The sequence below is a fragment of the Shewanella sp. SM20 genome, assembly GCF_025654545.1.
GTDB lineage: Bacteria > Pseudomonadota > Gammaproteobacteria > Enterobacterales > Shewanellaceae > Shewanella > Shewanella oncorhynchi.
The window spans coordinates 1-57,671 of sequence record NZ_JAKKRK010000008.1 but is presented as its reverse complement, the minus strand read 5'-3'; the positions used below and the strand labels follow the sequence as shown (position 1 = coordinate 57,671).

The 57,671-nt window shown below is 45.9% G+C and carries 45 protein-coding genes and 1 pseudogene (1 of these 46 running past the window's edge); 25 read left to right on the top strand and 21 right to left on the bottom strand.

The window, feature by feature from the left end; all coding sequences use genetic code 11:
* Window positions 1-471, top strand: the 3' portion of a protein-coding gene (gene pntB, locus L5M18_RS05355; protein WP_173496776.1) for a Re/Si-specific NAD(P)(+) transhydrogenase subunit beta. It extends 1,014 nt beyond the left edge of the window; the window shows 471 of its 1,485 coding nt (coding positions 1,015-1,485); the start codon falls outside the window, past its left edge; the stop codon is at window positions 469-471.
* Between the two features lie 221 nt (window positions 472-692).
* Window positions 693-1,073, top strand: coding sequence for a hypothetical protein (locus tag L5M18_RS05350; protein WP_263196151.1), 381 nt, complete (start codon window positions 693-695; stop codon window positions 1,071-1,073).
* Between the two features lie 197 nt (window positions 1,074-1,270).
* Here L5M18_RS05350 and L5M18_RS05345 read toward each other — a convergent pair whose 3' ends face one another.
* The 4 genes from L5M18_RS05345 to hldE form a co-directional block, all read right to left on the bottom strand.
* Window positions 1,271-1,855: a hypothetical protein gene (locus tag L5M18_RS05345; protein ID WP_131524277.1), complete on the bottom strand. Its 585-nt coding sequence runs from the start codon at window positions 1,853-1,855 to the stop codon at window positions 1,271-1,273.
* 168 nt (window positions 1,856-2,023) lie between these two features.
* The gene (locus L5M18_RS05340) at window positions 2,024-2,503 is read right to left on the bottom strand and encodes a TetR family transcriptional regulator (RefSeq protein ID WP_263196150.1); all 480 of its coding nucleotides are present in this window, start codon (window positions 2,501-2,503) and stop codon (window positions 2,024-2,026) included.
* A 151-nt stretch (window positions 2,504-2,654) separates the two neighbouring features.
* Window positions 2,655-3,482, bottom strand: coding sequence for a hypothetical protein (locus L5M18_RS05335; protein ID WP_263196149.1), 828 nt, complete (start codon window positions 3,480-3,482; stop codon window positions 2,655-2,657).
* Window positions 3,479-4,909, bottom strand: coding sequence for a bifunctional D-glycero-beta-D-manno-heptose-7-phosphate kinase/D-glycero-beta-D-manno-heptose 1-phosphate adenylyltransferase HldE (gene hldE / locus L5M18_RS05330; protein WP_113939015.1), 1,431 nt, complete (start codon window positions 4,907-4,909; stop codon window positions 3,479-3,481). Before hldE ends, L5M18_RS05335 begins: the two co-directional genes overlap by 4 nt.
* A gap of 103 nt (window positions 4,910-5,012) precedes the next feature.
* Between hldE and L5M18_RS05325 the strand changes: the two genes are divergently transcribed.
* Window positions 5,013-5,939, top strand: coding sequence for an LpxL/LpxP family Kdo(2)-lipid IV(A) lauroyl/palmitoleoyl acyltransferase (locus tag L5M18_RS05325; protein ID WP_263196148.1), 927 nt, complete (start codon window positions 5,013-5,015; stop codon window positions 5,937-5,939).
* Between the two features lie 91 nt (window positions 5,940-6,030).
* On the opposite strand, the gene L5M18_RS05320 is transcribed toward L5M18_RS05325, so the two are convergent.
* Window positions 6,031-7,761, bottom strand: a complete 1,731-nt coding sequence (locus L5M18_RS05320) for a potassium/proton antiporter (RefSeq protein WP_105251569.1) — start codon at window positions 7,759-7,761, stop codon at window positions 6,031-6,033.
* A gap of 886 nt (window positions 7,762-8,647) precedes the next feature.
* Here L5M18_RS05320 and L5M18_RS05315 point away from each other — a divergent pair.
* Window positions 8,648-9,562: a L,D-transpeptidase family protein gene (locus tag L5M18_RS05315; protein WP_105251568.1), complete on the top strand. Its 915-nt coding sequence runs from the start codon at window positions 8,648-8,650 to the stop codon at window positions 9,560-9,562.
* Window positions 9,563-9,653: 91 nt separating this feature from the next.
* On the opposite strand, the gene L5M18_RS05310 is transcribed toward L5M18_RS05315, so the two are convergent.
* Window positions 9,654-10,481, bottom strand: a complete 828-nt coding sequence (locus L5M18_RS05310; protein ID WP_105251567.1) for a M14 family metallocarboxypeptidase — start codon at window positions 10,479-10,481, stop codon at window positions 9,654-9,656.
* Between the two features lie 216 nt (window positions 10,482-10,697).
* Here L5M18_RS05310 and L5M18_RS05305 point away from each other — a divergent pair, with 216 nt between their 5' ends.
* Together L5M18_RS05305 and L5M18_RS05300 are read left to right on the top strand one after the other, a co-directional pair.
* Window positions 10,698-12,116: a M16 family metallopeptidase gene (locus L5M18_RS05305; RefSeq protein ID WP_263196147.1), complete on the top strand. Its 1,419-nt coding sequence runs from the start codon at window positions 10,698-10,700 to the stop codon at window positions 12,114-12,116.
* Window positions 12,113-13,678 (top strand): M16 family metallopeptidase, encoded by a 1,566-nt coding sequence (locus tag L5M18_RS05300; RefSeq protein ID WP_263196146.1) that lies wholly within the window; start codon window positions 12,113-12,115, stop codon window positions 13,676-13,678. Before L5M18_RS05305 ends, L5M18_RS05300 begins: the two co-directional genes overlap by 4 nt.
* A 44-nt stretch (window positions 13,679-13,722) precedes the next feature.
* Here the strand turns inward: L5M18_RS05300 and L5M18_RS05295 are convergent, their stop codons facing one another.
* Window positions 13,723-14,520, bottom strand: a complete 798-nt coding sequence (locus L5M18_RS05295) for a polymer-forming cytoskeletal protein (RefSeq protein ID WP_263196145.1) — start codon at window positions 14,518-14,520, stop codon at window positions 13,723-13,725.
* Window positions 14,521-14,801: 281 nt separating this feature from the next.
* On the opposite strand from L5M18_RS05295, the gene zapE reads away from it, so the two are divergent.
* Together zapE and L5M18_RS05285 are read left to right on the top strand one after the other, a co-directional pair.
* Complete coding sequence (gene zapE / locus L5M18_RS05290; RefSeq protein WP_263196144.1) at window positions 14,802-16,082, top strand: cell division protein ZapE; 1,281 nt, start codon at window positions 14,802-14,804, stop codon at window positions 16,080-16,082.
* A 587-nt stretch (window positions 16,083-16,669) separates the two neighbouring features.
* Window positions 16,670-18,295 (top strand): methyl-accepting chemotaxis protein, encoded by a 1,626-nt coding sequence (locus tag L5M18_RS05285; RefSeq protein WP_263196143.1) that lies wholly within the window; start codon window positions 16,670-16,672, stop codon window positions 18,293-18,295.
* Window positions 18,296-18,410: 115 nt separating this feature from the next.
* On the opposite strand, the gene L5M18_RS05280 is transcribed toward L5M18_RS05285, so the two are convergent.
* Entirely contained in the window at window positions 18,411-19,418 is a 1,008-nt protein-coding gene (locus L5M18_RS05280) for a LysR family transcriptional regulator (protein WP_263196142.1), read from the bottom strand.
* 138 nt (window positions 19,419-19,556) lie between these two features.
* Here L5M18_RS05280 and L5M18_RS05275 point away from each other — a divergent pair, with 138 nt between their 5' ends.
* Window positions 19,557-20,516, top strand: a complete 960-nt coding sequence (locus L5M18_RS05275; RefSeq protein ID WP_212600427.1) for a sodium-dependent bicarbonate transport family permease — start codon at window positions 19,557-19,559, stop codon at window positions 20,514-20,516.
* 77 nt (window positions 20,517-20,593) lie between these two features.
* Here L5M18_RS05275 and L5M18_RS05270 read toward each other — a convergent pair whose 3' ends face one another.
* Complete coding sequence (locus L5M18_RS05270; RefSeq protein ID WP_263196141.1) at window positions 20,594-21,565, bottom strand: sensor domain-containing diguanylate cyclase; 972 nt, start codon at window positions 21,563-21,565, stop codon at window positions 20,594-20,596.
* Window positions 21,566-21,669: 104 nt separating this feature from the next.
* Window positions 21,670-24,525: a bifunctional [glutamate--ammonia ligase]-adenylyl-L-tyrosine phosphorylase/[glutamate--ammonia-ligase] adenylyltransferase gene (gene glnE, locus L5M18_RS05265; protein ID WP_263196140.1), complete on the bottom strand. Its 2,856-nt coding sequence runs from the start codon at window positions 24,523-24,525 to the stop codon at window positions 21,670-21,672.
* A 238-nt stretch (window positions 24,526-24,763) separates the two neighbouring features.
* On the opposite strand from glnE, the gene L5M18_RS05260 reads away from it, so the two are divergent.
* The 8 genes from L5M18_RS05260 to L5M18_RS05225 all read left to right on the top strand — a co-directional run bounded on the left by L5M18_RS05260 (window position 24,764) and on the right by L5M18_RS05225 (window position 31,799).
* Window positions 24,764-25,735, top strand: coding sequence for a hypothetical protein (locus L5M18_RS05260; RefSeq protein ID WP_105251557.1), 972 nt, complete (start codon window positions 24,764-24,766; stop codon window positions 25,733-25,735).
* A 13-nt stretch (window positions 25,736-25,748) separates the two neighbouring features.
* Window positions 25,749-26,648: a DUF350 domain-containing protein gene (locus L5M18_RS05255; RefSeq protein ID WP_113939026.1), complete on the top strand. Its 900-nt coding sequence runs from the start codon at window positions 25,749-25,751 to the stop codon at window positions 26,646-26,648.
* 4 nt (window positions 26,649-26,652) lie between these two features.
* A complete protein-coding gene (locus L5M18_RS05250; protein ID WP_198571858.1) occupies window positions 26,653-28,377 on the top strand; it encodes a polyamine aminopropyltransferase in 1,725 nt (574 codons plus the stop codon).
* Between the two features lie 78 nt (window positions 28,378-28,455).
* Window positions 28,456-28,869 carry a YjfI family protein gene (locus tag L5M18_RS05245; RefSeq protein ID WP_105251554.1) on the top strand — a complete coding sequence of 138 codons (414 nt, stop codon included), beginning with the start codon at window positions 28,456-28,458 and terminating at the stop codon, window positions 28,867-28,869.
* An 11-nt stretch (window positions 28,870-28,880) separates the two neighbouring features.
* Window positions 28,881-29,570 carry a PspA/IM30 family protein gene (locus tag L5M18_RS05240; protein ID WP_028761835.1) on the top strand — a complete coding sequence of 230 codons (690 nt, stop codon included), beginning with the start codon at window positions 28,881-28,883 and terminating at the stop codon, window positions 29,568-29,570.
* Between the two features lie 164 nt (window positions 29,571-29,734).
* Complete coding sequence (locus tag L5M18_RS05235; RefSeq protein ID WP_028761836.1) at window positions 29,735-30,388, top strand: hypothetical protein; 654 nt, start codon at window positions 29,735-29,737, stop codon at window positions 30,386-30,388.
* 101 nt (window positions 30,389-30,489) lie between these two features.
* Window positions 30,490-30,819, top strand: a complete 330-nt coding sequence (locus L5M18_RS05230) for a hypothetical protein (protein ID WP_028761837.1) — start codon at window positions 30,490-30,492, stop codon at window positions 30,817-30,819.
* A 155-nt stretch (window positions 30,820-30,974) separates the two neighbouring features.
* The gene (locus tag L5M18_RS05225; RefSeq protein WP_105253058.1) at window positions 30,975-31,799 is read left to right on the top strand and encodes an ion transporter; all 825 of its coding nucleotides are present in this window, start codon (window positions 30,975-30,977) and stop codon (window positions 31,797-31,799) included.
* An 83-nt stretch (window positions 31,800-31,882) separates the two neighbouring features.
* On the opposite strand, the gene L5M18_RS05220 is transcribed toward L5M18_RS05225, so the two are convergent.
* Window positions 31,883-33,379, bottom strand: a complete 1,497-nt coding sequence (locus L5M18_RS05220; protein WP_263196139.1) for an inorganic triphosphatase — start codon at window positions 33,377-33,379, stop codon at window positions 31,883-31,885.
* Between the two features lie 231 nt (window positions 33,380-33,610).
* On the opposite strand from L5M18_RS05220, the gene L5M18_RS05215 reads away from it, so the two are divergent.
* The 4 genes from L5M18_RS05215 to putA all read left to right on the top strand — a co-directional run bounded on the left by L5M18_RS05215 (window position 33,611) and on the right by putA (window position 39,835).
* Window positions 33,611-34,291, top strand: a complete 681-nt coding sequence (locus L5M18_RS05215) for a TIGR00153 family protein (protein ID WP_105251552.1) — start codon at window positions 33,611-33,613, stop codon at window positions 34,289-34,291.
* A 26-nt stretch (window positions 34,292-34,317) separates the two neighbouring features.
* The gene (locus L5M18_RS05210; RefSeq protein ID WP_113939029.1) at window positions 34,318-35,607 is read left to right on the top strand and encodes an inorganic phosphate transporter; all 1,290 of its coding nucleotides are present in this window, start codon (window positions 34,318-34,320) and stop codon (window positions 35,605-35,607) included.
* Between the two features lie 224 nt (window positions 35,608-35,831).
* Complete coding sequence (locus L5M18_RS05205) at window positions 35,832-36,383, top strand: TIGR04211 family SH3 domain-containing protein (protein WP_105251551.1); 552 nt, start codon at window positions 35,832-35,834, stop codon at window positions 36,381-36,383.
* A 257-nt stretch (window positions 36,384-36,640) separates the two neighbouring features.
* The gene (gene putA, locus L5M18_RS05200; RefSeq protein WP_263196138.1) at window positions 36,641-39,835 is read left to right on the top strand and encodes a bifunctional proline dehydrogenase/L-glutamate gamma-semialdehyde dehydrogenase PutA; all 3,195 of its coding nucleotides are present in this window, start codon (window positions 36,641-36,643) and stop codon (window positions 39,833-39,835) included.
* A 144-nt stretch (window positions 39,836-39,979) separates the two neighbouring features.
* Here putA and L5M18_RS05195 read toward each other — a convergent pair whose 3' ends face one another.
* From L5M18_RS05195 to L5M18_RS05185, 3 genes are read right to left on the bottom strand one after another with little or no spacing between them, the layout of a single operon-like run.
* On the bottom strand, window positions 39,980-40,792 hold the full coding sequence (locus tag L5M18_RS05195; RefSeq protein WP_263196137.1) for a hypothetical protein: 813 nt from the start codon (window positions 40,790-40,792) through the stop codon (window positions 39,980-39,982).
* 38 nt (window positions 40,793-40,830) lie between these two features.
* Window positions 40,831-42,441 carry a hypothetical protein gene (locus tag L5M18_RS05190; protein ID WP_263196136.1) on the bottom strand — a complete coding sequence of 537 codons (1,611 nt, stop codon included), beginning with the start codon at window positions 42,439-42,441 and terminating at the stop codon, window positions 40,831-40,833.
* Window positions 42,442-42,463: 22 nt separating this feature from the next.
* Window positions 42,464-44,026, bottom strand: a complete 1,563-nt coding sequence (locus L5M18_RS05185; protein ID WP_263196135.1) for an OmpA family protein — start codon at window positions 44,024-44,026, stop codon at window positions 42,464-42,466.
* Between the two features lie 348 nt (window positions 44,027-44,374).
* Here L5M18_RS05185 and L5M18_RS05180 point away from each other — a divergent pair, with 348 nt between their 5' ends.
* Window positions 44,375-45,118, top strand: coding sequence for a DUF599 domain-containing protein (locus tag L5M18_RS05180; protein ID WP_263196134.1), 744 nt, complete (start codon window positions 44,375-44,377; stop codon window positions 45,116-45,118).
* Between the two features lie 93 nt (window positions 45,119-45,211).
* Window positions 45,212-45,388, top strand: coding sequence for a helix-turn-helix domain-containing protein (locus tag L5M18_RS05175; protein ID WP_006082937.1), 177 nt, complete (start codon window positions 45,212-45,214; stop codon window positions 45,386-45,388).
* A 311-nt stretch (window positions 45,389-45,699) separates the two neighbouring features.
* Here the strand turns inward: L5M18_RS05175 and cyaB are convergent, their stop codons facing one another.
* The 3 genes from cyaB to cydD all read right to left on the bottom strand — a co-directional run bounded on the left by cyaB (window position 45,700) and on the right by cydD (window position 50,076).
* Window positions 45,700-46,287: a class IV adenylate cyclase gene (gene cyaB, locus L5M18_RS05170; protein ID WP_263196133.1), complete on the bottom strand. Its 588-nt coding sequence runs from the start codon at window positions 46,285-46,287 to the stop codon at window positions 45,700-45,702.
* A gap of 91 nt (window positions 46,288-46,378) precedes the next feature.
* Window positions 46,379-48,130 carry a heme ABC transporter ATP-binding protein/permease CydC gene (cydC, locus tag L5M18_RS05165; RefSeq protein ID WP_263196130.1) on the bottom strand — a complete coding sequence of 584 codons (1,752 nt, stop codon included), beginning with the start codon at window positions 48,128-48,130 and terminating at the stop codon, window positions 46,379-46,381.
* Entirely contained in the window at window positions 48,127-50,076 is a 1,950-nt protein-coding gene (gene cydD / locus L5M18_RS05160; protein ID WP_263196129.1) for a heme ABC transporter permease/ATP-binding protein CydD, read from the bottom strand. Before cydD ends, cydC begins: the two co-directional genes overlap by 4 nt.
* A 279-nt stretch (window positions 50,077-50,355) precedes the next feature.
* On the opposite strand from cydD, the gene L5M18_RS05155 reads away from it, so the two are divergent.
* Window positions 50,356-50,874 carry a type II secretion system protein gene (locus tag L5M18_RS05155; RefSeq protein ID WP_105251541.1) on the top strand — a complete coding sequence of 173 codons (519 nt, stop codon included), beginning with the start codon at window positions 50,356-50,358 and terminating at the stop codon, window positions 50,872-50,874.
* A 136-nt stretch (window positions 50,875-51,010) separates the two neighbouring features.
* On the opposite strand, the gene L5M18_RS05150 is transcribed toward L5M18_RS05155, so the two are convergent.
* On the bottom strand, window positions 51,011-52,057 hold the full coding sequence (locus L5M18_RS05150) for a DUF3626 domain-containing protein (protein WP_263196128.1): 1,047 nt from the start codon (window positions 52,055-52,057) through the stop codon (window positions 51,011-51,013).
* A 615-nt stretch (window positions 52,058-52,672) separates the two neighbouring features.
* Between L5M18_RS05150 and L5M18_RS05145 the strand changes: the two genes are divergently transcribed.
* Window positions 52,673-54,217 (top strand): DEAD/DEAH box helicase, encoded by a 1,545-nt coding sequence (locus L5M18_RS05145; RefSeq protein ID WP_168822533.1) that lies wholly within the window; start codon window positions 52,673-52,675, stop codon window positions 54,215-54,217.
* A 190-nt stretch (window positions 54,218-54,407) separates the two neighbouring features.
* Here the strand turns inward: L5M18_RS05145 and L5M18_RS05140 are convergent, their stop codons facing one another.
* The 3 genes and pseudogenes from L5M18_RS05140 to L5M18_RS05130 form a co-directional block, all read right to left on the bottom strand.
* On the bottom strand, window positions 54,408-55,481 hold the full coding sequence (locus L5M18_RS05140) for a hypothetical protein (RefSeq protein WP_263196126.1): 1,074 nt from the start codon (window positions 55,479-55,481) through the stop codon (window positions 54,408-54,410).
* A gap of 288 nt (window positions 55,482-55,769) precedes the next feature.
* Entirely contained in the window at window positions 55,770-57,146 is a 1,377-nt protein-coding gene (gene dbpA / locus L5M18_RS05135; RefSeq protein ID WP_011847678.1) for an ATP-dependent RNA helicase DbpA, read from the bottom strand.
* Between the two features lie 288 nt (window positions 57,147-57,434).
* Window positions 57,435-57,671, bottom strand: a pseudogene (locus L5M18_RS05130) (IS4 family transposase); the annotation flags it as partial.

Here is a 57,671-nt window from a genome sequence, read left to right as displayed (position 1 = left end):
ACTTCAGTCATCATCACTCCGGGTTACGGTATGGCAGTGGCGCAGGCGCAATATCCTGTTGCGGAAATCACTCAAAAACTACGTGATCGCGGCGTGAAAGTGCGTTTTGGTATCCATCCAGTTGCTGGTCGATTACCAGGCCATATGAACGTACTGCTCGCTGAAGCGAAAGTCCCCTACGATATCGTGCTCGAAATGGACGAAATCAACGAAGACTTTAAAGACACAGATGTCGTGCTCGTTATCGGCGCCAACGACACGGTTAACCCCGCGGCAATGGAAGATCCAGGCAGTCCAATCGCAGGTATGCCAGTGCTGGAAGTGTGGAAAGCACAAAACGTGATTGGCTTTAAACGTTCGATGAACACAGGTTATGCCGGCGTGCAAAACCCACTGTTCTTCAAAGAAAATACCCAAATGCTGTTTGGGGATGCTAAGGCCAGTGTTGAAGCCATTTTAAAGGCACTTTGAGTTTGATTTAATATCAACAGAGTAGAAATCGTTTAGGCGATAAACACTATTCTAAAGAAATGAAGGGAGCCAATGGCTCCCTTTCTTTTCACATTTTTTTAAGCCTATTAAGCTAGTCTCTGCGCCAATATGATGTGAGGCTTATCTGCCCACAATGCTGATATGCTTAATGTAAGCTAAAACAGTAAGTTAAATCTAAAGCTGGTTTAAGGAAATAATAAATGTTGCTTGGGCTGTTTATCCTGTCTGCCGTGTTAATCAAAACCTCATTACTCGGGCTTGGCTGGATATCGATTACCATCGGCCTGAGTGGGTACCTGTTTTGTCGATGGTTTAATATCAATTTAGATATCAAACTGATTGATAAATTTAAACGACTCTTTATCACTGGTGCGGCTCTGCATCTTCTCGTCTATATCGGCTTAATCACTAAGCTTTTCCTTATCGACAGCTTTGAAGACTTGCCCACATTCCTGATAAGTCACTTAGTCTTACACCACGCAATCAGTGCCGTGATTGCTGCTGCATTAACCTTCTTGGCGATTCGCATCTATCTACAACAGCAAAAATTAACTCAAGCCTATCGACAGAAATTAAGCTAACTCAACAAGGTTTTGATGACAAATGCAGACGAATAAAAGCTGGGTAAATTCATCATTAGCTTAAGTGCCATAAATAATGGGGGGGACTAAAGCAGACCATGTAGAAGTGTTGTCAGCAACACTGAATTCATCAATGGATTCAAACATCAGGGATAAGAATGGCCCCTGATGTTTGGTGGGAGTTAAGCCAAGATACGTTAGTCGACGGCAATATCGTTATCTTTAAGCTCTTTTGACAGGGTTTCATAATTCGTTTTGAGTTTTGGCAAAGTATCTTCTTTGATTTTACTCAATACATTTTGCAACTGATCCTTACCGTAAGAAACGCTATAGTGACGGGTTTCAATATTACTAATGATCTTCTCAGACTCTAAATACAAACGACGAATATCAGACAAAATATCACTCGGTGTTTCTAGCGCATTGGCAGAATAGCGCATGTTATCCCAGACAAATAATCCCATCTGTGGATGCATTTTCACTAAACTATTACTACTCACAGTCTCAACTGTGTCAGCGTAATGACTCAAGATTTCAACATTGTCACTCACTTCGTCATATAGGGCATGACGCAGATGATAGTTATTCTGCATATTGCTCAGGGCATCAAATTTAATTGCCTGTGACAACCCTTCTTGCGCGGCTAAATACACGCCAACAACAGTCGCAATGATTATAAAAATCTGACTCACCCAAAAACTGGTTTTGATAAGCTCAGTGTTATCAAGCTTAATGGTGCGTTTAGGCATATCTGCCTCATTAGAGATGGGTGTCATGTCCATATGTTTTATCCTGTCAAATCAAGAGTACAAGGCAATATCACTAACTTAAATCATTGTTAAGTGGTCATCCTACACTATTGGGGTATGACTTACCTCAGTACAAATCACGATTTTTACCCACAAAAAAGGAGCCATCTGGCTCCATTTTTATATTCATTGGTCAGTCTATTATGCTGCTTTTGCCACATCAAAATTGGATAGCAACATCACAGCTGTACGGCCTAATAGGTGGTTGATCGTGCGATCGCCTGCTAAGCCTAACTCAGCAATCGCTTGCTGACGCGCTGTACTCACCGCTCTAAAGAGGGTAATTTCATTATTCGCACCACCACAAAGACTAAAGAATAGTCTCAATACTGCGCGGTAATGTTCTTCCTGCATTGCCTGCATCCAGGATGTTTCCAATGCCTCTTGGCTAGAAAAATTCAGCGCAGCAACAAATAGATTGCCGATACGACTATCTAAACGAACAAGAAAATCGCTTTTGCGTGGAAAATGGTGACTAATACCTGTGCGACTAATACCCGTTGCTTCAGATAACGTAGTATAAGACATAGTCTCAAAGCCGATAGTCAAAATTTGTCTTAACGCTTCATCCATAATTTGATTTATGGTTTGCTCAGTTTGTACTCGCGAGCGCTTAGCCATAGTAATGTCTCCCCTCTTATTTTTAGGGGGAAAGCTTACCAAAGCCGCTCAGGGATTACTGCTGTTCACTGGGCCGTAACCAGCGTATTTCACTTTTGTTCAGCTAGGGTTCAGTTTAAAACAGGCTTCACCACCGATTCAATTAACACATTCATAACATTGAATTTTGTACCAACCAGTTATGTGCTTTTTCTTCGCCCATGAGTAAAACGAACGTCGGTTGGAGATAGTGTCCAAGATCAGCTTTTCGCCAAAATAGATATTCAGGAAGGGGTTGCAATACACTCGCGCCAAAAGTGCGTTGCATCAAGCTCGAATACTCACCTAATAATCTCGGCTCTAATTGCTCGGCTTTAGGGTAAAAATTCGTTAAAAAGTCCCGATACTCGGCAAATTTAGCCACTTGAGCAACATTGTATCGATGCAACACTTGTATCAACATTGGCGAACTCCAATGAGACAAATATTGCGAGCTTGTTAATGCGTCAAGGTTGCGTCTGTGGTATTGCTGCCACGCCAAGGCAAAATCACCTTTTTCCCGTGCGATACGCCAAACTAAATAAATGTCAGCTAGCCATTCATGTTGATATGCACTCAAGTGAGTAGGTAACACAGAGCCTTGCAGAGCAAGGTTCTCCAAATGACCGAGCTCATGCCATAGGGTTAATTGCGGCTGTTCAAGCAAAGGTAATTGGTAGGTCACCATATCGACACTGGCTAACTGTACTTGCGGTGTCCGCTGCTCATTCACTAAGACTAGGCCCGCAATTTTATTGTCATCGACGGGCATGACCATGGCACTTCTGCGGCCTAAATCAAGCCTAAATTGTTCGAGTGTTGCAGGAAGCTGCACCAACACTTGCTCTGGCAATAATGCCAAGCAAGTGCCAAGCTCTGGTAAAGGGCAAATCAAAGCCTGCTTATCGGCAATGGGCGTCCAAGTCAGGCTAGATGCGAATGCCAGAGCGACTAAGCTCACTGATTCGCCATGATATTTTGTATAATCGCCGTGGTTGAAATACCATCCTCAAAGCCCAGCACTTGCACTTGACCACCTGCGGCAATCACTTCAGCGCCACCAGCAATATCCTCAAGCTTATAATCACCACCTTTGACCAGCAGATTTGGCAGCAATCGAGTAATGATGCGCTGCGGCGTATCTTCACTAAAAGGCACAACCCAATCGACAGAAGCTAAGCCAGCGAGCACAGCCATACGACGATCAACCTGATTAACTGGACGGCCTTCACCCTTGAGGCGTTTAACCGAGGCATCATCGTTTACCGCGACGATCAAACGATCGCCCAAAGCTTTCGCCTGTTTAAGATAGCTCACGTGGCCCGCATGTAAAATATCAAAGCAACCATTAGTCATCACCACACGTTCACCGCGTAGTTTGGCTTGCTCTAAGGCGTAGGCCAGTTGATCTTCACTCACCACCCCAAAACCCGATTCTCCATGGTGCAAAGCTAAAGCTTCAATAAGCTCAATGCGGCTCACGGTAGAAGTGCCAAGTTTACCGACCACAACGCCTGCGGCGGTGTTCGCAATCGCACAAGCTTGCGGTAAATCGGCGCCCGCGGCTAATGAGGTTGCTAAGGCTGAAATCACAGTATCGCCAGCACCCGTCACATCATAGACTTCACGGGCAACGGTAGGAATGTGCAACTCAGGCGCATTAGCGGTCACTAAGGTCATGCCCTTTTCAGAGCGGGTGACTAAAATGGCATCAAAATGATGTTGCTTGAGTAAACCACGGGCTTTTTCCAACAGGTCGGCTTCAGAGGTCACAGTGCCAACAACAGCTTCAAACTCGCTCATATTTGGGGTAATGAGTGACGCGCCATGATAACGACCAAAGTCACTGCCCTTAGGATCGACTAATACCATCACACCTTTCGAACGCGCTAAGGCAATAAAATCACGTGGCTGATCGATAGCGCCCTTTGCATAGTCAGATAACACCACGACATCGACAGAATCGAGTAAGGCCTCGGATTGTTTCAATAAACGCACGCTATCGGCCTTGTCGAAGGCTTCTTCGAAATCGAGGCGGATAAGCTGCTGATTACGTGATAACACCCGCAGCTTAGTGATGGTTGGTTTATCAGTAATACTTAACCATTGGGGTTCAACCCCTAAAGTTTGCACACCGAGCGTTAGGGCATGGGCAGTATCATCTTGGCCGACGAGCCCGGCAAGTTGGACTTGCCCCCCTAAGGTCGCGATATTGAGCGCCACGTTGGCCGCGCCGCCGGGTCTGTCTTCGACTTGATTAATCTTCACCACAGGTACGGGGGCTTCAGGGGAGATACGTCCCGTAGGGCCAACCCAATAGCGGTCTAACATCACATCGCCGACGACTAACACTCTGGCTTTTTCAAATGCTGGCAGAGAAACCTTCATAGTGCTCTTATCTTTATGCAGAAATTAAACCGTGATTGTACCTAATTTTCAGCAAAAATTGAGTTAGAATGAGCAGTAATTTTCAAAAGTAGTGAGTATTTTTGTGGTCGAGAAAGCCGAGTTTTCATCTTCTTTATATCATCCTAAGCATTGGCCCATGTGGTTTGGCGTATTTTTGATGCGTTTAACTCAGCTTCTACCGCTTCCTTGGCAGATGACGCTGGGGAAGGGATTCGGTCGCTTAGTAATGAAATTCGCAGCTGGCCGCACCCACACAGCGCGCCGTAACTTGACCCTCTGTTTCCCTGAAATGACGGAAGCACAGCGAGAAGATTTACTCACGCGTAACTTTGAAGAAACGGGCAAAGCCATTTTCGATACCATCAATGCATGGTGGTGGCCCGATGAAAAAGTGCAGCAGCACATGAGTATCAAAGGCGAAGAACACGTACAAAACACGTTAAATGCTGGCCACGGCGTGATCCTCTTTGCCGTGCATTGTTTACCGCTGGAAATGGGCGCACGTATCTTCGGCCAATTCCAACCCGGCGTGGGGGTTTATCGCCCACACAATAATCCTGTGATGGAATACCTGCAGGTCAAAGGCCGTTTACGCTCGAATAAAGGTCTCGTTTCTAAACGCGACTTGCGCCAAATGATACGCTGCCTACGCAATCCCGATGTGATTTGGTACACGGCCGATCAAGACTTTGGCCGATCAAGCGCGGTATTTATCCCATTTTATGCCATGCCAGATGCGGCAACGATTACCGGTGCCACCACGTTAGCTAAACTCGGCAAAGCTAAAGTCCTGCCTTTTTTTGTGGAACGTACTACAGATGATAAAGGCTATCGAATTGAAGTGATGCCACCGCTGAATAATTTCCCCGGCGAAGATGAATTAGCCGACGCGATTCGCGGTAACAAGATTATCGAATCCATCATAGATAAAAACCGCGCCCAATATATGTGGTTACATCGCCGCTTTAAGACCCGTCCCGATCCAACGGACAAATCTTTATATCAATAAGCTCAATTAGCTTTGAATACAAAAATGCCAGCAAATAAGCTGGCATTTTTTATGGTAACTTTCGATAGTAAGGACCATCTAGCACATAGGATTAGAGCGCATTCTCAGTCGGTAAACGAATACCTACGTTAGTGACTTTACCTTCATACAACCCCGCCACCACCCAATGCAACGACTGCCAGTGGAACTGATCCCCAAGTACAGGATTGGCGCCAAGCTGAGATACCACAAGGTCTGCGACTGTCATATCATCAGCGAGATTATCTAAACTCAAACCATAAATAGGCGCGAGATCCGCAAGCTTAACGTCTGTTTCAATAAAGAAATCACCGAAGAATCGTTGTACTTCTTTATTTTCTGGCGCTTGGCTAAAGAGGTTACTCAAGGCTTCTAAACTTTTCTCCTGACCCAGCACACAGAGTATATCGCCCGCTTCGAGGCGAGTGCTACCCGATGGATGCAACAAAGTGTCATCCCTAAATACCGCCGCAATCCGTGTCCCATCTGGCATAGCTAAGCGCTTTAGCGGCTCACCAATACACCACTTACTTTCACTCAAACGATAGACAAACACTTCCCATTCGCTGCTCGGGTAAATTTCAACTCCCGAGCGCGAAACGGGTAACGGCTTTGGGGGCAGTTCCACCTTAGCTAAACGCGCTGCTGTGGTCAAAGATGCACCTTGAACCAGCAACGACACTAATACAACGAAGAAGGCTAAGTTGAAGTACAACTGAGCACCCGGTAAGCCAGCCATCATAGGGAATACTGCTAAGATGATAGGCACAGCGCCGCGTAACCCCACCCAAGAAATAAACCAGCGGTCGCGACTGCTAAAGCTCTTAAATGGCAATAGACTGATCCATACGGCGACAGGGCGAGCAAATAAAATCATTCCGAATGCCAGAGCAAAACCTGGGATCATGATATCGACTAAATCTGAAGGGGTAAGCAATAACCCTAATACGAGGAACATGCCGATTTGACTGACCCAAGTCATACCATCCAGTACGTTCAAAATCGCATGACGGCCACGGGTTGGCTTATTGCCGAGGAACAGACCCACTAAGTAAATCGACAGAATACCACTACCACCCAGTTTGTTGGACGCAGCATAAATAATCAGACCACCGCTTAAAACTAAAATAGAGTACAGACCATCAGCTAACTTGCTTAAATTGACGAGCTTCCACAGCATCCAGCCGCCGCCTAAACCTAAACAGATCCCCAGACCAAATTGCTTAATAAAGCTAATAAGCATAAAGCTGAAGGACAACTCACTGTCGACATTGGCAAGAATGGCAATCAAGGTTACGGTTAAGAATACCGCCATGGGATCGTTACTGCCGGACTCAATTTCTAAGGTCGCACCAACCCGCTCGTTAAGGCTACGCCCTTTAAGCAGGGAAAATACCGCAGCGGCATCGGTCGAGCCCACAATCGCGCCCACCAGCAAACCTTGCAACCAATGCAAGTCGAACAACCATGCGGCCATCATGCCGGTGATACTGGTCGTAATGGCAACGCCAAAGGTCGCCAACGATAATGCAGGCCATAGCGCCACCCTAAAACTGGCAACGCGGGTGCGCATACCGCCATCGAGTAAAATAATCGCTAAGGCTAAGTTACTGACTAAATAGGAAGTTGAATAATCATCAAACTGGATTCCACCAAGGCCATCTTCGCCAGCCAAAATACCCACAGCGAGGAAAATCAATAAAATAGGGATGCCCAAACGGGAAGACATAGGACTAAGTAAAACACTCACTGCTGTAAGCAAGGCGCCAATCAGAAAAAAACTATTGATGGAATCTGCATCCACAAACGCCTCCTTAATACAGGTTGTTTAGTTAAACGATAGACAAATCACCGAGGTTAAAAATGACTCAACTCACAATTTTATGATTTTATATTAGCACAAAAATATCGAATTATTGGAGCGTTAAATATTAAATTTCAATCATCTACATAAAAAATGTCATAAAACCAACTTTCTATTAACCTTTAGATAAAGGCGAACGTAAAACCTAAAGGATAGCAGAACATCACCACACGACTTAATAAGCATTAAAACAAATAAATATCAAATAGTTAAAAATAACAAACTGAACGTAAACTCAAATCATTCAAGCAAAACTCAGCTCACAAACCTGCATAAACTAACGGTATCATAGCCAATTTAGTGCCAGATAAAATAATGTCGTATAAAAGGTGAATATTTGAACATTATTCTTAAGCTAATTGTTTTAACTCCATTTATTTGCCAATGAGATGATTTAAACTCACTTTATCCGATGAGCAATAGCCTTGTCAGAAAAGGACCACACACTGTTTTCCCAAAACAAATCAATTCAGTTCCAGTAACGCCATACATGCTCGCCATTCAAACAGACACGTTTTAGATTGGTTAACACTGCAAATATTTTTCATCAAGCAGGAAGGCATGCACAAGACAATTGAGTACAGCAGGTTTTAACGACAAGACTAAATACTGGCAATTGACGCCGCCAAGGAAAACCGTTAAAACAAAAAATTAAGCGATAAATACGCCGTACTGATCATATTTCAGTTGAAATAATGTCCAAAATAAGGAAGGATGCGAGCTTCGCGCGCCAGTGCATTTTGCTCGTCAAATTGCCGCTCTCGTTTTAAGAGAGAAAGCTGCGTTAAACACGCTTTTTTATTAACAGGAATCGTAGTATCCGCTTATGAGTATGCTTCGCACCACAGCTTTATTATTGACTTTGGTTTTCCCTAGTCTGTCCGCTTTAGCAACGGAATATCCTTTACCAGCCGCCCAAAGCAGGCTAATTGGCGAGAACCAGTATTATACGGTTCCAGAGGGTAAACACACTCTCGAAGATATCGCAGCCAAATACCAACTTGGTCTCAGTAACTTACTCGAAGCTAACCCAGGTGTGGATCCATTTCTGCCAAAACCAGGTAGCCAACTGATCATTCCATTGCAATTGATCCTGCCAAACGCTCCCCGTGAAGGCATAGTGATCAACGTGGCTGAAATGCGGTTGTATTACTATCCAAAAGGCAAAAAGACTGTTGAAGTGTTGCCTATTGGTATTGGCCAAATCGGTAAAGACACACCAGAAAACTGGGTGACCACTGTACAACGCAAGCGTGCGAACCCAACTTGGACACCCACACCGCGCATTCGTAAAGAATATGCTGCTAAAGGTGAAATCCTGCCAGCGGTATGGCCAGCCGGTCCAGATAACCCTATGGGACTGTATGCGCTGTATATCGGCAACTTGTATGCGATTCACGGTACTAACGCGAGTTTCGGTATCGGTTTGCGTGTCAGTCAAGGTTGTGTGCGTTTACGCCATGAAGATATCGAGCATCTATTCAAGACTGTACCAGTGGGAACCCGGGTACAATTTGTGAACCAGCCGATTAAAGCAACCGAAGAGCCAGACGGTAAACGCTACTTAGCCGTGCATCAACCATTGTCTCGCACTGTGGCGGAGTTTGAATCAAATGAGCCCGTTGCGATATCACTGCCAAAAGAGATCGCTAAGTTTATCGCTAAAGCTGACACTGATTCTTCTGTGATCAAGAAGCTACTCGATGAACGTACTGGTGTGCCAATGCGAATTAATCAATAATTCACTGGCGAATACCACCTAAAAAAATACCCGCAATCTGCGGGTATTTTTTGTCATGTCAGGCTACTCACTAACGTAATAGACTAACATATCAATCACATAAAGGTGCACACAGGGCCAAGAAGTGAGTCATAGCAGCACTGTTTGCTAATACGCGTTGATCGAAGTTTTGCAACGCAGGCGTTTCAGTACAAGCACCGACACGAGCACCACTTCGTACTAAACAAGCTTCAAAAGACGTATCAAAATGATTGAAGATCAAACCATCCTTAACAGGACACCCATCAATCTCACCGTCTACCGCAATCGGGAAATAACCACCTAAAGTATCTCGCAGATCGAGACTAAAACGTCCAGGCACTTGGCTTGGCTCAAAAGAATACACATAGGCTTCACGACTCAAGACATCTTCATGGCAAGTTAAAATACCGTCTCGACTCGCAGCAAGCAGTAACTGTGCATGCTCTAACAATAGCTTACCTTCAACCGATGTATGTTCATTCGCTTTAGGTTTACCGTTCTCAAATACAAAACCACGATTTGGGTTTTCGCCGTATTTATTAAATCTATGACCACGGCTGAATCCAGTAGGATTGACGAGGGGCAATAAACTCAAGTTCACCCGTTCAAATAGGTCTGCTGAAGCTTCACTCAAAAAATGCAACAAACCCCATGGGCCTGCAGATTCTTCGCCATGAAATCCTGTGCTGATCAATAAAGAAGGTAAGCCTGACTTAGCGGCCGGCGACTGATACAAGCTAACATCGTATTTACCTACTTCACCCAATGTTTTCTCAACCATGCCCAAACGGGTCATTTCCTGCTCAAGCAGCAGATAGAAATTATCAATATCAGTGCTTTCACAGTTAAAAATATCGCTTTTCCACTGAAAGGATTCGAACGGAGATCTGCTTACCATATCTTGTACTTATGCCAGAAAAAGAACTGTGCCATCATAGCAGTTCTTTTCAAAAACTGAATGCTATTCAACTGATTTCGATGAAATCCGAGCAGTCGTCGACAGTGGTGCAATCTGTATCGATAGCTGCAAATGTATCAATTGCCTGTCGTTAATGGTATCCAGCTTGAGTAAGGCATTTAACAAATTAAAAAATAAGCTCGGCAGGACGCACTTATGAACACTCAAATCACCTTTTTTATCGCCCTTTCGGCCAGTGTTTTCAGTCATACGCTACAGGCCCAATGTCGCGCCGAGCAAGATGCACAAGCCTTATATGCGCTCGAAGCGAATATAGAGACCTATACGCTACAAAATGGCCTAACAGTGCGATTACTGCCCATGGCAGATAAACAAACAGTCACAGTCGCCAGCCAATTTAATTTAGGCGCCCGCAACGAAGCCCAAGGTCAGAGCGGTTACGCCCATCTGTTTGAGCACATGTTGTTTAAAGGGAGTGAAAATGCCCCCGGCGATACCTATGCTCAGCAGTTCAGTGCTTTAGGTGCACGTTTTAATGCCAGCACGCATTTTGACTACACCAACTACTATGTGACGCTGCCAAACCAAGCATTAGAATTGGGCTTATATCTCGAAGCCGATCGCTTTATCCGCCCTAGCCTTAACGCCACTACGGTTAAAAATCAGCAGGAAACCGTACTGCAGGAAATGGCACAAACCATAGATAATCAGCCCTATATCCGTAGCGCGATGGCGTTTTTACTCGAGCAAGTAAAAGGCACTCCCTACGGTCACGGTATTATTGGCAGTCGCGAAGATATCTTGCAAGCCACGCAAGAAAACCTAACTGCCTTTCACCGTGCTTATTATCGTCCCGATGCGATGCAGCTTTCCCTTGTCGGCAAACTGAGCCCACAAACCCGACAATGGATTGAGCAAAATTTTGCGACTTGGTATAGGCCAACAATTGCTGAACCTGAATTTTCTGAGTTAACAATCCAGCCTAAACAAGTACATGCTGAGTTAGTTGATGAGCGCGGACCTTGGCCTGGATTACTGCTTGCTTGGCATACCGTAGGTAAAGATCACCCCGATGCGGCGGCAATTCGGCTGCTAGAAGGCTATTTATTTCAAAACACCGCCAGTGCACTCGCTAAACTCAGTCTGCATAATCCCGAACAAATGCTCAGCTACTCCCTGCCCTTTAAGTTAGAAAATCACGGCATAGCGAATATCGTCTTGGTCCCACGGGCACGGACCTCACTCGATGCCTTAGTGCAAAAAGTATTGGGACTTGTGGCACAAACGCAGCAAGATGCTCTGGATGAAGCAAGTCTTTGCACACTTAAACAAGTGTGGTTAAACAATCAATTACAACAACTGGATGACACCCAGGCCTTAGCTACCAAGCTTTCCGCAACGTCGGCTCAAGATAAAGACCATCCCTTTACCGCGCAATGGCAACGGATCAACGCAGTCACGGCCGACGATATCCAAAGCGTCGCAAAACGGTATTTCAACCAAGATTATGTCCGAGTCGACCTACTGCCACCTTGGTATATTCGCTGGGGTAAAACGCTACTGGAATGGCTGCCTAACGATATGAGTGACAGTTTAGAGGATGCGGTATTATGACGACTCAGACAATGTCAAAGCAGCTACAAGGCTTAATGTTCTGCGCTCTGGCTTTATCACTAAACGCCTGCCAGCAGACGCAGATCGTCTTCACGCCGAGCGAACCGCCGAGTTTGGCCCATTTTGAAACGCCAAACTCTTTAGCCCATTCTTTGCCTAGCTCTTTGAACAGTCATTTACCCAAAAGCAGCGTCATTATCCCCGTAACGGATGAAATTTTTACCGATGAAGTCCATACCGAATTGGATTTACCCTATCAGTTACATCGCCTTGCCTCACTTCAAATTAATAGCAGTGTGAGCAACAGGGTCAGTTTAGCGGCAGTGAGCCCGCAAGTTCCCTTCAATAATCCTGATATTTTACAGATTGCCTTTCAAGAAAAGGCCCGCGCACTTGCCATTAGCCGCGCAGATCCCTGTCTTGAGACTTTCAATATGCGTGTCAGCTTGCACAGCATTAATTTAAGCCTCACTTGCCCCGACGATGTTAACCATATCTACGGCTTACTACTGCAATTTTGGCAGCCAGATGCCTTTGTTGATGCGACAACCGCCCCCGCCGATGTCGACAATATTCGCCGTCAACTCAAGCTCAATAAACACTTAAACGCCTTTAGTGGCGCCGAGATAGATAAAGTGTGGCGCGATAAACTGCTCGGCCCTGAACATCCCTACAATAGAGTGATCAATAATAATGCATTGTTCGATTCACTCAGCCTAAGGCAACTACAACAAATCCAACAGCAGGCGGTAACACAAGCACAGTGGCATCTTTCCCTACCCAACCCTTTGGCAAATAACGCTAAATTTGACCTTCAAGCTAGCCTTAAACTGTGGCCATTATTGCCTAATTCAGTGCCGAAAGCGGATAAACCAGAGACAGTAAAGCCTCAGCAAATCAAGCGGATTTACCTTATTGATGCGCCGGGCAGCGTGCAAACCCAAGTCCGCCTAGGTTATGCCATAGATCATGTCCTAAGTGATGCATCAACTCAGCAGCAACTGAACCCACAGGAAGTCGCCTTAAGCTGTCGCAGTTTATCCGCACTCATGGGCCGCAGTTTTTCGGGCAGACTCTACTATGATTTACGGGAAAAACGCGGCCTCACCTATGGCATCTACGGCCAGTGTGCCAATGCACCGCTGTCCAGCAGCATCAAGTTTTACGGCAGTACAGCCATAGAACATACGAGCGCGTTTGTGGTGGGCATACTCGATCACCTCGCGCTAGTTAAGACGCAAGGTGCTAGCCAAGGTGAAATCGATGCACTTAAAACCTATTTGATCGGTGAAGATTTGCTCAGCCAAGACAACAGCATTCAACGTGAAAACCAATATATCCACCAAGTCGCGACAGGATCAACTCGAATTGATGTGCAAAAGCTGAATGCAGAGTTGCAAGCTCTAACGCCCGAAAGGCTGCAGCAGTTAGCCAACGGGGCGTTTAGCGGTGAACCATTGATTATCTTGCGGGGCGATGTTGATCGAATTCTTCCTGACTTAAAAACCAAGCTACCAGAGTGGCAGTTTGAAAGGGTTAAGGTTGGCCTAACTGACAACTAAAGCCAAATAATCCTTCTAAAAGATTCAAATGCGCGATCGACAGATTAGAGCTTATTGGTCGCACTGTCGCTGGCAGGCGGTGCGCCATTATCACCCTGCGTCATCTGTTCATGGCCTTGTTCCATTTGTTGCAAATCTTCCATCGCCGAATCCTGCTGCATGATCTGCAGATCAGGATCATCTGCCGGAAATACCGCCATATTGTCGGCATTCGCGCTATTTGGCGTAGCAGGTTGATCAGGAGACATACCATTTACTGCCTTAAGCCCCTCGATTGCCGGAGACACCTCAGTTTTCAACGTGCTGTTACTAAGATTCGGTAACCACTCACGCAATTGCTCGGGTCCAAAACTAAAACCTAATGCTATGACGACAGTTGCCACTGCAACATACAGCCAAGGGCGAATCGCCAGATGCTCACCTCTTAGTAAAGTGCTTTCACTGGCATATAAATGCGCATCCGAGCGTTGAGCTATTGGCGCGAGTGCTTGTAGCATGTCCGGCAAGGCATCGAGTTCAGGACCTTTAATGCGCTGACCAATAAACTGCCCACCTTCGTAAATCTCCATCTGATGACTGGCGACTTCACCGTCAACCACACCAGAACTGGTAATAATCAACTTATTACAACAGACTCTTCCGCGAAATACGCCGCAAACACGCAGCTCATGACAACTGACTTCACCAGAGATCTCGCCGCCAAGTTCGATCTTAATTTGTCCTGCTGATCTAATCTTGCCCTGCAATTTACCCGCAATGAATGCCGCGCTCTCTAACTGAATGTCGCCCTCAATCAAGGTTTGTGCACTGATAACCGTAATGCCATTGCCCTTACTCGCCATAGGGTTCATTCCATATCATTATTTTTGTGACAAAGATGTTATGGTAAAAGTCCTCGAGAATAAAGCACTGGTTTCGCTTAGTATTTAACCTAAGCCACAGAGCGGGACTTAAGTCACGCCAGCGACTATGTTACCCTGAGCATCTTGCCATATGGCTCCCGAGTACCTGAATATGAGTAACAGGATGCCTCAAAAAGGTGAGTGTTGATATCGCACTAAAACAAAGCTAAAGAACACACTAGCAGCAAACACCGAAAACAAACCGCCAACGAGACCCCGACATGGCACATTCAAACTCCGCTAGCTCGCAATCGATAACCCCAATCGTGACACCACTTGAAGCGTATCGCGCCAAGGTGAGCATAGATCTCATTGACGATCTCGCGCAGCAACAGGCGGTGTTGGCGTTCGATGTGCTATTTAAGCAGTTGATGCTACAGCCACATTCAGCACAGTTTTCCCTTATCAACAAACAAGCAATCAAAGGTCTGTATCTGTGGGGCGATGTAGGTCGGGGCAAAACGTTTCTGATGGATTTGTTTTTCGATTGTTTGCCGAGTGAAGGCAAGTTAAGACTGCATTTTCACCGATTTATGGCACGGATTCACCAAGCATTACGCGAACATTCGGGTAAACGAGATCCGTTAACTCTCATAGCTAAAAATCTCGCAAAAGAGTGCAAGGTGCTGTGTTTCGATGAGTTTTTTGTCTCGGACATTGGCGATGCCATGATACTCGCTGGGCTCTTTGAATGCCTATTCAAACAAGGTGTGGTGCTGGTCGCCACCTCAAATATTCCTATTGAGCGCTTATATGAGAACGGCCTAGCTAGACACAGATTTTTACCTTGCATCCAACTGCTGCAAACACACACTCAAATGCTGCATCTCAATGGCAACCAAGACCATAGAATGCACGCCATCAATGCTTCATTAAACAACGAGATTGGCATTGATAGCGCTGAAGTTAACGCCTCGATTTCCCGCAATATCGGCATTACCGGAACACTCGATTTTGAGCGGATTTTTGACAAGCTAGTGAATGGGTTAACGCCAAATACACTCAGTATGAGCGCTATTGGCATTAGTGATAGCAGAATGAGTAATGCTAGCCTCACCATCTGCAACCGTGAAATTCCAGTGATCCGCGCCGCTATAGCGCCAACAGGCAACTCAGTCGCTTGGTTCGACTTTTATGCCCTATGTGACGGCCCGAGATCCCAGCTCGATTATATCGAAATAGCCAGTCGATTTAAGATCTTAATGGTAAGCGGCGTTCCCAAATTAGGCGGCGAAATAAAAGGCTGGATCCGTGCCCGCGGCACAGAAGACGGTACAGGTGATAACCAAGCCGCAGCCACGGGCGAGCGCAAACTCTCCTATGCGGCCAACGACGACCCAGCACGGCGCTTTATTAGCTTGATTGATGAGTTATACGATCAAAATGTCAGCTTATATCTCAGCTGCGACGTGCCACTGAGTGAACTCTATCAAGGTGGCGCACTCAGTTTTGAATTCCGCCGCACCTACAGTCGATTAATAGCAATGAGTCGAAGTGAATGACCGTAAAACATTAGCGATTTATCGCTCTGTTGAGTTAGACCAAAAGCCTAATATTGATAAGCGAGAAGTTAGTCATCACGATAAAAATTCGAGGAACAATTAGTGACAAGATAATTCATGCATTCAGAATATAACAAGTCAAATACGCTATTTGCAGATACAAGCCTAGAAAGATGAATAAGTACCTAAATTGAAAATCTGCAATCATAGACAAACTAGTACAGAAAAAACATTATAATAGTTAAAAATCAAATACATAAAGTAGGAAATCCATCTACCATAATCGATTCAATCCACACAACCAAATGACTCATTACGTTCAATTTGCTTCTAGCTGTTGCTAACCTTGAGTTTTAAGGTACGGTGTAACTTAGTTTCAATTATTCTAATTTACAGCCTATAGGTTTAAATCGATCAAATTTATAACCTGCAACATAAAAGCTCAAAAATATAATCTATAGTTTATGCAATCAACTAAAGACTCATGATTCTGACTAAGCGCCATGACACTTAGTTCGAAATATTCGCTAGAAAATATTAAGAACAGCCTTAAACGGAACTCTTTTAAATACAGGGACGATTAACTTATGTGGTTACGACAATTTAAGATTGGCTCACGATTAATTGCTGCGTTTGGATTACTTGCTCTTGTGTTGCTACTTCAAGGAATCATGTCATTACAGACAATGTCATCCATGCGATCCACTGCAGAAGAAATTGAAGATAATACCCTACCTACGCTAGTCAGTCTGTCGAGCATCAACCTCAATGTGATGCGCGCTAGGGTGTTTACATTTCGCCTATTATTAGCAAATTCGACTGCTGAACTTAACAAAGGACTCGATACATTAAGGCAAATCCGCCAGAGTATTAAAACGGATCAAAAAAACTATGAGCCTTTAATTAGCCTGCCAGGTGAGCAGGAGCTCTATCAAGAATTTAGTGGCAGCCTTGATCTGTATTTAAAACATCAAGATGAGATGATCAGCAAGCTACAGGCGAATGATGCAGCCGAAGCTAAACGGATCATGGATGATGTCATGATAGTGCAAGCCGAAAAAATGACAAAGACGCTCATTAGCATTGGCAGCTTGAATACTGAATATGCAAAGGAACAAGGTCAAATAACTGCACAAGCCTACGACGAGAGTAAATGGCTAAACAGCATTATGATAGTGGGCTCCTTAATCGCTGCATTTGTAGTAGCAATATTTTTAACTCGCAGTATCGTGCAGCCAATGAAGGAAGCTGTAGGCATTTCTGTGGCAGTCGCAAGGGGGGATTTAACACAGAAAATCAGTACAGTGGGTAAAGATGAAACCAGTCAACTGATGCAATCATTAGCTGAAATGCAGCAAAACCTGCGCGACACTTTATCCCATATAGCAAACTCCTCTAGCCAGCTCGCCTCCGCCGCCGAAGAACTCAATTCCGTCACTGAAGATGCTTCCCGCGGCATACAGCAACAAAATGATGAAATACAGCAAGCGGCAACTGCGATTACCGAAATGAGTTCGGCAGTAGATGAAGTTGCCAATACGGCGGTGCTCGCTTCAGAAGCCTCTGAAGAAACCGCCCGCAGTACCGAATTAGGTAAAAAACAGGTAGATCAGACTGTCGCAGCCATTATCGACATGAATCAGGATGTGACGCAAAGTTCACAGGTTGTTCAAACCTTAGCGATTCAAGCGAGGGATATAGGTAAAGTTCTCGATGTGATCCGCGCCATTGCTGAGCAAACGAATTTACTGGCCTTAAACGCAGCCATTGAAGCGGCGCGAGCGGGTGATACAGGCCGTGGTTTTGCGGTTGTTGCTGATGAAGTTCGTGCCCTAGCCCATCGCACTCAGTCCTCGACCCGTGAAATTGAAGACATGATTAACAAAATCCAGCACGGCACCGAAACGGCTGTGCAATCAATGCAGCACAGCGGCCAAAAGGCTGAACAGGCACTCTCAGTCGCAAGATTGGCAGGGGATGCATTAAACACGATTAATCGCCAAATCAGTACGATGAATAACAGCAACATGGTCATCGCAAGCGCCGCCGAAGAGCAAGCGAAAGTCGCACGCGAGGTCGATAAAAACATTGTGAATATTAGTGATCTTGCCAGCCAAAGTGCTGCGGGGGCACAGCAAACCAGTGCCTCAGCGCATGAGCTCTCAAGACTCGCCGTTGAACTGAACAATCTACTGACGCGATTTAAAGTCTAGAGTATCACTTTATAATGGAATCAGAGGGTAATGGCACAAGATGTGTTAAACCGTTACCCTCAATGCATAACGCTATGATCTAGTTTAATAAAGCATTCCATAATACAAGCAAGACTCAAGAGTGATAGGACCGAGTTTGCGGTGCATGATTAAAGTGCATAGCCAGTTCACTGATATCAGTGGCAACCCATTCTGGCTCGATACACTCGACCAAATGCGCCGCCATAAAGTCCACCAGTTGCATGGCGGCATAGGGCAAACGGCGATCTTTACGGCCAACTAGATACCAGTTACTTTCGAGCGGAAACCCCGTAACAGTTAGAATTGCAGGTTTTTCGCGCCCTTCTTGCAAGGTATGCGCCGAAATCACCGACAAACCTAAGCCCGACGCGACGCTCAAGCGTATCGCCTCATTACTCTCGATTTGCATAGTGTCACCGAGCGTGATGCCTTGTCCGCTGCACCAAGACTCGAACATTAAGCGGGTGGCTGACCCCGGTTCGCGCACGATAAAACGCTCATTCTTAAGCTCGTTAAAATTCACTTGTTCACGACCCACTGCCCAATGCTCCTTTGGTGCAATCAGTTGCAGCGGATTTTTAATGATGCGTGCAGATAACACGTTATCGCCACTTGGAGGATGACTGAACAGGTATAAATCATCTTCTTGACGTTCAAATCTGCCTAATACATGGGCACGGTTACCAATGTTTAAGGTCACTTTAACCTGTGGAAACTGCCGATAAAATGCCCCTAAAATCCGTGGCAACACGTATTTGGCGGTAGTGACAATACCGATATTGATGTGACCGACACTGCCACCTTTAGCCTGCTGCATAAAAGCATCGAAATCCTCAAAACGACTCAAGGTATCGCAGGCTGCGCGGTACAACTCATTACCAATCAATGTCGGTAACATGCGGCCATCACGACTCTCGAGTAATGGCTCACCCAACACATCGGCCAGTTTTTTAAGCTGTAATGACACTGTGGGTTGAGTTAAATGCAATGCCCTCGCCGCTGCGGAAATATTACCTAACCGCACCACTTGCACATACACCTGCAGTAACCGAAAACTCAAATGCCGCAATTTAAGCTGAGTCGATGACGAACGCTTATCCATAGATAATTATCTATACCTAGGTGGTAAACAATTTATTTTTCAATATAACTAATTAGGTCCAAAATCACCAGCCATCAGGATCACTCGACAAACAAGCGCGTTTTGCACCGCTTAAAAGTCAAACTTAATGAGATACCTATGCCCGATATTGTCATTGCATTTTTCGCCTTAGGCCTGTTAGCTGGCCTAGTGAAATCAGATCTTAAAGTCCCACCCGCGATCTACGAAACCCTATCCATACTGTTAATGCTTACCTTAGGTTTAAAGGGCGGAATGGCACTCCACGGTCACACTCAAAACTTAGTGTTCACTGAGCTGTTAGCGGTTGTTGCCTTAGGTTTGATTATCCCCTTGGCCTTATACCCTGTACTAACCCGGCTGGTTCGCATTGGCCATACCGATGCCATTAGTATTGCCGCCCATTACGGCTCCGTCAGTGCGGGAACCTTTGCGGTGGTGATGGCTATGGTTGAAAAATCTGGGTTGATCTTAAGGCCAGAAACGACCCTATATCTCGTGCTGCTGGAACTACCTGCTATTGTCGTAATGCTCTGGTTACACAGATACTTAAGTGCCAAAAAAGCAATTGAAACATCACCCAAAAATGAAAATCAATCAAGCGTGTTGCACGAAGCCTTAACCAGCCGCGGCGTTGTCTTACTCCTTGGCGGTGTAGTGATAGGTTGGCTTTATGGCCCAACGGGACTTGCGCCGCTTACACCTGTGTTACTAGGCGGATTCAAAACCTTACTGGCATTATTTTTACTGGAAATGGGCTTAGTAACGGCTAAAGTGTGTTTGCCGCTACCACTGAAACAATGGCGCTTATTAGTGTTCGCCGCCGTAACGCCCTTTATATTGGCTTGGTGTGGTATTGGTGTAGGTGTTTGGCTGGACTTACCTTCAGGCAGCATTTTAGTGTTAGCGGCATTAAGTGCCAGCGCATCTTATATCGCAGCTCCAGCGGCCATTCGAGCCGCAATCCCCGAAGCCAATATAGGTCTGGCTATGCTAGCCTCACTGGGGATCACATTTCCAGTTAACGTGCTAATTGGCTTACCCTTATATCAACATTGGGTAACGCTCATTACAGCTTAGTACTTCTTCGCCGAATAAAGTCCAATGAAAAGGGAGACATTATTGTCTCCCTTTTCATTGGCATAAGCGTAAACAATTTAAGATGCATCACTGTGATGTGTGGCTTTATCCTGATACATGGCTTTATCGGCGGAATCTAACAGATCCTCTAAGCTCATATCTGAATCCGGTGTCCAATGGGCGATACCTATGCTGGTCGCCAATCTATGTTGCCTAGGGTGCTGTTGATTATATTGCTCAAGTAACTGCTTAAAACGCTCGATGACCCGATTGACTGTATCGCTATGCACAAAACTTAGCAGCACCACAAACTCATCGCCGCCAAGCCTTGCGATCACATCCGACTCCCTAAAAGCAGTCATTAAGATATGGGCAAAATCATATAACACCTGATCGCCCTTGCGATGACCAAAGCTGTCATTCACTTCCTTAAAAAAGTCGAGATCGAAGAATACTAAGGCCGCCTCAGATTCGGTACGTCGACAACTCGCCAGTGACTGATGGGCCAGTAATTCAAAACCACGTCGATTCGAAATAGCTGTCAAGGGATCTAAGGTATTTTGCGCGATAGAGAGTAATTCAGCCTCTACCATTTGTCCTAAATCCGTTAAGGTTTCAATGTCTTCAGCCGTAAAATCCCGCGGTTCAGTACCGATTAAACACAAAGTACCCACCCGATATTGCTCGTGAATGGTGAGGGGATAGCCGGCGTAAAAGCGAATATGCGGCAGCTCAGTCACCAGAGGATTGTCACTAAAACGGGGATCTTTGAGGGCGTCGTTCACGATGAAAATGCCGTCATGATTGATCGCATGTCCACAAAATGAAATTTCCCGAGGTGTTTCAGTCACCTCCAATCCTTGGCGAGATTTAAACCATTGCCGTTCGGCATCCACTAAGGTCACAACACAGATGGGCAAGGAGAAAATTCTGCGCGTAAGCCGAGTAATACGGTCGAAACGTTCCTCGGCATCGGTATCGAGCACATTAAGTGCCCGTAACGTGGCCAAGCGTTGCAGCTCGTTTTCAGGAATTGTAGGTAATTGCATGGCACTCTCAGCTAACTGCTCTCATTAAACTCTAGCCTAAATGGTGTATTCTTGCGGTGTTAAGGCTGAAATTCGTATCAGCCTTAATCCCCTTAAAGACTGCACTATTCAAGCACAGCACGATAAATGTTTAACACCCGCTCAGCATGGTCTTCTACCTCTGACACTGGTAACTGCCCCACCTTTTGTTGCAGAGTCAGTCGATGATTTTCATCCCGTAGTAAGCAATAGGTCTGAGTTAAATGCTGGGCACTCATCATTGGCAAAAGTTCAAGCTCAGCTAACACACCAAAAATCCGCACATTGTCAGACCAAATCGTTAGCTCTGGATACTCGTGGGCATTAGCCAGCACTAAGTACTGGGCAATAAACTCAATATCGGCAATCCCGCCTGGACTCTGCTTTAAATCAAACATGCCATCACTGACTTTAAGCAAGTGATCGCGCATCTTCTGACGCATCTCACGTACCGCTTTTTGCAGCTCAGCTTTATCACGGGGCTTTTCCAATACTGAAGCGCGAATATGACTGAATTTAACCGCTAAGCTATTGTCACCAAAAACAAAACGCGAGCGAACTAAAGCTTGATGCTCCCACGTCCACGCCTCATTAGCTTGGTATTCGCCAAAACGCTCAATCTCACTGACCATCAAACCCGAGGCGCCTGATGGGCGCAGACGCATATCCACTTCATACAACTCCCCCGAAGTCGTGCGAGTCGAGAATAAATGCAGAATGCGCTGGGCGAGTTTGAGGTAAAAATGACCAACTTCAATCGAGCGATCACCATTGGTCAGGCCGTTTTCTGTTTTATTTTCACACAAGAAAACTAAATCGAGATCGGAGCCGTAACCCAATTCAATCCCGCCGAGCTTGCCATAACCGACAACGGCAAAGCCTGTGTCACTGCCCTCAAGGTGAGCGGGCACTCCATGGCGCACTGAAACCTGTTGCCACGCCTGCATCACCACTTGTTCGATAATAGCTTCGGCTAAAAAAGTTAAGTGATCGCTCACTTGCATCACGGGTAAAACACCCGTGACATCGGCTGCGGCGATTTTAAGTTGTTGTGAAAGCTTAAATTGTCGCAGCGCTTCCATCTGCTGCTCCATATCATCCTCGGGCACGCGCATCATGTACTGACGCAGCTCGCTCGGATAATCGTCGATGGAGGTCGTGTCATAGAGCTGCGACGGATCGATAAGCTCATCGAGCAACATGGGAAATTTAGCCAACTGCGCGGCAATCCAAGGACTGGCGCAACACAAACTCACCAACTGCTGCCGCGCACCTGGGTTTTCACACAAAAGCTCAAGGTAAGTGGTGCGAGTTAAAATCTGCTCCAGCACCTTAGACACGGGCTCAAAAGCTGACGATGGACTCTGTTGATTAATCAATTCTTCCAATAATCTTGGCATTAATTTATCTAAGGTTTCTCGCCCGCGTGGACCAATCGAACGCTTAGTCACTGTTTCGCGCCAGCTGCTGAGCATAGGGCACAGCTTGTCATCATCAATTTGCTGTTCGGCCAACAACGCGATGCCATCATCAAGGTCTTGCATATTCCACAGCTGCGCCGTCCAATGTTCAGCTTTTTCTTCGCCTTCTTCGCCACCCACTGTGGCTTTAAAATGACGATGGATTTTGCTCATTGCCGCTTCAATATGAGTGCGTAAATCAACCTCATTGGCCATATCGAGTACATGGCACAATCGAGCCCAATCCAGTGGATTATTCGGTAAGGTTTGGGTTTGTTTATCGTCAATGGCTTGCAGTAAATTCTCAACCCGGCGCAGCAGTAAATAACTGTGTTTAAGCTCATCCACCGCCAAATATTCAAACTGCCCTAAGCTGTAGAGCGTATCGATAGCACCGAATAAACTCTGCTGACGCAACGCAGGCTCACGGCCTCCACGGATCAATTGAAAACTTTGCACCACGAACTCGACCTCACGAATACCGCCTGCACCGAGTTTAATATTGTCGGTCAAATGACGGCGCCGCACTTCTTGCGCGATGAGTTGCTTCATTTTCCGCAGGGATTCAATTGCCGAAAAGTCGATATAACGGCGATACACAAAGGGTCTCAGGAGGCTGTGTAGTTCATCGGAGAAATGGTTCCAAGGCCCGAGCGCACGCGCCTTGACCATGGCATAACGCTCCCAGTCTCGCCCTTGTTCTTGGTAATAATCCTCAAGACCACTAAAACTCACCACCAAGGGGCCACTTTCACCGTAGGGGCGCAAACGCATATCCACGCGGAACACGAAACCATCGACTGTGACTTGATCGAGCAAGTTCACTAGCCTTTGCCCCATGCGGATAAAGAATTGTTGATTGTCTAAACTGCGACGACCGCCGACGGTTTCGCCATGCTCAGGAAACGTGAAAATCAAATCGATATCGGAGGAGAAATTAAGCTCGCGGCCGCCTAACTTACCCATACCTAAAATCAGTAGCGGTTGCGGATTCCCTTCTTTGTCCATCGGCGTGCCATATTGAGCGCACATATCTTTATAGAGCCAATCGCGGGCGCAGATTACTAACGCTTCGGCGAGCGCCGACAGATCAAGCAAGGATTCCTCTAAACTGGCATAGTCTAAAAAGTCACGCCAAGCTAAACGCACCATTTGATAGTTACGAAACCGTCGCAGGGTGGTTTTAGCCATCTCCTCGGTGGTCGTGCTAGCCAGTTCTTCATGTAAATCAACATCAAAGTTTTTACGATCAATCAGGCTTAACTCGCCCGCAAACAGCATAGCGATCCACTCGGGATGTCGGCATAGTTGAGCCGCCACATAATCACTGAGTCCCAAAACTGTTTTGAGTTCTTGCTGCTGAGCAGGCGTTAATTGCGCAAGTCCTTCGGACCATGCTTCCTCTAATCGCAGCCAATTGCGTTCAGCGGTTTGATTAATAAGAATAGACAATGACTTATTACTGTCTTTTTGCATGGTCATAATAATCCCTAACAAATTTAGCTATCGACATATTATGTCGTAAATGATATAGATTGACGCCACATCATGTTATGTTCGACGAGACTTGCAGCTACCTGATGTAACACACAAATAAAGGTTTACACTTTTATCTGTGGCATTTAAGGGTACTATAACCTGCGCGGCAGGCATATTGGGCAAGCGGATTATTATTGCCTGCAAGTATTTGAGTTTTATTTCATTACCTTTTGGAGAAAACATGGCAGGAATGCTAACCCGTGTTCTCACATCGATACTTTTTTTAGCCGTTTCGCTATCGCTGACGGGTTGTGGCGATGACAGACCGGATAAAATCGCGAAGTATCAACAACTCACACAGCAACGACTCGCTACGCTCACGACGATGATCGATGACGGCCAGTTGCGTAACGCTAATCTCTTAAAACAATACACGACACTGCTAAAGCAACAGAAACCCGATTTAGCACCCTTACTCGATGAATTAGCAAAGGATTCTGGTACCCAAGGTCCCATGTATACCTCGCTAAAACGTCGTTTAGATGAATCGAAAGTGGCGAGTAACTTTGCTGATCTCGATCAACAGCTGGCCGAAGCAGAAAATCTTTATCAAGCCGCAGATCCCAGTCTGTTTAACGATATGTTGTCTGATCCCGTCAACGTGGTCGCCGATATGTCCGACGGCAAACTGGCTCGCGTAAATGCGATTAGCCGTGAGGCTGCAACATTAGCCAATGGCGGTGAAGATTTTGGTCCAGGCAGTCAATTAGTTGGTAATCCCTCTTACGGCAACTGGCAAACCGACTCAAGCGGCACTTCGTTTTGGGCTTGGTATGGCATGTATTCGATGTTTTCGAATGTTTTCAATCGCCCAGTTTCCTACGATCGTTGGTCGGGTAACCGTGGTTATAGCTATTACAATGACGTAGGTCGTTATCGCTATACCTCACCCAAACAAGCGGATGCGCAAAATAAGACTTTCGAACAAACGAAAAAACGTTTCGACTCACAAGGCAAGCGCTTTGACAGCCCTTATGCTAAGCCGCGAACTGGTGGCACGGCGTTATCCCGTGAAAGTACCAGCGCACCTAAGGCCAGCACGACAAGTGCGAGCAAGAGTTCGAACAGTAAGTTTCGATCTAACTATGCTAAAGACAGCAGTTTCCGCAATTCCAGTAATCGCACGACCCGCAGTGTGCGCCGGGGCAAGTAACTAAGGATTTCCAATGACATTATTTCAGGATTTCGGTATCACACCAGAGCTAGCCATCATTCTGGCTATCGATCTCACCATAGCCGTGATTTTGCTAACGCTAATGCGTTATTTGCAAGGTTGGAGTGTAAAGGTCAATAGCAGTAAGGAGCTGGCAGAGCGGGATAACTTTGCCTTTGGCATAAGTACCGCTGGCGCAGTTGCCGCCCTAGGCATAGTACTTACAGGCGCTATCACAGGCGCTGCGGCACACTCTTATCTTACCGAAGCGATTGGCATGAGCTGCTATGGTTTATTCGGTTTAGTACTGATTAAACTCGGCCGTTTTCTCCACGATAAAATAGCGCTAAATGAGTTTGATAAGAACGAGCAAATCATCAAAGGTAATGTGTCCGTCGCTATCGTCGATGCTAGCGTTGCTATTGCTACCGCCATTATCATTCGCTCCGTCTTGCTGTGGGCAGAAGATTTAACGGTCGATACCTTCATTGCCATCTTCAGCGCCTTTGCGATTTCGCAGTTGATGTTAGTGCTACTCACGCGCTGGCGTGAAAACCGTTTCGCAAGCCGCAACCAAGACTCGTCTATGCAGCAAGCCTTAGCCCAAGGTCATACAGCGTTAGCGCTACGCCATGCGGGTTACATGATTGCTATGGCACTGAGCTTTAATGCCGCCAGTCACTTTATTATTTATAATCCAACGGCTTATGTGACTAACGTGATCGGTTGGTTAGTGTTCTCAGTCATTATGCTGATCGCGCTCTCCTTACTGCTGTTCGTCGTGAAGAAACTGGTATTGGCCCGTATCGATTTAGCCGATGAAGTGGAAAGACAACACAATATCGGTATCGCCGCAGTAGAAATGGCGATCAGTATCGCTATCGCACTTATCCTCACGGCACTGATGGCTTAATCGAATGCAAGAAATTAGCTTAACTCCCTCGGCGGCTAAACCTAGCCGCCTAGGTTGGTTCGACGATGTTCTCTTATTGGGCATTATGGCCGTATTAGCAGGTTGCGGCCTGATCTACGAATATCTTTTATCCCACTATGCGGGCCGCATTTTAGGCGCATTAGAAGCCGCCATTTACACCATGATAGGCTTAATGATTGTCTCCATGGGACTAGGTGCCTTCGCCGCGCGTAAGATCCGTGATGCCTTTACCGGTTTTGTGATCTTAGAACTCACAGTTGCACTCTGTGGCTCACTCGCCATTTTAATCACAGCAGCGGTGATTGGTTTTGGTCAACAACTACCATTGATCATTGCTAACACCTTAGGTTTACCGCCAGATCAACTGCCCGAAGGTGGCATGATAGGCTCGCTGCAAAAACTCAGCGAATACTTACCCTATGTGTGGGGTGTGTTATTGGGCCTGATGATTGGTATGGAAATCCCGCTGATTGCTAGGGTTCGCCAATCCCTTTCCGACGAGCATTTACTGCATAACGCGGGCACCATTTACGGAGCTGATTACATAGGCGCAGGCATAGGTGCCGCCATTTGGGTTGGCTTTATGCTCGCCATCGATATCCAACTCGCCGCCGCCTTAACCGCCAGTTTCAATCTATTGGCAGGTTTTGTGTTTATTTGGCGATTCTGGCCTAAAATCCGCCGCCCTAAACTGCTTTTGAGTGGGCATTTTATCGTGACTGGTGTCTTACTCGTATTAGCAATCCACGGCCCACGCTGGGAGCAAGAATTCAATAATTTGCTCTATAAAGACAAAGTGGTTTACGCCAAGGCGACACGTTTCCAACAGCTGACCTTCACCGAGCGGTTGCGCGGTAACGGTCTGCCGCCCGTTTATGCTTTATACATCAATGGTCGCTTACAATTTTCTAGCATAGACGAGCACATCTACCATACGTTTCTCGTTCATCCTACGCTCGCGGCCAGTGCCCGTCACAACAAGGTGCTAATCATTGGCGGCGGTGATGGACTCGGTCTCAAACAAGTACTCCGCTGGGAACCTGAACAAGTCACGCTGCTCGATCTCGATGTGGGCCTAGTGCAATTATTTAAATCGCCCGATACAGATATGCCCGATAGTCTCAGTCGCGCTATGTTGGCGCTCAATGGCAACGCACTGAACGATCCCCGTGTCACAGTGATCAACGACGATGCATTTAATGGTGTCGATAAACTGATTGCCACAGGCGTGAAATACGATGCGATTATCGTAGACTTGCCCGATCCGAGCCATCCCGATCTTAATAAGCTCTATTCGGACTATTTCTACCGTAAATTAAAGGAACTTATGAGCAGTGATGGCGCTCTGACTGTACAGTCAACATCGCCTTACCATGCCCCTAAGGCCTTTATTTCGGTAGCAAAAACCTTGGCATTGGCGGGATTTGACGTCAAGCAGTACCATCATAATGTGCCCAGTTTTGGTGAATGGGGCTGGAGTATTGCAACCTTAGCCGGACTCGATGCACAACACAGATTAGCGAAGTTAACTGAGTTGCCCATCAAAGATGACTGGCTCACTTTAGGTTTAGTGGATGGCGCCTTTGAGTTTCCAGCCAATTTTTATCAAGATGCCGCCAACATAAAACCCAATGAATTGGGTTCATTGCAGCTGTATCACTACCATTTGCAAGATTGGTCCGAGAATCAAGGACTGGATCTTTTTTAATAGGATGAGATAGTACTTGACATATTATGTCTCGGTGCTATCTTTGAATACAGACATAATATGTCAATAAGGACAAATATGAATATCCATACCATTGCCAATCACCTCAACAGTCTTGGCAACAACAGCCAAACTGGCTTTCAATTTGATTGTTATCCAATCGATGGTGAAGTCGAAGTGTTGCAAGTGAATGTGGTCGGCCGTGAAGAAATCCCGGTATTTGTATCGGTAACGGACAACCAAGTACTTTGCATCAGCTACCTGTGGGGCGAGAATGAAGTAAATCAAGAACGTCGCAGTGAAATGTTTGAAACCATGCTAGAGCTCAACATTCCAATGCCCTTGTCAGCTTTTGCAAAAATTGATGACAAATACGTGGTTTACGGTGCGCTATCACTACAATCTAGCATGCTCGAAATCGAGCAAGAATTAGCAGTTTTATCTGATAACTGTTTAGAAGTTATTGATGAATTGGTCGACTATCTGAAATAAGGAGCCACAAAATGGGCATTCTGAATAAAATTTTAACAGCGTTTCGCGGTGGTGCCACCGAAGTTGGCCAAAGCATCGTTGACGCAAACTCAACCCGTATTTTCGAACAGGAAATCCGTGATGCAGAAAAGCATTTAACCAATGCTAAACGTGAACTGACCGATGTCATGGCAAAAGAAATGCAAGCCAGCCGTGAAATCGACCGTCTGAAACGTTCGATTGCAGAACACGAAGGTTATGCGACTCAAGCATTGGACAAAGGTAATGAAGCCTTGGCGATTGAAATTGCTGAAAAGATTGCTCAGTTAGACCAAGAGTTGTCTGAGCAACAAAGCGCCAACGACAGCTTTAGCGCCCATGCTGCACGCTTGAAAGACTTAGTGAAGAAAACCGAACGCCAACTGTCTGATTATCAACGTCAGTTGAGCATGGTTAAAACCACTGAAAGCGTACAAAAAGCGACGGCAACCATTACTGACTCGTTCGCGTCTAGCAACTCTAAGCTGCTGAACGCTAAAGATTCACTAGAACGTATCAAAGCACGTCAGCAACAATTTGACGACCGTTTAAAAGCGGCTGAAACCTTAGCCGATGAAAACAGTGATAAGTCGTTGCAAGCCAAACTAGCCGAAGCGGGTATTGGTGAGCAAAAGTCAAACGCAAATGCAGTGCTAGATCGAATCAAAGCACGTAAAAGCTAAGCAATGATTGACCGAATGCCGAGTCTCAGTGGGATCATCACCCCCTACTGACCTCGGCATTTTTTTGTTTCATCCTCATTAAATAAAAATGACCACTATTGCCCGTGAATATCCGCAGCCAATCAATATGAGGCCGCACGCGAGCATAGTCAGCAGGAGTCACTATGGGATTTTTCAATAGTATTTTTGGTAAGAAAGCCCCGCCACAGCGCGAGCTCAATCACCCGTCCCAGCTCAATGTCGGCGACATGATCTCAATCGATGATAGTTTTGCCCTGCCACCACAACTCCGTGGTCAACAATTAAGAGTCGAAGCCGTACATACTTACGAGTCTGAACGTAAACAACACTCCGAATGGTTACTCAAGGGACATGGTAGCGATACTCTCTTTTTGAGCATTGAAGAAGACGACGAAACCTATCTCGCCTTTTCGATTAAGGTTTCCCGCGCCCAAGTGGAGCAATTATTCGATCTCGAGCAATTCAGCGCCCTGTTCGAGGAACCGGGTCATGCCGAGTTAACTACGCAAGTATTACCGGCCGACTTAGCTGAACAACTTGAACAATGGCTTGGAAAACAATACCACCAAGTGACTTTTGCCGCTTTTGGCTATTTTCATCGTCAGGATTATCGTGGCCAAAAGCCGCCACAGGATGCCAATGGCGCCACAGGTGAGCCCTTTGAGTACTATTTATTACTTGATGACAATGAAAGCTGCGCCGTCGAAGTGGAAGTCTACGAAGGGGGTGATACCGATGTTGTCTTGACCCTATATCGCCCGCTAACGGATATTCGGGAATACTGGCCGGCGAAATAACACGAAAATAAGATAAAGTGCGTGCTCGCACTTTATCAATAATCCCAATACAATCTCACAGATAAGCGCTAGAAACGGTTGATAGCAATAGGTAATACGCCATGAGTAAAACCAAACACCCTCTGCCCGAGCAATGGTTAAAGAACCAACAAGCCGCTAAGGCGACACAGGTTGCCTTCGATCTCGATGAAAAATTTCAATACTCTATTCGTAAAGCCGCGTTAGATGCAGGCGTTAGCCCTTCTGATCAAATTCGCACTATTTTAGGTCTTAGCGTATCGAAACGGCCAACGCGTCCGCGCCTTACCGTGTCACTCAATGCAGATGACTATGTGCAACTGGCAGAGAAATATGGTTTAAGTGCCGATTCACAGCTAGAAATTAAACGCCGTGTACTCGACGATTTAGTCCACTTTGTTGATGAAACCTAAAGCAACGCAGATCTCAAGCGCCAACCCTTCTTACCATTGGCTGGCGCGATTAATCGATATATAGCCCTTTTATTAACTCAGTCAATTTACTCACAGCCTAAAGTCTTTTACTTTAGTAGTGATATTCGCCGCACTTAACAGGGATCATGTTTGGCATGACAGATAAAACCCCATGGTCGCTTCGCACCCTTGGCACTCCTTCTCCATTCGAAATGGCGATGATGCTATTGTCCTTGCTGTCGGTGATCATAGTACTTGTCATGACCTTCGGCCGCCTAGATAGCGAAACCTACCGCTTGCTCTTCTTTGTCGATACCAGTATTTGCATGATTTTTATGATCAACTTCTTTGTTGGGTTGATCCGTGCTCGCGATAAACGCTTTTTCATTAAACACCATTGGATTGATTTTATTGCCAGTATTCCGGCGATTGAAGCCCTACGTATGGCACGGCTTTTTCAAATCCTACGGGTAATACGCCTGATCCGCATGAGTCGCTCACTGCTGCTCCCACTGGTAAAACAACGTAAACAAGCCACCTTAGCCAGTTTACTGGTTGCTATGGTGACGATTCTAACATTAGCTTCCGTCATTATGCTCATCGTCGAAAGCGGCACCGAAGGCGCCAATATCCAGACCGCTGAGCAAGCGATTTGGTGGGCATTAGTCACTATCTCTACCGTCGGCTACGGCGATTATTATCCTGTAAGCACAGCAGGCCACATCATAGGTGGCGTGGTCATTGTCAGCGGTGTGAGTTTTTTTGGGGTGATTTCAGGTTATATGGCATCGGTATTTGTCGCGCCAGATGAATCTGAACGCCAAGAACGCCAAGATGCGCATAAAGCCGAAATCAAATCAGAGCTTGAATTAGCCTTAGCGAGAATGGAAGAGAACCAACAAAAAATAGAACAAAATCAAGCGCAAATGCTGGCTCAAATTGCGGAACTTAAGCAGGCTATCGAAACAAAAAATAGCTGACTTTGTTGCGAAAACGGACTAATGAAAAGGCTCAATCTATTTTAGATTGAGCCTTTTCCGTTTATCAGCGATAAAAAGTAATACTACCAGTAGACCTGCTGTTGCATCGCGTTACGGCGTGTCGATTCCATAGCAAACAACAAACTCTGCTGCTTGTCTTCCAGCCACTCAGCTAAATTGATATCTAACTCCCGACTCGCATCCTGTAAGGCGCGATAACAAGCCAAAGTTTTAATCCCAAGCGCGAGATCTTGCCAAGGTGCACGAAATGCGTCCCGTGATTTCGCCTCATATAAACTGCCGTAGGCATGACCCACAAGAATGCTCGCATCCAACACTGTGGCCACTTGTAGATAATTCGCCGCTGTCATGACGCTATTGAGTGGCATGACCTCAATTATCGCCATCCAAGAAGCTTGCTGAGCACGATCGGCATGCTGGCGTAAGCTAGGCTGATGGGTGATGTCCACTTCACCAGCACTGATCTTTAGCAACAGTTCAACAATAGCCAGCTGTAATTGACCATATTCGGTCTGTTGCCATAGGAAGAGTAAGCGTCCCGTCAGATTAATCTCTGTCAGTTGCGCCAGAAGTCGCGCTTTAACTTGGGCATGTTGGCCAAGCTTAGCAAATAAGCCTCTTTGGCTACCAAGCAAGGCGGTCAACGCCTGTGCCCGCTCAATAAAATCGAGCTGCTTTTCAATCAGCATAAATTGGCTAGACAGTGTCACATTCAATAATTCGAACTGATTTAAGGTCATTCGCAGCAAACGAATACAGGCGCGCATCCGCCACCATAGTGCCACACAGGCTTCAGGGTCACTTTCCTCTGCGATCATGCTCTCTAATAATTGCCAGCGCTCAAGGGCGGTTTCAAGCAGGATTTGGCAGTTTGCACTTAAATCCAGTAAAGAAGAATCGTGTGACTCGGCCAGTGGCAGAAATTCCAATGCTTTTAAATCGAGCGGCTTAGCCTTACCCGCCAATCGATAGCCCCGCTGCGCTTTACTGGCCTTACCTAAACGCACGGGCACAACGCTCGCCACTTGCATCGCCAGCTTAAGTAGCGCCTCAGTATCGCCACTGAGGAGTTCAAACTCGAGCTCACACAGGGCTTCTTGCTGGCCATTTGCGGTGATTTCACCTATGTCTAACGCCACTTCGACCACGCTGTTATCAATCTGAACATGCCAAGCGCGACGATAAAAATCGGTGTGAAATATACAAGTTAACTGAGCTTGAGTTGCCGCTAAATCGGCATCAGTGGGCCAAATGCTGGTAGGAAATAGACTTAAATCTGGGCTATCGGATTGGATAGTCACATTGTATTCGGGCCGCGAATGAATGCCGCCCACGACTTGTCCTGCGGTTTTTATGGTCTGCTCTCGGTGCGCATCGTAACCGCGCACCCGCAATCCCATGTCCCACTGACGTAATTGCAAGTCAGGGGTGTCGAAGTAACCATTCGCCAAACGACGTTGACCTTGAGGTACGGCATTATCGAGACTATCTAACTTATTTATCAGGGATTCTTGATATATCGGCAGGAAAAACAGTTTTAATTCAATCTCAGCATTCATTGCGTAACCGCTCACTTTGTCATCAAATATTCATCGATGCGTCATCTTTAGTTCATAATGTCACAAATGTGTCATAAAAATCCCGTAGGATTTGGTTTTGCAGTTGGTATATAACCCGTTAGAATAAACCTGTCGTTTTTTCTGAAAAAACACAGTTTCAATACGCGGACGCATAGGTTAACATGCGCCCGCTTTTTCCAATAATGGAACAATCTAAATAGGTAAACGGCAATGCCAGTAAACTCTATTTTGGGCGTGTTTGCAAAATCGCCAATTAAGCCTCTTCAAGAGCACATGGACAAAGTACACGATTGCGCATCGTTACTCGTCCCCTTTTTCGAAGCCACTATCACAGGCAACTGGGACAGTGCAGTTCAATTACGTAAGCAAATTAGTTTAGCCGAGAAGCAAGCAGATTCACTAAAACGTGAAATCCGCCTTACTCTGCCAAGCGGTTTATTTATGCCAGTAGAACGTACAGATTTATTGGAACTTTTAACTCAACAAGACAAGATAGCCAACAAAGCCAAAGATATTTCCGGTCGTGTTATCGGCCGTCAGCTGTTAATCCCTCAGGTCATGCAAGTCCCATTTATTGCTTATCTACAACGCTGTATCGATGCGGTAGCACTAGCAAAACAAGTCATTAATGAACTCGAAGATCTGTTAGAAACAGGTTTCCGTGGTCGTGAAGTCGACTTAGTGGCAAAAATGATCAACGAACTCGATATCATCGAAGAAGATACTGACGATCTACAAATTCAGTTACGCCGTCAGTTATTCGCTATGGAATCTGAATTGAATCCTGTCGATGTGATGTTCCTCTACAAAACGATTGAATGGGTCGGTGGTCTTGCAGATCTTGCCGAACGCGTCGGTTCGCGTCTTGAGCTTATGCTGGCTCGCGTTTAACAAATTAAGGTTATCAAGGTATCAATATGGTTGATGCAGGTATTGAGGTGGCTAACGTCTTAGTCACCAATGGCCCGTGGCTTATTGCCATTGCGGCTGCATTTGGTTTTCTCATGGCATGGGGTATTGGGGCGAATGACGTCGCCAATGCGATGGGAACCTCTGTAGGTTCAAACGCAATTACAATTAAACAAGCGATTATTATCGCAATGATCTTTGAGTTTTCCGGCGCATTTTTAGCTGGGGGCGAAGTTACCAATACAATTCGTAGCGGTATTATTGATTCTAGCTATTTCACTGCGACTCCTGAATTGCTGGTTTACGGCATGATAGGATCATTGTTGGCAGCAGGTATTTGGCTTGTCGTCGCATCGGCCCTTGGCTGGCCAGTATCAACGACTCACTCTATCGTCGGTGCCATTATTGGTTTCGCCGCCGTGGGTGTTGGTGCAGATTCAGTCTCATGGGATAAAGTGGGCGGGATTGTAGGCTCTTGGATCGTAACCCCCGCTATTTCGGGCTTTATGGCATTCATCCTCTTCCAAAGCACTCAAAAACTCATTTTCAACACTGACGATCCATTGAGTAATGCTAAGCGTTTCGTACCTTTCTATATGGCATTTGCTGGTTTCATCATGTCATTAATGACGATTATGAAAGGCTTATCCCATGTTGGTCTGCATTTCTCAGTTACCGAGTCTTACCTACTCGCAGGTGCTATTGCAGCTGTAGTTGGTATCTTAGGTAAAATAGCCATTTCACGCTTACAAATGAGTGATAAAGCAGATCGTCAAACCCAGTTCAAAAACGTTGAAAAAGTGTTTGCGATTCTGATGGTTTTGACTGCTTGTTGTATGGCTTTTGCCCATGGTTCAAACGATGTAGCAAATGCGATTGGTCCATTAGCGGCGGTTGTTTCTGTCGTCAATAGCGGTGGTGAGATTGCAGCGAAATCACCTCTAGTCTGGTGGATTTTACCTTTGGGTGCCGTAGGTATTGTGATGGGTCTGGCGATTTTTGGTCAGCGCGTTATGCAAACTATCGGAAAAAACATCACTCACTTGACGCCAAGTCGTGGTTTTGCGGCAGAATTAGCCGCGGCAACAACTGTAGTTATTGCTTCTAGCACTGGTTTACCTATTTCTACCACACAAACCTTAGTGGGTGCGGTATTAGGTGTAGGTATGGCCCGTGGTATCGCAGCGATTAACATTGGTGTGGTACGTAATATCGTCGTATCTTGGGTTGTGACCTTACCAGCAGGTGCTGGCCTATCAATCATCTTCTTCTATATGATTAAAGGTATTTTTAATTAAGAAGTCTCGCTAAATGTGTTGCTGACATTAAGCAGTATTAGCGCCTAGGACTAGAAGGTCGTAGGAAAGATTGAATTAAATTGGAATGGTCATAGCATGGATGCCGTAAAGTTGAGGGAAGTCTATGACTTCCCTCTTGCATTACAGGCCTCAAATCCCTAGCATGTGCAGACTATTTCGTTGATGAGAATACAAAAGTGTTTAGACTCCTGACTCTGGTAGGAATGATCTTGCTGTCTTCCAACCTGCTGGCCGAAGGCCAATCCCGCTACATCTCGGATAACGTGTTTCTTTATCTTTTAGGTGGCCCTGGTACTGAGTTTCGAATTGTTGGATCAATTGAAGCGGGTCAACCTGTGACACTGCTCAACGAAACTCAAGGTGATTACTCCAAAATAATCGACCATAAAGGCCGTGAAGGTTGGGTACAAACCAACTTGATCAGTTCGACTCAAAGTTTCCGTGAGCAAGTCCCTGCGTTAACAACTGAACTCGCACAGGCCAAAGCTAAATTAGCTGAAGTATCAAGTTCAACGGATAATCATGCTGGCGAACTGCTCGAATTAAAGGCTAAACTAAGCGAGTTAGAAACCAACCTAGCTAAAACGACTCAAGAACGTGATCAACTGAAAAATGCGGTAGATCGCACAGCTCAAGACGAACGTTTTGAACTTTGGCGCCAAGGTGGATTAATCGCAGGCATGGGCTTAATCCTAGGCATTATTTTAGTGTATTTACCTAGACCACAACGTCGCAATAAAAAACGTTGGATGTGAGTCTGACACACAAAAAGTCTTAATTTACCTTCCAAAAGCCAGTGTTTTCAAACACTGGCTTTTTTGTCAATCAAGCGTTACATCGACTTATTAACAAGCTAATCAAACAAGCTTCACAATCTTTCACGCTATAGTGTTGTCCGTCACATTTTGGTTGTATAATCTGCGCGCGCAAACCTTCATATTGTATACAAAATATCAAATGCGTTTGGCGCCTCCCAATTTGTTTCAACAATAGCGCCCCAATAACGGCCAAGATGGAAGCGATAACTATGTTCAAAGCGAGTGAAGTGCTGGCAGGCCGCTACGATTCTGCCAATCTCGACGAACTGTTCAAAGCAGTCAGCGACAACTACATTGTCGATGAAGAACAATACTTGTCAGAGCTGATCAAACTAGTTCCCTCAAGTGATGAAGCCATAGAGCGCGTCACTCGTCGTGCCCACGAACTGGTCAATAAGGTTCGTCAATTCGATAAAAAAGGTTTGATGGTCGGCATAGATGCCTTCCTGCAACAGTACAGCTTAGAAACACAGGAAGGCATTATCCTGATGTGTTTAGCCGAAGCTTTACTACGAATTCCCGATGCGGCCACTGCCGATGCGCTGATTGAAGATAAGCTTTCAGGCGCTAAGTGGGATGAGCACATGAGCAAGAGTGACTCAGTGCTAGTTAACGCATCGACCTGGGGCTTAATGCTCACAGGTAAAATCGTTAAACTCGATAAAAAACTCGATGGCACCCCAAGCAACTTGCTGAGCCGCTTAGTGAATCGTCTGGGTGAGCCTGTGATCCGTCAAGCCATGATGGCAGCGATGAAGATCATGGGTAAGCAGTTCGTACTGGGCCGCAACATGAAAGAAGCCCTAAAGAACAGTGAAGACAAACGTAAGTTAGGTTATACCCATTCCTACGACATGCTGGGCGAAGCGGCGTTAACTCGCAAAGATGCCGAGAAATACTATACCGATTACGCCAATGCGATAACTGAGCTCGGTGCTCAAAGCTATAACGAAAATGAATCACCGCGGCCAACAATCTCCATCAAGCTGTCGGCATTACACCCACGTTACGAAGTGGCCAATGAAGACCGCGTCTTGACTGAACTGTACGACACAGTGATTCGCCTGATTAAGCTGGCACGTGGCTTAAATATCGGTATATCTATCGATGCTGAAGAAGTCGATCGCCTCGAGTTATCACTAAAACTGTTCCAAAAACTGTTTAATTCTGAAGCAACTAAAGGCTGGGGATTACTCGGTATAGTCGTACAAGCCTACTCTAAGCGTGCCCTGCCCGTACTGGTTTGGTTAACACGTCTAGCGAAAGAACAAGGGGATGAAATCCCAGTGCGTCTGGTAAAAGGTGCCTATTGGGATAGCGAACTTAAGTGGGCGCAACAAGCTGGAGAAGCCGCTTATCCACTCTACACTCGCAAAGCCGGTACTGACGTTTCTTACCTCGCCTGCGCCCGTTACTTGTTATCGGATGCGACTCGCGGTGCTATCTACCCACAATTTGCTAGCCACAATGCGCAAACCGTGGCGGCAATTTCCGATATGGCGGGCGATCGTAACCATGAGTTCCAACGCTTACACGGCATGGGACAAGAGCTGTACGACACGATTCTGGCTGAAGCCGGTGCTAAAGCGGTACGTATTTATGCCCCCATCGGTGCCCATAAAGATCTACTGCCCTATTTAGTCCGTCGTCTGCTGGAAAACGGCGCGAATACTTCGTTCGTCCATAAGCTTGTCGATCCTAAAACCCCCATCGAGTCATTAGTGGTACATCCGCTAACAACACTGACGGGTTACAAAACCCTGGCTAACAACAGAATCGTTTTACCTGCCGATATTTTCGGTAGCGATCGCAAAAATTCCAAGGGACTCAATATGAACATCATTTCCGAATCTGAGCCATTTTTCGCGGCACTAGAACAGTTTAAAAATACCCAATGGCAAGCGGGCCCTCTGGTTAACGGTAAAACCTTAACTGGCGAACATAAAACGGTTGTTAGCCCATACGACACTACCCAAACCGTAGGTCAAGTCGCCTTCGCCGACAAAGCTGCAATCGAAGCAGCAGTCGCGTCTGCTGAAGCAGCATTTGCCTCTTGGGCACGCACACCAGTGGAAACCCGTGCCTCTGCACTGCAAAAATTGGCCGATTTATTAGAAGAAAACCGCGAAGAATTGATCGCCCTGTGCACCCGTGAAGCGGGCAAGAGCATTCAAGACGGTATCGACGAAGTACGTGAAGCCGTTGATTTCTGTCGTTACTACGCAGTACAAGCCAAGAAGATGATGGCAAAACCTGAACTGCTTCCAGGCCCAACGGGTGAACTGAACGAACTGTTCCTCCAAGGCCGCGGTGTGTTCGTGTGTATCAGCCCATGGAACTTCCCATTAGCCATCTTCCTCGGTCAAGTCTCTGCGGCATTAGCGGCGGGTAATACAGTCATCGCAAAACCCGCGGAGCAAACCTCGATTATTGGTTATCGTGCAGTACAACTTGCTCACCAAGCAGGTATTCCTGTTGAGGTTCTGCAATTCCTACCCGGTACGGGTGCGACTGTGGGTAGCGCAATTACGGCCGATGAACGTATCGGCGGCGTATGCTTTACCGGTTCAACTGGCACAGCAAAACTGATTAACCGTACACTGGCCAACCGTGATGGCGCGATTATTCCGTTGATTGCCGAAACTGGCGGTCAAAATGCCATGGTAGTGGACTCAACCTCGCAACCTGAGCAAGTGGTTAACGATGTGGTTTCATCGTCATTCACCAGCGCAGGCCAACGCTGCTCCGCACTGCGCGTGCTATTCCTCCAAGAAGACATCGCCGATCGCGTGATCGAAGTCCTGCAAGGCGCGATGGATGAGTTAGTGATTGGCAACCCAAGCTCAGTAAAAACCGACGTAGGCCCAGTTATCGATGCGACCGCCAAAGCCAACTTAGATGCGCACATCGATCATATCAAGCAAGTCGGTAAGCTTATCAAGCAAATGCCGCTGCCTGCTGGCACTGAGAACGGTCACTTCGTGTCGCCAACTGCAGTGGAAATTGACTCAATCAAAGTGCTCGAAAAAGAACACTTTGGCCCAATCCTGCACGTGATCCGTTATAAAGCAGCGGATCTTGGCAAAGTGATCGATGAGATCAACAGCACAGGCTTTGGTTTAACCTTAGGTATCCACAGCCGTAACGAAGGCCATGCCTTGGAAGTTGCCGACAAAGTGAACGTGGGTAACGTCTACATTAACCGTAACCAAATCGGTGCTGTGGTGGGCGTACAGCCTTTCGGCGGTCAAGGTCTGTCAGGCACAGGTCCTAAAGCCGGTGGCCCACACTACTTAACCCGTTTTGTGACTGAAAAGACTCGCACCAACAACATCACAGCTATTGGTGGTAATGCGACCCTACTGTCACTCGGTGATAGCGAAGAATAAGTACACTGAACTTGCTTTAGAATATCGCAATGCATCTTTAGCCATCGCGATAACAATAAAAAAGCCAGACTGAGTCTGGCTTTTTTATTAGAGTCTAAAACGGTACTTATCTATGACGTAACAACTTAATTAAAATCCCAGTCATTACATATCCGTCATTAATACGGGTTGACCAAAACCTTTAAGTTCAGCGTGGGAGGACTCAAAATACTGCTGCCAAAACTGTTTCAACGGCAACATTACTTGACCGCCTCTAAATCCTTTTGATGTAGCAGGAACCCAACCCGCACCTAATACGTAAATATCTGCCTGCTTAAAATCACTCAGCATGTTCGCTTTTTGTATTTTTAGCATTTCTTGCTCAGGTTCGATAACTTTTAAGGTGTTTTTACTGTAAAAGCTGGTCACATCTGAATTTTCAACCATATCGGACACAAGTAACAATACTCGGCGTCCTTCGGTATCGGCAGCCACTTGCGGCGCAATAACCTGAGATAAATTACTGAGGATTTCAGTTTTGGGCAAATCCACATCATTAGGTTTAAAAGCATGTTTTATATGGGCATCAATTTTACTTCTAACGAACTGAGCTTGCTTGTTCATGCAATTATCAAAAGCCATTAGATTTTTCTTCGATACGTCATCCCTGTCAGCAATATCAGTATCCAGCCTGCCACTAAACAAAACATCGGTATAAAAATCTTTTACATAAGCACTAAAGCTAATGATAGTAATTTTATCCCCAGCTTGTAGGAAGAGATGCACTTTCTCATGAACTAACTGTTTAATATTTATGTCCGGAGAAAAAGTACCATCGATCGCCACAAACAAATGTCGGCCAGAAACTGTCTTTGCCGTTAGTGGAGCAATTTTGGCAAACTCGTAGCAACTTTTAATATCATTTCTCTCAGCGGCCATCGCAGGCAAACACATAGAAATAGCTAAAGTGCCAAACAAGCCAGTAACCACCAACTTAGCAAGCTTTGTCATTCCTGTCATGAACTTAACTCTCCAAGTATCTCTTTGCGTAAACGATCGCGCATCTGCTCTTCCGTTTCAACAACCTTTTTTTGCTGAGTTATTTCAGCAAGCAGCTCTTGTCGAATACGTTGTTCAGCTTGTTCTGGCGTTTCGGCCTCTGCAGCCTTTTTAGCATTCGTTTCAGCAACAAGCTCGGCTTTCAATCTTGCTTCCATCGACTCTGGTGCTTCGGAAGTTTCTACCTCAACAACATGAGACGTTGCCACCACAGCGGCACTTTTCATCGCCTGATGGCTGGCTAATGTTTGATGCTCACGTAAACGTACCGATTGATCATATCGATTTTCGGCATTACCTAAATCTTCCATATACGTCAAGAATGAACGCTCACCACATGCCTCTAACACCTCTAGCACCTTAGGATCTTGGCAATTAGTTTCGGCTTTTTGATTCATTCTTTGCTGCAAGTTAGTTAGGCGCTTCTGGGCTACGCGCGCGACTTGCTGCTTTAAACGAGAATAATGCGTCTTAAACTCACGCTCACTTTTAAAGTTGCCAATTTCTTTGCGCGCATCTTTAGAATGTTTGCCAGCAAATCCGGTTTTAAAACCAATTAAAATACCGAAAATCTGTAATAGGATGAATAAGAAAGCAAGAAAAATAAAAGTTCCCCAACCGCCTTTCTGTTCACGATCCCACACGTCATCCTTTGCTTTATCACCTGCACTTTTAGACTCATCCAGTAAGAGTGCTGGAGGTGCTTCAGCATAGGGGTCTTGTTCTTGATACAATCCACTCGTTTGCTGAATATTGACTTCATCAATGTGCATTTTTTCAAGCACTTGACCACGCACATAGGTTGCCAATACTGCAATCACTAGGATCGCAATAGCTGTAACCGTGGTGATGAAATAACGGGGCTTAACCTCTGCGTTAGTAGAGATCCGATTAATGAGTTGCTTATATTGAGGCTCATTATCATCCTCAAAGGTTTTATCTAAATTAATGCGAGTATTAGGTGCCAGTTCTGGCGTCGATTTGTCGCGGTTTTTAGCATTTTTCCACCAGACCTTGGCCTTTTTAATGAGCGAGTTAGCATGCAGCTCATGTCCAGTAAAGTGAGTTAAACCTACCAGTAAAACCGAGATGATGAAGGCGATACCCACAGCACCTTGCTGCTGTAGTTTTTCCGATGCTCCGGGAATCGTGAAACCTGAAAGAACGTAACTAAATCCCATTGCTTCAACAAACACTAAGGCGGCAATCAATATCCACCCCAAAATATGTAAGTTGTTACGACCATTTTCAGTCACTTTACCTAAATAGTCTTGGCTTTTACTGAAAAGCTCCTCGTCCTTATTCACTTTCTCATAATGAGCGGCAAAATCAGTACACAGTGCGACTTCAGTATTCAACCAATCCTTATCGTAAATCTTAACTTGGGTTTCATAATCTTTCGCTAAGCGACTCTCCTTACCGATTACCGGAAAGGCATACCATGTATTAAGCCACCAGAAACTGACCTTATCCCACCAAACCGTAATAATGACCACTAATACCATCAACGAAAGTAACAGCGACACTAACGTGCGATACTCATTAAATAACATAGACACAAAATCCATTTACCGCTCCTAAGCACATTGCTTATAACAATTTGGGTTCAAAATCGGCTTCATAAACCGTTTTATTCTTCTCGTAGTACAACTTGCCAGCAATCGCGGTCGCTGAACGATCGATTGGCATCACCACATCCATACAGCGCACAGGAGAGTCTTTTTCCGTTGTAAAAACACGATATAACAAGCCTTTATCACCATAATAAGTCTCTACATGGCTCGTAAGCTGATAATTTGGATCATCTTTACTTGAACCTTTGTAATTCTTCCAAATATTCACTTTAGGCGCAGAAACAGCCGTGCCACTGTCCTTAATTACAGCAACAGGGGTCAAACCAATATAATGGCCATTCACTTTATAACCCCAAGCAGTACCATTCATACCCGGTAAATAATCTGCTGTGTTGTAATCCTTACGATTATAACTCTCACCTGTGGCTAAACTCTTCACGTCCCCCGTGACTCTCGGTCCCTCAACGGCGCAATTTAGGCTAGAGACTTCAGATGCATACGCCTTGCTAAATAATGCAAAACCGCTCTCTTTTTTAGCACCCACTAACTGGATAAAGTTTGTCGATGGGTCGAGCATTTTCTTACCACCAAAATCTACCAAGGCTTTTTGCAGTTTCACTGGCTCAAGTAACTTGACGATTTCCGACTCCGTCATTTGTATTTGAGCTGGTTCAAGGCGAGAAGTGCTCGGTTTAGTTGGCTGAGTTGTAGGCTGCTTTTCCACTTGATTAGTAGGCTTGGCTGCTGCCACTTTATCCTGCGATCGGCGGGATAAATAACTCAAATTTGCCTTCTGTTTGTATGAATAAGCCAGTAATTGATCCGGTTTACCGTCAATTTCAATAATTTCTACTCGACGATTTTTTGCTTTGCCAGCGTCATCACTATTAGCTGCAACAGGCTGTGACTCCCCTGCTCCTTGGAAGAATAATCGCTCAGTCGGAATGCCAGCTTGATTAAAGAGGGTTGCCACATAACGCGCTCTCGCTTCGCTAAGCTCTTGATTTAACGATTCAGCACCACTGGCATCTGTATGACCTGTAATCAAAATGTTTTGTTTAGAGTCTTTATAGATAGCGGCGAGTTTTTGAAATTTTTGTTTAGCTTGTGGCGTCGCCTCTGAAGCTCCAGAAGCAAACATCACTTCACTATTACTCGAAACTGTCGCAGCCATACCCACAACTTGATAATTAGCGTACTTTTCTGAATCTTCCTTCGACATGGTTTGTTCGGTTGAACTGATCAGTAAGCTACTTTGTTGTTCATCTGATGCTTTTGAAGCGCTGATTGAAGTAAATTGAATATCAAGATTTTCTGTTTTCGCTAACTGTTCTAATGCTTCGCGTTTTTGCTGAAAATCATAACCAACGGTACAACCAATCGCAGCACCAGCAGCACCGCCATAAAGCATACCTTCATTGCCACCTAAATAATTCCCAATCAATACACCTAAACCAGTACCAATAGCACAACCAATAACAGTTTCTTTATTATCTTCAACAGATTGAGTGATGGCACAACTGCTAAGCGCTAATACGCCAGCAACTGCGAGCGATATGGATTTCAAATTTGACTTCATAGTCATCCCTAACTTTTTAAAAATTCAAAATTGAATTTTAGATGCAATAAATTAAGTTAAGGATTAGAAGGAATTAGCCCTAAAAAGTCAATCTAAAGTTGATACTGATGTAACCAAAATATTAATTAAGGCTGAAATTTGTGAGCAACTTTATATCGAAGATATTTAAGCGACTGACACAGGAGTTGTCATAAAACAGTTTTATCCTAATGTGAAGTCACAATCACTATGCAAAAAAATCATTACTGGGAATCGTTTCTCAGTTGCACCAAATCTTTCATAGACCTCATAATCTGCACATGACTAATCTCTCTCTTTCTCCCCATATTACATTTTACTAAGGTGGCTATGACATTTTCGTTGTTAGATATTTCTGCATTGGTGTGGTTTATCGTTTCTTGGGCTGGCTATACCGCCTTTGCCCGTAGCAAGGCGAGAGATACCGACTGTATTGCCCGTGGTCTGCATAAGCATAGAATTTACTGGATGCTTGAGGTGATGACCCGCGGTGTGCGCGTGGGGGATGCGGCGCTACTGGCCAACCTTGAGCGAAATATTGCCTTCTTCGCCTCGACCACACTGTTTGTGCTTGCGGGTGTACTGACCTTATTTGCACAAGTTGAACGACTAGAAAGTGTTATTGCGACGATTCCCTTTGCTACACCACCGAATCATGCTCTGGTGCAAGTCAAGTTAGCTCTACTAGTCGGCATTTTTGTGATGGCCTTCTTCCAGTTTACTTGGTCGATGCGCCAATACGGTTTTGTAAACGTGATGATAGGCGCAGGTCCTTTAGACAGCGATGGCTCAAATGACAATCTCAAAGCCTACGCAAGACAGATGGCGACGGTACAAGATCAAGCGGCGCACTCCTATAACTATGGCTTACGCGCCTATTACTTTTCGATGGCGGTATTGTGCTGGTTTGTGCACCCGATACTGTTTATTTCGGCGAGCTTATTTGTGGTCGCAACCTTATATCGCCGCGAGTTTAAGTCCCGCGCGGTTCAAGCTATTACAGCAGCAAAAGGCCATCTCCAAATAGAGAGTCAAGTGCGGGAAACCGCCCGCAACCACAAAATAGAATCATAGCCTTGGCGGTTTAGGCCGCTGGCGTCATCTTGATTGAAATTATTGTTCTATACTCTTTGGGTTATGTTTCTATTGAATTACTGGGAGAGTGCCATGAGCGATAACTTATTAACCTTAGATGAAGTGTGCAAAATGTTAGATAAAACACCAGCGACCATTAAACGCTTCGCTCGGGAGAATTTACTCTCAAGTGTTCAAGATGGTGACGAATTAAAATTCCCTGAAGCGGAAGTTAAACGCTACCTCGCCTTTTCACAACGCTTAGGCTAAAACGCATCAAGTAACTAACGGCAAATAAAACTGAATAATCAGTATGTAAGCCGTTTGAATTTGTAAAGGTGGCTTGAATTGAAATGTGATACTCGAATTTAAGTACGCTGCTTAAGTTTAAGTCGTCGATAGCAAGTTAAAACAAACAGTGAATGCGGTATGGACAGTGACGCTCAAAGGGATTTGAACTGAGCCATAGCGGTTTGTTGCGATGGATTGATTAGTCGAATTTAGCGGTGCAAACCATAAAACTTAAGCTATGAAACTTTAAGCTATTAAGCCTCAAGCTGTTAATCCAAAAGATTGAACCATTACTTATTATTTAAAGCCTGCTGCAACTGCCGATAGGATAACCACTCTCGCTGCACTTCACTTAGGCCTAAGTCAACGGCGAGTTGTTGCAATTGAACTTCATACTTAGGCAACAGGGTTTCATCATTGGTCATAATCGCGAGTTCAGCAAAATCCCCTAAACCTTCGATATGATCGATTGTTAGATGAAATTCACCCAGAAAATAGATACTGCGGCGCTTTTTAATTTCCAGTACGCATTCATAACCTAAGGTCTGCAGCATACTTTTTGCTTTTGTTGCTTCAGTGATATTAACGGCTTCACAGCGGTCTTTTTCTGGCCCTTTCACTATCCACAGCATTATCCCCGATGGCTGCATCTCACGGATACACAAGCTCTTGTGCTCACCTTTAAGTGACTGTGATGGCAGATCAAAGTAACAGTCATGCTCAAGGTTATCTTCGAGCATGACCTCGGGATTTCTCATTTGTAAGGCAGCGAAAAAAGCGTGGCGATCCAATAAGCGATATTTAAGCTCGACCTCAAACTTACCATTAAAATGAGCATTAATTTGTGGAGCTAATGCTTCTGGCATCGCAGGGTTCATAGATTCATATCCGCTTTTAATGGGTAAAATATATCGCTATTTATAATATTGAGCGCCAACGTCTTAATTCTAAAAGATTAAATCCAAAACCTTAAGCGAGTCTTTGGTACAAGGCCTGATACTCTGCACTGTCTTCAATTAAGCTCTGGTGAGTGCCAGACGCAATAATCTTCCCCAGACCGAGTAAATGAATTTGATCCATCTTCGCCATAGCGGTTAAACGATGGCTAATCATAAGTAAGGTTTTATCTTTTGCAAAATCAAACAGTAAACTTAAAATCTCTCGCTCGGTGCGTTTATCTAGCCCTTCAGTTGGCTCATCTAGCAATAACAGCGGTGCATCACGCAGCAGTGCTCTTGCTACACCAATACGGCGCTGCTCGCCACCCGAAAGCTGACGTCCACCTTCACCAATCCACCTATCCAGCGGCTTATCACCCGTGAGTAAAGCGCCAAGCCCAACCCGCTGTAACACATCAATCAAACGTGCGTCGTGGGCCGTGCGTTTCTCGCCCTCGATGACAGGTAAGGCTAATACTAAGTTTTCCCGCAAAGTGCCTGCAAACAAATAGATGCGTTGACTAATTACAGTAATCGCATCCCTAAGACCGCGCTCGCTGTACTCTGAAAGTGCATGACCATCGAGCTTGATGTGCCCTTGCTGTGCTTGCCATTCTCGGGTAATCAGCGTCAATAAGCTCGACTTACCGCAACCCGTTGGCCCAAGTAACGCGACTTTTTGCCCGGCTTTTATCTCAAGGGACAAACCTTGCAGCACGTTTTGATCGCCTCGATAACCAAAGTGGATATCTTCAATCTGTAATGCGCCAGATTTTGCCCTCAAGCCAGTATCGACAGCAAATTGAATATCGGCCTTTTGTTCGGTGATTTCATTAATTCGCGTTGCGGCCAATACGCAGCCTGACAAATGTTGAAACGCGCCCGCGATCGGCATCATCATCTCAACGCAGGCCATAGTGGCAAACACCATAAGCGCAAACATGGGGCCCGGCGGCACGGCATCACCCACACCTTGAGCGGCTAAATAAAGCATCATGATCAAGGCTGAGCCCGTGGAGAGGATCAACATGGCTTGGCTGAGAGCAGTGATATTGGCCATCGCGCTTTGGCTGCGAAAAAGTGCAATTTCAGCATCATTCAGTTTCTGCCTGAATCTGTTGTTCGCGCCAAATAGGCTAAGTTCGGCTTGGCCTTGCAACATATCGAGCAACTGCACCCGATAATGACGCTTGGTTTCGAGCATAGTCCGGCTTGGCGCGTGTCCAAGGCGATAAAATAGCAGTGGCATCACCAGCCAAACAGCGACTAAGAATAAGCAAAGACTGAGAGCAAGTTTGGCATCGAACCAAGCGAGGAATAGATACAAGAGCCCCGTCATCAGAAGGGATGCCGCCATAGGCGTGAGCAGTCGCAGGTAAAGATGATCTAGGGTATCGATATCGGCAACCAAGCGATTGAGCATGTCGCCACGGCGCAGCCCCTGCAGATTTTTAGCACTTAGCGGCAAGAGTTTACGCCACGCCCAAACACGAAGTTCAGTCAGCAACTTAAAGGTCGCCTCATGGGTCGCTAAACGCTCGCCATAACGACTGGCAGTACGGGCAATTGATAAGAAACGTACCCCGCCCGCGGGAGTGAAAAAGTTAAAGGACTGCGCCGTGACTATCGTCAAACCTGCAACAGCGGTAGCGGAAAGAAACCAGCCCGAAAGTGACAGTAAACCTATGCCGGCCATCAAAGTAATAATGGTCAGCAGCAAGCCCACGGACATCATCAGCCACTGGCGCGAGAACAATCGAATAAAGGGGATCAGCACTTTCATTGGGCATCTCCTTTAGTAGACTCGGCGGCAATGTCGAGTGGAGCGTCACTATCAAGCTGCGTCTCACTGGCGCTGGCCGATAACGGTACAAGTTCAATATCCGCCACGGACTCAACATTTTCACGCAGTAAGGTTTGGAATAAGCCGTGAGTATTAGACAAAGTGGTAAAGTCGCCCCGCTGTACTATCAAGCCTTTATCGAGCACAAGAATAGTATCCATTTGATCTAACTGATCTAATCTGTGGGTCACCATAATGCACATCTTACCTGCCATGGCGCGATTCAGCGCAGAACTCACCGCCTGCTCACTCTGGCTATCTAAACTGGCTGTGGGTTCATCGAGGACAAACAAACTCGCCTGCTGCCCAAGCGCCCTTGCTAAGGCAATACGTTGAGCTTGGCCAACGGATAAACCGGAGGATTGTTCACCGACTGGTGCATCTAAACCCAATAGCTGCGCCTTAACGAAGTCGCTGATATTGGCCTCTGCCAGCAAGTGCCACAGCGTATCGTCGGGCAGAGTGGGGGCGGCTAAGGCCACGTTATCCCGCACTGTGCCATGAAATAACTGCGGTTCCTGTCCAAGCCAAGCTAAGTGCTGTCGCCAATGGGCTAAGTCTAATGCGGATAACTCATGGCCATTAATCAACAAATGGCCCTTGTAGGGTAAAAATCCCAATAAGGCGTTGAGTAAACTGGTTTTACCCGCTCCACTCGGGCCAACTAAGGCTAAGCGTTCACCCTCTTTTAACTCAAAACTCAGCGGGCCAAGTAAACGCGTGCCATCGACACTGAACACTTCAAGATTGTCGGCACTCAGCGTCTCTATGCTATTGATGCGGACGTGGCCAGCAAATTCAGGTTCCGGATGTTCGAGCAAGGTAATCAAAGCTTCTGCCGCGCCTATAGCCTGCGCCTTAGCATGGTAATGAGTCCCCATGTCGCGCAGCGGTTGATAAAACTCAGGAGCTAAAATCAGAATAAATAGCCCAGTAAATAAGCTGAAAGGAATACCGCCCATGTCAGGATCTGTACTTGAACTAATATTGGCATGGGCGCCATAATAGCCAAAATCTAAGTGACCTAAGTAACTGAAACCAAAGTAAACCGCCAATACTGCAATCGATACAGCGGCAAAAAACTCTAAGACTGCCGAGCTTAAAAATGCCATGCGTAGCACCGACATAGTGCGGCTACGAAACTCCTCCGAAGCAGTAGCGATCACCTTAAGCTCGGCATCACCACGGTGGAAGAGTTTCAACGTGCTTAAGCCTTTTAATCTATCCATAAAATGGCCGCTCAATCTTGCAAGCGCACTGAAGTTCTTGCGATTAGCATCAGCAGCGCCCATGCCAACTAAGATCATAAACATAGGGATTAATGGCGCTGTGAGTAACAGGATTAAGCCTGCCGCCCAGTTAATCGGGAATACCGCTGCGAAAATGAGTACGGGAATAAAACCAGCAAGGCTGATTTGCGGAAGGTATCTGGCATAAAAATCTTGTAAATCTTCGACTTGCTCTAAGACTATGCTTGCCCAACTCCCTGCGGGTTTACCTTTAATAAATGCCGGACCTAGCTTAGTCAACTTGTCCATCACTGCCGCGCGAATATGGCCACGTAGACGCTTACCCGCCTCAAAACTGGCGCGTTCACGCCCATAAGCCAGCAAGGCACGCAGTAACATCAAGGCAATTAGCGCAATAAAATGAGGTGTATAGGTATCAATATTCACGCTGGAACTGATCGTTTGGGCATTGTCAGTTAGCGGTATAACTTGCCCTATGATCACGCCATTCAGAATTGTCGCGATAATATAAGCCTGCGCCACCATAGCGACGGCGCTTATCATCCCAAGCCATAACGACAATTTAAGGAACAGGCCACAGGCTTTTTTCTGGGCTTTAAGCCAAACAAGAAGGGATTTTTCTAACGACTTATCCATGGTGCTCCAACAAGAAAACAATTAAGCGACTCGTAGCGGGGATCGACTATCGATAACAATTCAGTTTAAGGGGCTTGCAACGGCTAAAAAGTTCCGATAGGGACGCAGTATCGCAGGCATCTACAACAGATGAAACCCTATCACAGACTTTTGCTAGCGGACTCACAAAAACGAGCTAAAGATAAATAAATCTAGGAGTTAACGGAACTTTACCTAGTACTAGCCTGATTTTAAAAACTTAGGTAGCATGAAGCTCTTTGTATTAAATGTCCTCTATCTATGCCAAATAAAAATGCTGGTTTCACCCTGATTGAACTCGTTGTGGTTATTATTATTCTTGGCGTATTAGCCGTAGTAGCTGCACCTAAATTCATTAATTTACAATCAGATGCCTATAAGAGTCAGCTATCAGGTGCACTGGCTTCGATGAAATCCGCCGTCACTTTATTCAAATCAAAGTCGGAAATTGCTAACAGCGGCACCACGAATAGAGTCGTTTACGACGAAATCCGTGGCGAAAACTATCAGCCTTGGGCTGCCAGCACCAGCGGTATAACGCCAAGTACGGCTTACACGACTCCGCCAGAAATTTTTAAAGCGGCAGGGCTAAATGTGAATGAGTGGTCCTACCGAATTTACACCACTAACGGTACCTATGAAGTTATCGCCACACCAAAGCAAAAACTGAACCTTGCCACGCCCACAGAAGCGCAAGTCGAAGCGACAAATTGCTATATCGACTATAAATGGGAGACAACGGGCGTCCCCACTTATAAAAAAGTCGATACTGGTTGCTAGGCGACCTTAACGATAAAATATCTATAAAAAAAACAGCGAGTTAACATGAGGTTATCTCGCTGTTTTATTTACGCCCTAAACTCATTTTGTTGTTAATGCTTACGTTTACAATTAAGCATTTTTAAAGAGTTAGCGCTTATTGCACTCCACCGTATTTCACTAGCACATGCCAGAGCAACTTAAGTTCATGGGCGACTTGCGCACGATTACCGCGGTCACGCCAATGCTGGGGGGAATGGTATAAATCCCGCGCCGCTACGCCTATGGCATGGGCATCGACTCTGTCTTCTATGGTAATCCGATTAGCCAGCGATGGCATAGTTGGCCCACGGAAATCACTGGGGATCTGTGCCGTATGCAGGCTAAAGCCACCATGATATTGCAGCTCAATATCATATCTATCGCAAATTTTACTTAAGCTTGCGCCAATATCAGTCCCCTTAAAACTGGGGTCCGCCACCAGCATGGCAATATCTTCATCGAGGGAAACATCACCATGGATCTGCGCCTCTATATAATGGTCAAGATTATTCGATAGCGGCCGCTCGAAACGTGACAGCAAGGAAGCATTGAGCTGATGCCCCAAGTAATGGATCACATTCAGCGGCTTAAAATCGGTTTTGCCTAAGGCATAGTGACGCTCAAAACTCTCAGTCAGCAGCGCCGCTAAAATATCATCGAAACATGACAGCGTGCCCTTCTCTTTCGGATTACGATACGAGTCGAGATAACTAAAGGTTGAGCGCGCCATCGCACTTGTATGAGTCAAAAAATAACAGCTTCCAAAACGTGGGGCGGGACCGTCCTGCCACATCCCCAGATCGAGTGCACCGTATTTAGGCCGAGATTTAGTGCCCTTGTATACATCCCCAAAAAGCTGATTTTCCCAATGATCCCGTGGGCCACCTAACTCAGGTGACAACTGACCATTGGAAATATGCGTCTCAAACTGGCTACGGTATTGACCATCGCGCAGTAAACCTTCGGCAACAGTCATACCACGGCTGTCGATTCTATCGGGGTGAAAATGCAGCGCAATTCGGCCACAGTTGAGCAATTGTTTAAGCGCGAGTTGCATCTCATGCATAGGGATATTTGACATCTGCTGCACATTTTTAATCACAGCGACGGCTTGTTCACTGCGTCCTCGTGCAAGGCGTTCAATATGCTGTATCGCTGTCATAATCCACCTATAAATGAGAGGCGTTTAACCGTTCCCACAATGCCTCATCCTAAAATAAACGTGAGATAAATCGCAAGCATGCAGAGAACGGCTCTTAAGCCACTCCATCTAAATGACTAAGTTAAACGTGACTGTGAAAACACTCAATAAGTCTTACGCTCGGTTCATTGTTAAAAATTCAGCGAATAACATCAATCACGAACTGAACAGATAGCTAAACCAATTGCGTCATTAATTAATTCTACTCCAATCGACTTTAGTTTATACCACTCTCATTATTGTAGCGTGATCTACCGCTAACTCATTCTAACTCTAGATAAAAAAATGCCTATGACTTCAATTGATATTATGAACTAAGCCTAATAGTCATCTTATTCCTTGAAATCAATTAACTTCCATAACCTCAAACTCTGCCATCTAAACTTGCGCCTAAAAGATAAGCGAGGCCGAGTGAAAGCCGCCGACAAGCGATTTATGTGCCAATATGAATGAAACCCAGCCAAAAAACCTTTATTAGATGGCACTTAAAGCCCTGATCCTGTAAGCTGCACGCCCGCCAGCAGACCTGGCTATTGACCATAAATGCAGCACAGTGTTGCCACAAGAGACCAATCTATGAGTTTTACCTCCCTGGGCTTATCGGCCCCGATACTTAAAGCCGTTGCCGAACAAGGCTACGACACACCTTCGCCAATCCAAGCTCAAGCAATTCCCGCTGTGCTTCAAGGCAAAGATGTGATGGCGGCCGCCCAAACAGGAACAGGTAAAACAGCAGGTTTCACCCTACCTATGCTCGAACTCCTGAGTAAAGGTAACCGAGCCCAAGCAGGCCAAGTGCGCGCATTAGTGTTAACTCCGACACGCGAATTGGCAGCTCAGGTTGCAGAAAGTGTTGAAACCTATGGTAAGAATTTACCACTGCGCTCAGCGGTGATATTTGGTGGCGTGCCCATCAATCCACAAATCGCGAAATTGCGCCACGGTGTCGACGTATTAGTCGCGACGCCCGGTCGATTGATGGATCTATATAATCAAAAAGCGGTGAAATTCAGCCAGCTTGAGATCTTAGTGTTAGATGAAGCCGACCGCATGTTAGACATGGGCTTTATCCGCGATATCCGTAAGATTTTGGCCATTTTACCTAAGCAACGTCAAAACCTGATGTTCTCAGCCACCTTCTCCGATGAAATTCGTGAGCTGGCCAAAGGCCTAGTCAATGATCCAGTCGAAATTTCGGTCACGCCGCGTAACGCGGCAGCGACCACAGTAAAACAATGGGTTTGCCCTGTTGATAAGAGCCAAAAATCGGCACTCTTGATCCAACTCATCAAGCAAAACGATTGGCAACAAGTGTTGGTATTCTCGCGCACTAAACATGGTGCTAACCGTCTGGCGAAAAGCCTTGAAGAGGCAGGTATCAAAGCCGCCGCTATCCACGGTAACAAGAGCCAAACCGCCCGTACTAAAGCCTTGGCCGACTTTAAAAATGGTCAAGCTCGCGTACTGGTAGCAACCGATATTGCTGCCCGCGGTTTAGACATAGACCAATTACCACAAGTGGTTAACTTCGACTTACCGAACGTGCCAGAAGATTATGTGCATCGTATCGGCCGTACTGGCCGCGCTGGCGCATCGGGTCAAGCCGTGTCACTGGTGAGCAACGAAGAAATCAAACTGCTGAACGATATCGAGCGTTTGATCAATCGCGTATTAGACCGTGAAATGGTTGAAGGCTTTAACCATGAATTGCCAGAATCACGTTTAGGTGGCGGCGGAAAAAGTAGCGGTAAATCAGTACCAAGCCGTAGAAATACCCGCAGCTCAAACCAACCTAGCTCACGCGATGGTGCTCCAAGAAGCGCCGAGCATAAAGATGGTCAACGCAGCGGTGACGTCGCGCGCGGTCACAAGCCAAACGACAAGAATCCAAGACACAGCGGTGAAGCCAGTAGCGCACCCCGCAGTGATGCCAAGCCTCGTCCACCACGTTCAAACGATGGCCGAGCCAATAGCGCAGGCGCTAGTCGTCCAACTGAAAGCCGTTCAGGCGCTGGCGAAAATCGTGGCCAAGCGGGTGAGAATCCTTACGCCAATGGCCCAAAGAAAAACACCCGTCGCCCAAATAATGGTGCGAGTCGTCCAAGACACTCACAGGATTAATGCAAAAGCTAAGCGAACTTGCTTAGCGATTTAGCCGTATTAAGTCCTAAACAGAAACGCCCAACTCCGTATGGAATTGGGCGTTTTTGTTTGTCTTAGTTTGTCTTAGTTTGTCTTTATCGATGCTTAGCTCGTTATCTACGCTTTGAACAATCACTGCCTTAAAAACAGCCTAAAACGGCAACCTAAGTTAATTCGCCTTTGTATCTGGCAACTGCTGCAGGACTTCATCCGTAAAATAGGGTTCATCTTCAACCCAAAAAATGTAGTCTAAGCCTAGGTAGTTTTGCGCAAAATCCAACAGCTCAGGCACAGTATTCTTTTTACCCGTTTTAGGATTAATCTGCCGCAAATTACCGTCTTGCACCGCCATACCTTTCACCAGTGTCGCTGGGTAATCTTTAAGAAAGGCATAACTTTGTGCCATATGACTTTTACGGTAAGGCATCAAATCTGGGCCACCCACACCCATGTTGAGCGATTTGGCTTGCGCAAATAAGCCTCGCATATAGCCTTTGTCATTCCATGGCAGCCATTCATCTGGCAAAAAGTTCAAATACACCATAGCGGTTGAATGCTGAAATGACTCAGCTAATACCTGCATATTCTCGCCAATCGCATCGATATAGGCTTTAGGATTAAAATCACTGGGAAAGGTGGTCGTTCCATCGGCGTTTTCAGTCCCCACATCAATTGAGCTTTCACTGAAGTTAATGCCCGCAATTTTCCCATCAAACTCTTGGCCAAGCTGACGCACCAATTGTTGATAATGTGCACGCACTGAGGGCTCCCACATTTTGGCTGACCAGCCATACTCATCATCCGTCACCGGTTTATTGGGATCACGCTCTGGTGCACTCAACATGCTTTGCTTCAACACACCGCCTTGATAAATAGGATCATCGAGCAAATAACGCGGCACATTGACTCTGGGCGTAAAGGATTTCTCTTGCAGCTGGATCCACAATTTTTTGCCTATCGAATCGAGATACGCAATATCGGCCCTAATCGCACTGAAATCATATTCGCCCTGCTTAGGCTCTAAACTGCGCCAAGTATAAACAATCTGCGCACCGCCAAAACGGGGATCGCGCAACGCCTTGTCGGCACGAATGTTTTCTCCGTTAGCCTCACGATGGTTAATGTAGATGAAGTGCTGTAACGGTTGCGGCTCTGACTTAGACTCCGGTTGCGGCTCTGGCAGAATTGATGCAACGCTCGCTGCGCTCAAAAAGATGCTTAGTAAAATAGTCCATCGAAACATAAATACTCCAAACCGATGCACGCCTTATCACCTGACAAAGCCGTTAATCCGCTCATTTATTTTTTACTCAGAATCACTTCTAACACAGGCAAGCTGAGGGGCATATCAATTAAGCAGACAAATACAAAGTGTTACTTAATCGCCCAATAAGATTAGCGGTGACGTGGACAAAAGGCACAGTAACGGCGGTAATAAAACTCAACAAAAAAGGGAATAAACCTGAGTTTATTCCCTTTAAAAATAGAGCGAATTAAATCGAGGTACGATTCAACTCAAGCTAGGCCAAACTTACTTCATTGGCCAAGCGCGGTAAGATTTTCCTTTAATGCGGCCGCCAGTAATTTTGTTCAGTGCTTTCTTGGCAACCTTACGATTAACGGCCACATAGGCGCGGTAATCGGTCACTTGGATTTTACCCACCTGTGAGCCTTCGATACCGTTTTCGCCTGTCAGCGCGCCTAAGATATCTCCTGGACGCAGTTTCTCCTTCTTACCGCCATCGATCTGCAAAGTGATCATGGTTGGGGCTGCAGGCGTGTTGCCGAGCAGACTTTCTGATGGTAGTGATTCGCTGGTGATTTCGCGCTCTAAATACTCTTCTAACAAGGCAATTTTGTAACCGTCTTGGTCGTTATAGAAGGTATAAGCGGCGCCTTTACTGCCCGCGCGGCCAGTACGACCGATACGGTGAATATGCACTTCGGTGTCATAGGCGACGTGATAGTTGAACACGGCATCCAGCGCATCGATATCTAAACCACGGGCGGCAACGTCGGTCGCCACTAATACACAGGCACTCTTATTAGCAAATTGCAGCAGGGTTTCGTCCCTATCTCTTTGCTCTAAATCGCCGTGCAAAGCCAATACGCTAAAGCCTAAACCTTCAAGCTCATCGGCCACTTTTTGGGTTTCGCGTTTTGTGTTACAAAACACCACAGCGCTTTCAGGCTTATGTTCTAACAACAATAATTGCAGCGCTTGCATACGCGCCTTGTCATCATCTAAGTGATAAAAATGTTGGGCTATGCTTAAGCTATCGTGATTACCTTCAACTTTAACCATGCTTGGGTCATACATGATTTGCTTGGCAATTGATTGAATTTGCTCAGGGAACGTCGCGCTGAATAGCAGCGTCTGACGCTCACGTGGCGCTTGTTCGATAATCGCATCTAGAGCGGGTTGGAAGCCCATTTCTAACATGCGATCGGCTTCATCGAGCACTAACATGTTGAGATTGCTTAAATCTAAGCGATTGCGATCTAAGTGATCGACGATACGACCCGGCGTACCCACAATAATGTGTGCACCGTGTTCCAGCGAACCAACCTGTGGCCCCATAGGCACACCGCCGCAAAGTGTCAGTACTTTAACGTTATGAATACCACGGGCAAGGGTACGGATTTCCTGCGCCACTTGGTCGGCCAACTCGCGGGTTGGGCATAACACTAAGGTTTGAATGCGAAAGCGTTTAACGTCTAACTTGTTCAGTAATCCTAAGCCGAAGGCGGCCGTTTTACCCGAGCCAGTTTTACCCTGACCTATCACATCCTGCCCCGCTAAAATGGGTGGCAAACTTTGCGCCTGAATTGGCGTCATCTCGTTGTAGCCCATAGAAGAAAGGTTCTCAAGCAGTTCGGGTTTTAGCTTAAGAGTCGAAAAAGCCATTGATGGATTAGGCTTAGTATCAGAGTTGCTCAAGGTGAATATCCTGTGGTGGGTAACGAAGCGGCTGCTAGGTTACTGAAATTGCGTTACTTATCGATTAAACTGGTCTATCAAGATTCAGGTTAGTTTTAGGCTAGCTTGAGTTTAGATTTAAGCGCTAGGCTCGCTCAACCCAAAAGCACGGCTATTGTAGCAACAAAGCGCGGCTTTTGCCTCAAGTCCTTAAGCAATAGACATAGCAGGCGTAAACAGCAACAAAAAAGCCCTGCAGGAATACCTGTCTCTTGATCACATCTTTTGCTCAAGAGACAAGGCTAGCTGGTAACCTTCAAGGATGGTTTGCAGTTTAAACCATCCTTGCCATAACCTTTCCCAGCCCACAATTCCGCTTCGTTTGCTGTCATTCCAGCCCGCGAGTTTTCCTAATCTTAGATAAGCCCAATGCACACTGGGGACTTGTTCGGGCGGTTGGCTTTTTTCCGTCTTTAGCCATAACAACTTCCAGGCCAATGGGCTTAACAGGCT

Coding starts and splice junctions, on each gene's coding strand:
- L5M18_RS05350 (WP_263196151.1), top strand. CDS start 693: ATGTTGCTTGGGCTGTTTATCCTGTCTGCCGTGTTAATCAAAACCTCA.
- L5M18_RS05345 (WP_131524277.1), bottom strand. CDS start 1,855: ATGGACATGACACCCATCTCTAATGAGGCAGATATGCCTAAACGCACC.
- L5M18_RS05340 (WP_263196150.1), bottom strand. CDS start 2,503: ATGGCTAAGCGCTCGCGAGTACAAACTGAGCAAACCATAAATCAAATT.
- hldE (WP_113939015.1), bottom strand. CDS start 4,909: ATGAAGGTTTCTCTGCCAGCATTTGAAAAAGCCAGAGTGTTAGTCGTC.
- L5M18_RS05315 (WP_105251568.1), top strand. CDS start 8,648: ATGAGTATGCTTCGCACCACAGCTTTATTATTGACTTTGGTTTTCCCT.
- L5M18_RS05310 (WP_105251567.1), bottom strand. CDS start 10,481: ATGGTAAGCAGATCTCCGTTCGAATCCTTTCAGTGGAAAAGCGATATT.
- L5M18_RS05305 (WP_263196147.1), top strand. CDS start 10,698: ATGAACACTCAAATCACCTTTTTTATCGCCCTTTCGGCCAGTGTTTTC.
- L5M18_RS05300 (WP_263196146.1), top strand. CDS start 12,113: ATGACGACTCAGACAATGTCAAAGCAGCTACAAGGCTTAATGTTCTGC.
- L5M18_RS05295 (WP_263196145.1), bottom strand. CDS start 14,520: ATGGCGAGTAAGGGCAATGGCATTACGGTTATCAGTGCACAAACCTTG.
- zapE (WP_263196144.1), top strand. CDS start 14,802: ATGGCACATTCAAACTCCGCTAGCTCGCAATCGATAACCCCAATCGTG.
- L5M18_RS05285 (WP_263196143.1), top strand. CDS start 16,670: ATGTGGTTACGACAATTTAAGATTGGCTCACGATTAATTGCTGCGTTT.
- L5M18_RS05280 (WP_263196142.1), bottom strand. CDS start 19,418: ATGGATAAGCGTTCGTCATCGACTCAGCTTAAATTGCGGCATTTGAGT.
- L5M18_RS05275 (WP_212600427.1), top strand. CDS start 19,557: ATGCCCGATATTGTCATTGCATTTTTCGCCTTAGGCCTGTTAGCTGGC.
- L5M18_RS05270 (WP_263196141.1), bottom strand. CDS start 21,565: ATGCAATTACCTACAATTCCTGAAAACGAGCTGCAACGCTTGGCCACG.
- glnE (WP_263196140.1), bottom strand. CDS start 24,525: ATGACCATGCAAAAAGACAGTAATAAGTCATTGTCTATTCTTATTAAT.
- L5M18_RS05260 (WP_105251557.1), top strand. CDS start 24,764: ATGGCAGGAATGCTAACCCGTGTTCTCACATCGATACTTTTTTTAGCC.
- L5M18_RS05255 (WP_113939026.1), top strand. CDS start 25,749: ATGACATTATTTCAGGATTTCGGTATCACACCAGAGCTAGCCATCATT.
- L5M18_RS05250 (WP_198571858.1), top strand. CDS start 26,653: ATGCAAGAAATTAGCTTAACTCCCTCGGCGGCTAAACCTAGCCGCCTA.
- L5M18_RS05245 (WP_105251554.1), top strand. CDS start 28,456: ATGAATATCCATACCATTGCCAATCACCTCAACAGTCTTGGCAACAAC.
- L5M18_RS05240 (WP_028761835.1), top strand. CDS start 28,881: ATGGGCATTCTGAATAAAATTTTAACAGCGTTTCGCGGTGGTGCCACC.
- L5M18_RS05235 (WP_028761836.1), top strand. CDS start 29,735: ATGGGATTTTTCAATAGTATTTTTGGTAAGAAAGCCCCGCCACAGCGC.
- L5M18_RS05230 (WP_028761837.1), top strand. CDS start 30,490: ATGAGTAAAACCAAACACCCTCTGCCCGAGCAATGGTTAAAGAACCAA.
- L5M18_RS05225 (WP_105253058.1), top strand. CDS start 30,975: ATGACAGATAAAACCCCATGGTCGCTTCGCACCCTTGGCACTCCTTCT.
- L5M18_RS05220 (WP_263196139.1), bottom strand. CDS start 33,379: ATGAATGCTGAGATTGAATTAAAACTGTTTTTCCTGCCGATATATCAA.
- L5M18_RS05215 (WP_105251552.1), top strand. CDS start 33,611: ATGCCAGTAAACTCTATTTTGGGCGTGTTTGCAAAATCGCCAATTAAG.
- L5M18_RS05210 (WP_113939029.1), top strand. CDS start 34,318: ATGGTTGATGCAGGTATTGAGGTGGCTAACGTCTTAGTCACCAATGGC.
- L5M18_RS05205 (WP_105251551.1), top strand. CDS start 35,832: ATGATCTTGCTGTCTTCCAACCTGCTGGCCGAAGGCCAATCCCGCTAC.
- putA (WP_263196138.1), top strand. CDS start 36,641: ATGGAAGCGATAACTATGTTCAAAGCGAGTGAAGTGCTGGCAGGCCGC.
- L5M18_RS05190 (WP_263196136.1), bottom strand. CDS start 42,441: ATGGATTTTGTGTCTATGTTATTTAATGAGTATCGCACGTTAGTGTCG.
- L5M18_RS05185 (WP_263196135.1), bottom strand. CDS start 44,026: ATGAAGTCAAATTTGAAATCCATATCGCTCGCAGTTGCTGGCGTATTA.
- L5M18_RS05180 (WP_263196134.1), top strand. CDS start 44,375: ATGACATTTTCGTTGTTAGATATTTCTGCATTGGTGTGGTTTATCGTT.
- L5M18_RS05175 (WP_006082937.1), top strand. CDS start 45,212: ATGAGCGATAACTTATTAACCTTAGATGAAGTGTGCAAAATGTTAGAT.
- cyaB (WP_263196133.1), bottom strand. CDS start 46,287: ATGAACCCTGCGATGCCAGAAGCATTAGCTCCACAAATTAATGCTCAT.
- cydC (WP_263196130.1), bottom strand. CDS start 48,130: ATGAAAGTGCTGATCCCCTTTATTCGATTGTTCTCGCGCCAGTGGCTG.
- cydD (WP_263196129.1), bottom strand. CDS start 50,076: ATGGATAAGTCGTTAGAAAAATCCCTTCTTGTTTGGCTTAAAGCCCAG.
- L5M18_RS05155 (WP_105251541.1), top strand. CDS start 50,356: ATGCCAAATAAAAATGCTGGTTTCACCCTGATTGAACTCGTTGTGGTT.
- L5M18_RS05150 (WP_263196128.1), bottom strand. CDS start 52,057: ATGACAGCGATACAGCATATTGAACGCCTTGCACGAGGACGCAGTGAA.
- L5M18_RS05145 (WP_168822533.1), top strand. CDS start 52,673: ATGAGTTTTACCTCCCTGGGCTTATCGGCCCCGATACTTAAAGCCGTT.
- L5M18_RS05140 (WP_263196126.1), bottom strand. CDS start 55,481: ATGTTTCGATGGACTATTTTACTAAGCATCTTTTTGAGCGCAGCGAGC.
- dbpA (WP_011847678.1), bottom strand. CDS start 57,146: ATGGCTTTTTCGACTCTTAAGCTAAAACCCGAACTGCTTGAGAACCTT.